The sequence below is a fragment of the Mycoplana sp. BE70 genome, from assembly GCF_031455855.1.
Taxonomy (GTDB): domain Bacteria; phylum Pseudomonadota; class Alphaproteobacteria; order Rhizobiales; family Rhizobiaceae; genus Mycoplana.
In genome coordinates this window covers 1-56,138 of sequence record NZ_JAVDTM010000001.1, presented here as the reverse complement: position 1 = coordinate 56,138, position 56,138 = coordinate 1, and the positions used below count along the sequence as shown (strand labels likewise).

At 62.6% G+C, this 56,138-nt stretch carries 54 protein-coding genes and 1 tRNA gene (1 of these 55 running past the window's edge); 38 read left to right on the top strand and 17 right to left on the bottom strand.

Annotated elements, in window-relative coordinates:
* The 3 genes from J2Y48_RS00275 to aceA form a co-directional block, all read right to left on the bottom strand.
* On the bottom strand, positions 1-716 hold the 5' portion of the coding sequence (locus J2Y48_RS00275; RefSeq protein WP_310410956.1) for a helix-turn-helix transcriptional regulator. Its footprint begins 367 nt before the window's first position; only the first 716 of its 1,083 coding nucleotides appear in the window; the start codon lies at positions 714-716; its stop codon lies beyond the left edge, outside the window.
* A gap of 160 nt (positions 717-876) precedes the next feature.
* Positions 877-1,116, bottom strand: a complete 240-nt coding sequence (locus tag J2Y48_RS00270) for a hypothetical protein (protein ID WP_310410953.1) — start codon at positions 1,114-1,116, stop codon at positions 877-879.
* Positions 1,117-1,276: 160 nt separating this feature from the next.
* On the bottom strand, positions 1,277-2,566 hold the full coding sequence (aceA, locus tag J2Y48_RS00265) for an isocitrate lyase (protein WP_310410948.1): 1,290 nt from the start codon (positions 2,564-2,566) through the stop codon (positions 1,277-1,279).
* A gap of 241 nt (positions 2,567-2,807) precedes the next feature.
* On the opposite strand from aceA, the gene J2Y48_RS00260 reads away from it, so the two are divergent.
* From J2Y48_RS00260 to J2Y48_RS00240, 5 genes are all read left to right on the top strand, one after another.
* Positions 2,808-4,223 (top strand): short-chain fatty acyl-CoA regulator family protein, encoded by a 1,416-nt coding sequence (locus J2Y48_RS00260; protein WP_310410946.1) that lies wholly within the window; start codon positions 2,808-2,810, stop codon positions 4,221-4,223.
* A gap of 177 nt (positions 4,224-4,400) precedes the next feature.
* Positions 4,401-5,507 (top strand): polyamine ABC transporter substrate-binding protein, encoded by a 1,107-nt coding sequence (locus tag J2Y48_RS00255; RefSeq protein ID WP_405030136.1) that lies wholly within the window; start codon positions 4,401-4,403, stop codon positions 5,505-5,507.
* A gap of 95 nt (positions 5,508-5,602) precedes the next feature.
* Positions 5,603-6,742, top strand: a complete 1,140-nt coding sequence (locus J2Y48_RS00250; RefSeq protein WP_310410941.1) for an ABC transporter ATP-binding protein — start codon at positions 5,603-5,605, stop codon at positions 6,740-6,742.
* Between the two features lie 2 nt (positions 6,743-6,744).
* On the top strand, positions 6,745-7,656 hold the full coding sequence (locus J2Y48_RS00245; protein ID WP_310410938.1) for an ABC transporter permease subunit: 912 nt from the start codon (positions 6,745-6,747) through the stop codon (positions 7,654-7,656).
* A gap of 2 nt (positions 7,657-7,658) precedes the next feature.
* Complete coding sequence (locus J2Y48_RS00240) at positions 7,659-8,477, top strand: ABC transporter permease subunit (RefSeq protein WP_310410935.1); 819 nt, start codon at positions 7,659-7,661, stop codon at positions 8,475-8,477.
* A gap of 139 nt (positions 8,478-8,616) precedes the next feature.
* Here J2Y48_RS00240 and J2Y48_RS00235 read toward each other — a convergent pair whose 3' ends face one another.
* Positions 8,617-10,443 (bottom strand): AsmA family protein, encoded by a 1,827-nt coding sequence (locus J2Y48_RS00235; protein ID WP_310410933.1) that lies wholly within the window; start codon positions 10,441-10,443, stop codon positions 8,617-8,619.
* 178 nt (positions 10,444-10,621) lie between these two features.
* On the opposite strand from J2Y48_RS00235, the gene J2Y48_RS00230 reads away from it, so the two are divergent.
* Complete coding sequence (locus J2Y48_RS00230; RefSeq protein WP_310410930.1) at positions 10,622-12,574, top strand: acetoacetate--CoA ligase; 1,953 nt, start codon at positions 10,622-10,624, stop codon at positions 12,572-12,574.
* Between the two features lie 276 nt (positions 12,575-12,850).
* Here J2Y48_RS00230 and J2Y48_RS00225 read toward each other — a convergent pair whose 3' ends face one another.
* Both J2Y48_RS00225 and J2Y48_RS00220 read right to left on the bottom strand, forming a co-directional pair.
* Positions 12,851-14,428, bottom strand: a complete 1,578-nt coding sequence (locus J2Y48_RS00225; protein ID WP_310412661.1) for an iron ABC transporter permease — start codon at positions 14,426-14,428, stop codon at positions 12,851-12,853.
* Positions 14,429-14,693: 265 nt separating this feature from the next.
* On the bottom strand, positions 14,694-18,281 hold the full coding sequence (locus J2Y48_RS00220) for an ATP-binding protein (RefSeq protein ID WP_310410928.1): 3,588 nt from the start codon (positions 18,279-18,281) through the stop codon (positions 14,694-14,696).
* Between the two features lie 235 nt (positions 18,282-18,516).
* On the opposite strand from J2Y48_RS00220, the gene J2Y48_RS00215 reads away from it, so the two are divergent.
* The 5 genes from J2Y48_RS00215 to J2Y48_RS00195 all read left to right on the top strand — a co-directional run bounded on the left by J2Y48_RS00215 (position 18,517) and on the right by J2Y48_RS00195 (position 22,004).
* Positions 18,517-18,966, top strand: a complete 450-nt coding sequence (locus J2Y48_RS00215; RefSeq protein WP_310410925.1) for a phasin — start codon at positions 18,517-18,519, stop codon at positions 18,964-18,966.
* 165 nt (positions 18,967-19,131) lie between these two features.
* Positions 19,132-19,208, top strand: a tRNA-His gene (locus J2Y48_RS00210).
* 241 nt (positions 19,209-19,449) lie between these two features.
* Complete coding sequence (locus tag J2Y48_RS00205) at positions 19,450-20,805, top strand: FAD-containing oxidoreductase (RefSeq protein WP_310410921.1); 1,356 nt, start codon at positions 19,450-19,452, stop codon at positions 20,803-20,805.
* Positions 20,806-20,928: 123 nt separating this feature from the next.
* Positions 20,929-21,585, top strand: a complete 657-nt coding sequence (locus J2Y48_RS00200) for a VOC family protein (RefSeq protein ID WP_310410918.1) — start codon at positions 20,929-20,931, stop codon at positions 21,583-21,585.
* Positions 21,586-21,680: 95 nt separating this feature from the next.
* Positions 21,681-22,004 carry an ATPase inhibitor subunit zeta gene (locus J2Y48_RS00195; RefSeq protein ID WP_310410916.1) on the top strand — a complete coding sequence of 108 codons (324 nt, stop codon included), beginning with the start codon at positions 21,681-21,683 and terminating at the stop codon, positions 22,002-22,004.
* A gap of 191 nt (positions 22,005-22,195) precedes the next feature.
* Here the strand turns inward: J2Y48_RS00195 and J2Y48_RS00190 are convergent, their stop codons facing one another.
* From J2Y48_RS00190 to J2Y48_RS00180, 3 genes are all read right to left on the bottom strand, one after another.
* Positions 22,196-23,839, bottom strand: a complete 1,644-nt coding sequence (locus J2Y48_RS00190; RefSeq protein WP_310410914.1) for an MFS transporter — start codon at positions 23,837-23,839, stop codon at positions 22,196-22,198.
* 70 nt (positions 23,840-23,909) lie between these two features.
* Complete coding sequence (gene glsA, locus J2Y48_RS00185) at positions 23,910-24,914, bottom strand: glutaminase A (RefSeq protein WP_310410912.1); 1,005 nt, start codon at positions 24,912-24,914, stop codon at positions 23,910-23,912.
* A gap of 290 nt (positions 24,915-25,204) precedes the next feature.
* Positions 25,205-26,086 carry a LysR family transcriptional regulator gene (locus J2Y48_RS00180; protein WP_310410910.1) on the bottom strand — a complete coding sequence of 294 codons (882 nt, stop codon included), beginning with the start codon at positions 26,084-26,086 and terminating at the stop codon, positions 25,205-25,207.
* Between the two features lie 120 nt (positions 26,087-26,206).
* Here J2Y48_RS00180 and J2Y48_RS00175 point away from each other — a divergent pair, with 120 nt between their 5' ends.
* The gene (locus J2Y48_RS00175; RefSeq protein WP_310410907.1) at positions 26,207-27,703 is read left to right on the top strand and encodes a CoA-acylating methylmalonate-semialdehyde dehydrogenase; all 1,497 of its coding nucleotides are present in this window, start codon (positions 26,207-26,209) and stop codon (positions 27,701-27,703) included.
* A 170-nt stretch (positions 27,704-27,873) separates the two neighbouring features.
* Here J2Y48_RS00175 and J2Y48_RS00170 read toward each other — a convergent pair whose 3' ends face one another.
* Together J2Y48_RS00170 and J2Y48_RS00165 are read right to left on the bottom strand one after the other, a co-directional pair.
* Positions 27,874-28,893, bottom strand: a complete 1,020-nt coding sequence (locus J2Y48_RS00170) for a DUF1254 domain-containing protein (protein ID WP_310410905.1) — start codon at positions 28,891-28,893, stop codon at positions 27,874-27,876.
* Between the two features lie 247 nt (positions 28,894-29,140).
* Complete coding sequence (locus tag J2Y48_RS00165; protein WP_310410902.1) at positions 29,141-30,211, bottom strand: Fe(3+) ABC transporter substrate-binding protein; 1,071 nt, start codon at positions 30,209-30,211, stop codon at positions 29,141-29,143.
* 134 nt (positions 30,212-30,345) lie between these two features.
* Here J2Y48_RS00165 and rirA point away from each other — a divergent pair, with 134 nt between their 5' ends.
* Entirely contained in the window at positions 30,346-30,810 is a 465-nt protein-coding gene (rirA, locus tag J2Y48_RS00160) for an iron-responsive transcriptional regulator RirA (protein WP_310410899.1), read from the top strand.
* A 121-nt stretch (positions 30,811-30,931) separates the two neighbouring features.
* Here rirA and J2Y48_RS00155 read toward each other — a convergent pair whose 3' ends face one another.
* Together J2Y48_RS00155 and J2Y48_RS00150 are read right to left on the bottom strand one after the other, a co-directional pair.
* Positions 30,932-31,339: a hypothetical protein gene (locus J2Y48_RS00155; protein WP_310410897.1), complete on the bottom strand. Its 408-nt coding sequence runs from the start codon at positions 31,337-31,339 to the stop codon at positions 30,932-30,934.
* A gap of 190 nt (positions 31,340-31,529) precedes the next feature.
* Positions 31,530-32,243 carry a helix-turn-helix transcriptional regulator gene (locus tag J2Y48_RS00150; RefSeq protein WP_310410894.1) on the bottom strand — a complete coding sequence of 238 codons (714 nt, stop codon included), beginning with the start codon at positions 32,241-32,243 and terminating at the stop codon, positions 31,530-31,532.
* Between the two features lie 512 nt (positions 32,244-32,755).
* Between J2Y48_RS00150 and J2Y48_RS00145 the strand changes: the two genes are divergently transcribed.
* The 7 genes from J2Y48_RS00145 (at position 32,756) to J2Y48_RS00115 (ending at position 39,435) form a co-directional block, all read left to right on the top strand.
* Complete coding sequence (locus tag J2Y48_RS00145) at positions 32,756-34,351, top strand: ABC transporter substrate-binding protein (RefSeq protein ID WP_310410891.1); 1,596 nt, start codon at positions 32,756-32,758, stop codon at positions 34,349-34,351.
* A gap of 94 nt (positions 34,352-34,445) precedes the next feature.
* On the top strand, positions 34,446-35,450 hold the full coding sequence (locus tag J2Y48_RS00140; RefSeq protein WP_310410889.1) for an ABC transporter permease subunit: 1,005 nt from the start codon (positions 34,446-34,448) through the stop codon (positions 35,448-35,450).
* A gap of 11 nt (positions 35,451-35,461) precedes the next feature.
* The gene (locus J2Y48_RS00135) at positions 35,462-36,382 is read left to right on the top strand and encodes an ABC transporter permease subunit (RefSeq protein WP_310410887.1); all 921 of its coding nucleotides are present in this window, start codon (positions 35,462-35,464) and stop codon (positions 36,380-36,382) included.
* Between the two features lie 5 nt (positions 36,383-36,387).
* A complete protein-coding gene (locus tag J2Y48_RS00130; RefSeq protein ID WP_310410885.1) occupies positions 36,388-37,401 on the top strand; it encodes an ABC transporter ATP-binding protein in 1,014 nt (337 codons plus the stop codon).
* Complete coding sequence (locus J2Y48_RS00125; RefSeq protein WP_310410881.1) at positions 37,401-38,351, top strand: peptide ABC transporter ATP-binding protein; 951 nt, start codon at positions 37,401-37,403, stop codon at positions 38,349-38,351. Before J2Y48_RS00130 ends, J2Y48_RS00125 begins: the two co-directional genes overlap by 1 nt.
* 3 nt (positions 38,352-38,354) lie before the next feature.
* Positions 38,355-38,912, top strand: coding sequence for a gluconokinase (locus J2Y48_RS00120; RefSeq protein ID WP_310410879.1), 558 nt, complete (start codon positions 38,355-38,357; stop codon positions 38,910-38,912).
* 175 nt (positions 38,913-39,087) lie between these two features.
* Positions 39,088-39,435 carry a RidA family protein gene (locus J2Y48_RS00115; RefSeq protein WP_310410876.1) on the top strand — a complete coding sequence of 116 codons (348 nt, stop codon included), beginning with the start codon at positions 39,088-39,090 and terminating at the stop codon, positions 39,433-39,435.
* Positions 39,436-39,495: 60 nt separating this feature from the next.
* On the opposite strand, the gene J2Y48_RS00110 is transcribed toward J2Y48_RS00115, so the two are convergent.
* The gene (locus J2Y48_RS00110; protein ID WP_310410873.1) at positions 39,496-40,299 is read right to left on the bottom strand and encodes a response regulator; all 804 of its coding nucleotides are present in this window, start codon (positions 40,297-40,299) and stop codon (positions 39,496-39,498) included.
* A 149-nt stretch (positions 40,300-40,448) separates the two neighbouring features.
* On the opposite strand from J2Y48_RS00110, the gene J2Y48_RS00105 reads away from it, so the two are divergent.
* Positions 40,449-40,637: a NepR family anti-sigma factor gene (locus J2Y48_RS00105; RefSeq protein WP_310410870.1), complete on the top strand. Its 189-nt coding sequence runs from the start codon at positions 40,449-40,451 to the stop codon at positions 40,635-40,637.
* Positions 40,638-40,722: 85 nt separating this feature from the next.
* Here J2Y48_RS00105 and J2Y48_RS00100 read toward each other — a convergent pair whose 3' ends face one another.
* Both J2Y48_RS00100 and J2Y48_RS00095 read right to left on the bottom strand, forming a co-directional pair.
* Positions 40,723-40,983: a glycine zipper domain-containing protein gene (locus J2Y48_RS00100; RefSeq protein ID WP_310410867.1), complete on the bottom strand. Its 261-nt coding sequence runs from the start codon at positions 40,981-40,983 to the stop codon at positions 40,723-40,725.
* 32 nt (positions 40,984-41,015) lie between these two features.
* A complete protein-coding gene (locus J2Y48_RS00095) occupies positions 41,016-41,171 on the bottom strand; it encodes a DUF3309 family protein (protein WP_310410864.1) in 156 nt (51 codons plus the stop codon).
* A gap of 162 nt (positions 41,172-41,333) precedes the next feature.
* Here J2Y48_RS00095 and J2Y48_RS00090 point away from each other — a divergent pair, with 162 nt between their 5' ends.
* Positions 41,334-41,531, top strand: a complete 198-nt coding sequence (locus J2Y48_RS00090; RefSeq protein WP_310410861.1) for a CsbD family protein — start codon at positions 41,334-41,336, stop codon at positions 41,529-41,531.
* Between the two features lie 140 nt (positions 41,532-41,671).
* Entirely contained in the window at positions 41,672-41,836 is a 165-nt protein-coding gene (locus J2Y48_RS00085) for a DUF1328 domain-containing protein (protein WP_310410858.1), read from the top strand.
* 39 nt (positions 41,837-41,875) lie between these two features.
* On the opposite strand, the gene phnF is transcribed toward J2Y48_RS00085, so the two are convergent.
* On the bottom strand, positions 41,876-42,607 hold the full coding sequence (gene phnF, locus J2Y48_RS00080; RefSeq protein ID WP_310410856.1) for a phosphonate metabolism transcriptional regulator PhnF: 732 nt from the start codon (positions 42,605-42,607) through the stop codon (positions 41,876-41,878).
* A 94-nt stretch (positions 42,608-42,701) separates the two neighbouring features.
* On the opposite strand from phnF, the gene phnG reads away from it, so the two are divergent.
* The 15 genes from phnG to J2Y48_RS00005 all read left to right on the top strand — a co-directional run bounded on the left by phnG (position 42,702) and on the right by J2Y48_RS00005 (position 55,660).
* A complete protein-coding gene (gene phnG, locus J2Y48_RS00075; protein WP_310410853.1) occupies positions 42,702-43,175 on the top strand; it encodes a phosphonate C-P lyase system protein PhnG in 474 nt (157 codons plus the stop codon).
* Entirely contained in the window at positions 43,172-43,780 is a 609-nt protein-coding gene (phnH, locus tag J2Y48_RS00070; RefSeq protein WP_310412657.1) for a phosphonate C-P lyase system protein PhnH, read from the top strand. Before phnG ends, phnH begins: the two co-directional genes overlap by 4 nt.
* Positions 43,781-43,783: 3 nt before the next feature.
* The gene (locus J2Y48_RS00065) at positions 43,784-44,890 is read left to right on the top strand and encodes a carbon-phosphorus lyase complex subunit PhnI (protein WP_310410850.1); all 1,107 of its coding nucleotides are present in this window, start codon (positions 43,784-43,786) and stop codon (positions 44,888-44,890) included.
* Entirely contained in the window at positions 44,887-45,774 is an 888-nt protein-coding gene (locus J2Y48_RS00060) for an alpha-D-ribose 1-methylphosphonate 5-phosphate C-P-lyase PhnJ (protein WP_310410846.1), read from the top strand. Before J2Y48_RS00065 ends, J2Y48_RS00060 begins: the two co-directional genes overlap by 4 nt.
* Positions 45,771-46,547 (top strand): phosphonate C-P lyase system protein PhnK, encoded by a 777-nt coding sequence (gene phnK / locus J2Y48_RS00055; RefSeq protein WP_310410843.1) that lies wholly within the window; start codon positions 45,771-45,773, stop codon positions 46,545-46,547. The genes J2Y48_RS00060 and phnK overlap by 4 nt, the downstream gene beginning before the upstream one ends.
* 64 nt (positions 46,548-46,611) lie before the next feature.
* Positions 46,612-47,319 carry a phosphonate C-P lyase system protein PhnL gene (gene phnL, locus J2Y48_RS00050; protein WP_310410840.1) on the top strand — a complete coding sequence of 236 codons (708 nt, stop codon included), beginning with the start codon at positions 46,612-46,614 and terminating at the stop codon, positions 47,317-47,319.
* A complete protein-coding gene (locus tag J2Y48_RS00045) occupies positions 47,316-47,930 on the top strand; it encodes a DapH/DapD/GlmU-related protein (protein WP_310410837.1) in 615 nt (204 codons plus the stop codon). Before phnL ends, J2Y48_RS00045 begins: the two co-directional genes overlap by 4 nt.
* A 132-nt stretch (positions 47,931-48,062) precedes the next feature.
* Positions 48,063-48,920 carry a phosphonate ABC transporter ATP-binding protein gene (phnC, locus tag J2Y48_RS00040; RefSeq protein WP_310410834.1) on the top strand — a complete coding sequence of 286 codons (858 nt, stop codon included), beginning with the start codon at positions 48,063-48,065 and terminating at the stop codon, positions 48,918-48,920.
* Between the two features lie 81 nt (positions 48,921-49,001).
* Positions 49,002-49,907 carry a phosphonate ABC transporter substrate-binding protein gene (gene phnD, locus J2Y48_RS00035; protein WP_310410832.1) on the top strand — a complete coding sequence of 302 codons (906 nt, stop codon included), beginning with the start codon at positions 49,002-49,004 and terminating at the stop codon, positions 49,905-49,907.
* Between the two features lie 102 nt (positions 49,908-50,009).
* Positions 50,010-50,972: a phosphonate ABC transporter, permease protein PhnE gene (gene phnE, locus J2Y48_RS00030; protein ID WP_310410829.1), complete on the top strand. Its 963-nt coding sequence runs from the start codon at positions 50,010-50,012 to the stop codon at positions 50,970-50,972.
* 10 nt (positions 50,973-50,982) lie between these two features.
* Entirely contained in the window at positions 50,983-52,497 is a 1,515-nt protein-coding gene (gene phnE, locus J2Y48_RS00025; protein ID WP_310410826.1) for a phosphonate ABC transporter, permease protein PhnE, read from the top strand.
* 119 nt (positions 52,498-52,616) lie between these two features.
* Positions 52,617-53,324 carry a DUF1045 domain-containing protein gene (locus J2Y48_RS00020; protein ID WP_310410822.1) on the top strand — a complete coding sequence of 236 codons (708 nt, stop codon included), beginning with the start codon at positions 52,617-52,619 and terminating at the stop codon, positions 53,322-53,324.
* A gap of 1 nt (position 53,325) precedes the next feature.
* Positions 53,326-54,465 carry an alpha-D-ribose 1-methylphosphonate 5-triphosphate diphosphatase gene (locus tag J2Y48_RS00015; RefSeq protein ID WP_310410820.1) on the top strand — a complete coding sequence of 380 codons (1,140 nt, stop codon included), beginning with the start codon at positions 53,326-53,328 and terminating at the stop codon, positions 54,463-54,465.
* Positions 54,462-55,067, top strand: a complete 606-nt coding sequence (gene phnN / locus J2Y48_RS00010) for a phosphonate metabolism protein/1,5-bisphosphokinase (PRPP-forming) PhnN (RefSeq protein WP_310410817.1) — start codon at positions 54,462-54,464, stop codon at positions 55,065-55,067. Before J2Y48_RS00015 ends, phnN begins: the two co-directional genes overlap by 4 nt.
* An 86-nt stretch (positions 55,068-55,153) precedes the next feature.
* On the top strand, positions 55,154-55,660 hold the full coding sequence (locus tag J2Y48_RS00005; protein WP_310410814.1) for a TIGR00645 family protein: 507 nt from the start codon (positions 55,154-55,156) through the stop codon (positions 55,658-55,660).
* The last annotated feature ends 478 nt before the right edge of the window (positions 55,661-56,138 follow it).

The following is a 56,138-nucleotide window of genomic DNA, read 5'->3' as shown; positions in this document are numbered from 1 at the left end:
TGGCGCGAAGCCAGTTGATCAAGCTTCTCCGCCGTTTGCGGCAATTGAAAGCCCAGGCGACCGTCTGCCGCCAGACGAAGTGGCGCGCCGCTCGCAAGCATCCGTTCCGCACTACCGTTCAAGGAACGGACCACTCGATTTTCCGAGACGTAGATGAGGCCGACGCCAATTGCGTCTAGTAGTGTCTGTCCAGCCTGTCCAGGTTCCAGCGTTATGTGTGCCTTACGCAATAAATCGACCATACGTTTGAGGTGCGGGGAGAGCGCCGTGTAAAGATCGGCGGCCCGCCTGTTGACTGCGACGTCGAGTGACGAGGTGCAGGTGACGAGAAACAAAGTGTGTGTTGGCTCGCGGATCATCGTGATGCCGACAGCGGTTTCGCAGCCTGCCTGGCGTTTGAGCCAGTCGTTGTAGAATTCCGTTCTGATCAGTTGATCGCGCGGCACAAGGTCCTCGCCGGTCACGCCCTGGCCCACAGGGGCCTGCATGTTCCCGGGGAGCCAGGGGTTCACCAACGCAAAATGCTTCGAGAACTGATCGATTTCTGCATCGCTGAAGCCGGACGTATAGGGCAGATGAGCAACCGGTGAGGTGACATCATGATAGTGAAGCGCCGTCTTGCCGCCGGGCAGAGTTTCTGCAAGTCGATCCAGAAATGCCTGCCAACTGCTTTTGCCGAAAAGACAGCCATACACCAGGCCTGTCAATTCGGCCAATTCCGCCGTCCCACTGTGTAGCACGATCCCACCTGCCGTTACGTGAGGCGGACTATGGCACAACCATCGCGATAAGCAAGGGGTGCCAAGGGAGCGGGCAAACAAAGAAGGCCGGTTCGAGCCGGCCTTCTGTTCCGATACAACTGAGGTGCCGCGGCTGTCAGCCTCTGCCCTGGGTGACGATGACCGGGATCAGCAGGTCGCCCCAATTGCCGCCCCCGCCGTGGTGGCGGGCGGAGCGGACGAGCTCGACCGAGACGCCGGCCTCGACCGCCTTCATCACCGCCTGGTTCAGCCTGTGAAGGTCGTTTGCCACCATGCGGATCGCCGCCTGCTGGTCGGGCGTCATTGCCGAGGATTGCTCTTCTGCGCGTTCCTTGACGCGGGTTTGGACAGTCATGGCATTTCTCCTCTTACGGGATTCTTGAACTGAGGTCTTCTCCGCCCCCATCCGTTTCGCCGACCTTCGACCCAAGGCAGGGTGGACGGCATCAGCGAGGCGTTGGGGACTGGCCTCTCCCCGCTTCCGGAGAGAGGCAACGTCTGGGACTGTTCGACGATCACTCCGCGGCCGGGCGGAACTGGTCGGTCTCGGTCGATTCCTTCATGGCTGTGGTCGTCGACTGACCGCCGGAGATGGCGACGGACACGGCGTCGAAGTAGCCGGTGCCGACCTCGCGCTGGTGCTTGGTCGCGGTGTAGCCGTTGACCTCGGCGGCAAACTCAGCCTGCTGCAGCTCGGAGTAGGCGGCCATCTGGCGATCCTTGTAGCCCCGCGCCAGTTCGAACATGCCGTAGTTCAGCTGATGGAAGCCGGCCAGCGTGATGAACTGGAACTTGTACCCCATCGCCCCCAGTTCCTTCTGGTACTTGGCGATCGTCGCGTCATCCAGGTTCTTCTTCCAGTTGAACGACGGCGAGCAGTTGTAGGCCAGCTTCTTGCCGGGGTGGGCCTTGTGCACGGCTTCTGCGAACCTGCGGGCCTGCTCAAGGTCGGGCTTGGAGGTTTCCATCCAGATCAGATCGCAATAGGGAGCGTAGGCGATCGCGCGGGCGATGCAGGGTTCGATCCCGTTGCGCACCTGGTAGAAGCCTTCGACCGTACGGCCGGCATCGTAGTCGACAAACGGCCGGTCGCGCTCATCGATGTCGGAGGTCAGCAGCTTGGCCGCTTCCGCATCGGTGCGGGCGATGATCAGCGTCGGCGTGCCCATAACGTCCGCAGCAAGGCGGGCAGCCGTCAGGTTGCGGATATGGGCCGCGGTCGGGATCAGGACCTTGCCGCCGAGATGGCCGCACTTCTTTTCCGACGCCAACTGGTCTTCGAAATGCACGCCGGCGGCGCCAGCCTCGATAAAGGCCTTCATGATCTCGAAGGCGTTGAGGGGGCCGCCGAAACCCGCTTCGGCGTCCGCGACGATCGGCGCGAACCAGGTGTCGACCGAAAGGCCCTTGCCTTCCTGGGTCTCGATCTGGTCGGCGCGCTGCAGCGTACGGTTGATGCGCTTGGCAAGCTCGGGTGCGGCATTGGCTGGGTAGAGCGACTGGTCCGGATACATGGCGGAGGCGGTGTTCGCATCAGCAGCAACCTGCCAGCCGGACAGATAGATCGCCTTCAGGCCGGCGCGAACCATCTGCATGGCCTGGTTGCCGGAAAGGGCGCCGAGCGCGTTGACGAAGTCTTCCTCGTGGATCAGCTTCCACAGGCGGTTGGCGCCCATTTCGGCCAGCGTGTACTTGATCTGGACGGAGCCGCGCAGACGCTTCACGTCGTCCGCCGTATAGGGCCGCTTGATGCCGTCGAAGCGGCCTTGCGGTGCGGTCGGAACGAAATTGTAAAAATCAGTCATTATAGTCTGCCCTCCATCGGATCTGTCATCGGGCGTCACACCGTTGTTCGGAGCATGTGCCGCGTTTCGATGTGGAATATTTACACTGCGGCGCACAAACTCGCGAGGATTATCGAGGAAATGCGCAAGGGAAACGAGTTATCATGTGTTGCTCTTCACAAGTCGCTCGTGTAAAGTTGTCACAAATGTAAAAGTCGCTTTGGCGGCGATCGAACTTGCATTCTGTCAATGGATTGACAAGATGGCCGAAAACAAGATTTTCGCGGGGCCGAAGGTCCGTCGCATACGCAACACGCTCGGCCTGACGCAGACTGCGATGGCGCAGGCCCTTTCCATCTCGCCGTCCTATCTCAATCTGATCGAGCGCAACCAGCGCCCGTTGACGGTGCAGCTGCTGTTGCGCCTCGCCTCCGTCTACAAGGTTGACCTGGAAGACCTGCAGGGCGAGGCGAGCGGCAGTGCCCGGCAACTGCGGGAAGTCTTCGCCGATCCGCTGCTTGCCGGCGAACTGCCCGGCGATCAGGAACTGGTTGAGGTCGTCGAGGCCGCGCCGAACGTCGCCGGCGGTATTCTGAAGCTCTACCGGGCCTATCGCGAGCAGGCGCTGCGGCTTTCCGATCTCGCGGAACTTCTATCCCGCGAGGGACGGGCGACTTCGCTTGCCGGCGCGCGTCTGCCCATGGACGAGGTGCGCGAGAAGCTCGAGCAGCGCCCCAATTATTTCGACGGGATCGACCTGGCGGCGGAGCTCTTCCACGAGACACTTGCCCCCGGCGACGACCTCATGGGGGCGTTGAAGGGTTGGCTGAAGCGGGAGCACGGCGTCGTCGTGCGTCTCCTGCCGATCCATGCCATGCCGACGCTGCGCCGGCGCTTCGACAGGCACTCCATGCGGCTTTTCCTCTCCGAGCGGCTGTCGATGCATGACCAACTGCGGGAGGTCGCCATGGAGGCCGTTCAGATCGTCCTGCAGGGCGAGATTGCGGCGGAACTCGATCAGCTCGGGCTGTCAGGCGGCGAGGCGCGCCGCATCGCTCGCTTCGAACTGGCGCGCTATGCGGCGCATGCGTTGATGATGCCGTATGAGAGCTTTTGTGCGACCGCGCAACGGGTGCGCTTCGACATCGATGCCCTTCGGTCGCGTTTTTCCGTTTCCTATGAGCAGGCGGCGAACAGATTGACGATGCTGCAAAGGCCCGGGCGGTCGGCACTTCCGTTGTTCTTGCTGGAGATAGATGTCGCCGGCCATCGTCTGCGTAGAGCCGGGGCGCAGGGCTTTCCGCAAGCGCGCTTCGGTGGCGGCTGCCCGAAGCTGAATATCCATGCCGCCTTTGCCCAGCCCGGGCAGATCATCGTCGATCAAGTGGAAATGCCGGACGGCGCGGCTTTCCTCCTCGTCTCCAGGACGCTCGAAGGGCCGCAGGCGACTTTCGGCGAGCGGGTTCGCCGCACGGCTCTGCTAATCGGCTGCGACGCCGCCATGGCCGCAGAGACGGTTTACGGGGAGGCGACCGGGCAACGTGCTCCGATCCAGGTCGGAACCGCATGCCGCCTGTGCGAACGGCAGGGGTGTCTGGCGCGCGCGGAGCCGCCCGTGACGCGCCCGCTCGGGCTGGACGAGATGGTGGCAGGCGTCAGCCTTTTTGACTTCCAGTAAGATTCCGCTTGCATTCCGAGGCGGAAGCGATTTCAAATATGATAGGAAAGGTCGAAATGTGATACCAATGTTGCGATGAATTCTTCACCTGAGAATGATGCTTGTCGCGCATCGGAAAAAAAACATAATTGACAATCGACCGCCCTCGGGAACCGACAACTATGAAAACTGGGAGCCATGTTTATGAAAAGACGTAACCTTTTGGCGACTGTGGCAATCGCGGCCCTGTCTGGCATTGCCGGCCTTCCGGCCACGGCGCAGGAACGGGTCGTGAATGTCTACAACTGGTCCGACTACATCGACGACTCGATCCTTTCCGATTTCACCAAGGAGACCGGAATCAAGGTCGTCTATGACGTCTTCGATGCCAACGAAACGTTGGAAGCGAAGCTGCTGACGGGCGGCACCGGTTACGATGTCGTCGTGCCGACCAACACCTTCCTGCAGCGCCAGATCGCGGCCGGCGTTTATCAGAAGCTCGACAAGTCGAAGCTGCCGAACCTGAAAAACATGTGGGACATGATCAGCGAGCGCATGGAGCCGTTCGATCCCGGCAATGAGTACTCGATCAACTACATGTGGGGCACGGTCGGCATCGGCTATAACAAGGCCAAGGTCAAGGAAGCCCTCGGCACCGACGAAATCGACAGCTGGAAGGTGATCTTCGATCCGGCGAATGCCGAAAAGCTCAAGGATTGCGGCATCAACATGCTCGATTCGCCGACCGACATCATCCCGGTCACGCTGGCCTATCTCGGCGAGAATCCCGACAGCCATGACCCGGCCGATGTCGCCAAGGCCGAGGAAGCGCTGGTGAAGGTCCGGCCGTTCGTGCGCAAATTCCATTCGTCCGAGTTCATCAACGGCCTTGCAAACGGCGACATCTGCATCGCTATCGGCTGGTCGGGAGACATCTTCCAGAGTCGCGACCGGGCTGTAGAAGCCGGCAATGGCGTCGACGTCGGTTACGTCATCCCGAAGGAAGGCACGCAGATGTGGTTTGACCAGATGGCCATTCCGGCAGACGCGCCGCATGTCGAGGAAGCGCACGAGTTCCTGAACTACATGATGCGTCCGGAAGTGATTGCCAAGGCTTCGACCTACATTCACTACGCCAATGGCAACAAGGCCTCGCAGGCCGTACTCGATCCGGAGATCGTCAGCGACCCGACGATCTATCCCGACGAGGCCACGCTGAAGAAGCTGTTCACCAACACGACGCTGGACGCCAAGACGCAGCGCCTGTTCACTCGAACCTGGACCAAGATCGTGACCGGTCAATAACCGGCACTGGCCAAATTGCCCGGAAGCATCGTCCTCCGGGCAATTTTCATTTCGACCGCCAAAAAATCTGCCAAGAAACGAGATGGGGACAGGCAATGAGGTCTCTCGGTAATATCCGTCGCGCTTTCACGCCGTGGACGGATCCGAATGAAAAGCCGTTCATAACGTTCCGCAATATCACGAAGAAGTTCGGCGATTTCGTTGCCGTCGACAATCTCACGCTGAACATCTACAACCGCGAGTTCTTTGCGCTGCTCGGAGCCTCCGGTTGTGGCAAGTCGACCCTTCTGCGCATGCTTGCGGGCTTCGAGCGGCCGACCTCGGGCGAGATCATCCTGGACGGCCAGGACATTGCGGCGATTCCGCCCTACAAGCGGCCGGTCAACATGATGTTCCAATCCTATGCGCTGTTTCCGCATATGACGGTGGAAAGCAACATTGCCTTCGGCCTCAGGCAGGACGGCATGCCCAAGCCTGAGATTGCCGCGCGCGTTGCGCAGATGCTGAAGCTGGTCAAGCTCGAGCAGTTCGCGAAACGAAAACCCCAGCAGCTGTCCGGCGGCCAGCGCCAGCGCGTCGCGCTGGCCCGGTCGCTTGCGAAGCGACCGAAGGTTCTGCTGCTCGACGAGCCGCTTGGCGCGCTCGACAAGAAGCTGCGGGAAGAAACGCAGTTCGAACTGATGGACCTGCAGCAGGAGCTTGGCCTGACCTTCGTCGTCGTCACCCACGATCAGGAAGAGGCGATGACCATGGCCGACCGGATCGCGGTGATGAGCCACGGCAAGGTCATCCAGGTGGCAACGCCCGCAGAAATCTATGAAGCGCCGAATTCGCGCTTCGTCGCGGACTTCATCGGCGACGTCAACATTCTGGAGGGCAAGGTCAAGAGCGTCGGGAATGGCAGGATCGAGATCGCCGGCGACGATTTCACCGTGTGCGCACTGAGCGATTCAGCGCCCGCACCCGGGGCCAACGCTGCTTTTGCCGTTCGCCCGGAAAAGCTCAAGATCAGCCGCTCGGCCCCCGCCGATTCGACCGTCAACACCTCCGAGGGCGAGGTCTGGGACATTGGCTACCTGGGCGACATGACCGTGCTGCGCATCAAGCTGCCGAGCGGCAAGGTGATCAAGACCTCGATGCTCAATGCCCAGCGCGAGGTGGAAAATCCGATCGGCTATGACGAGAAGGTCTGGGTCTCCTTCGCCGAGACCGCCGGCGTCATTCTGAGGGATTGAAAATGACCAAGCTCGGCTCCGCCATCTTCCGCCGCCTGGTCATCATCATTCCCTATGCCTGGCTGCTGTTCTTCTTCCTGGTCCCGTTCGCGATTGTTTTCCGGATCTCGCTGTCGACCACCGCGGTCGCCCAGCCTCCCTACGTACCGGTCTTTTCACTGTCCGATGGCCTCGCCGGAATTTGGGCGAGCCTTCAGCAACTGAGCTTCGACAACTTCATCTGGCTGACGGAAGACGCGCTCTATATGAACGCCTATCTGTCAAGCCTGAGGATCGCGATCATATCGACGTTCCTGACGCTGCTGATCGCCTACCCGATCGCCTATGGCATGGCGCAGGCGCCACGCACCTGGCGTCCGACGCTGCTGATGCTCGTCATCCTGCCGTTTTGGACCAGCTTCCTGATCCGCGTCTACGCCTGGATCGCGATCCTTAAACCCGAGGGGCTGCTCAACCAGTTCCTGCTGGCGACCGGCGTGATCAGCGAACCGCTGATCATCCTGAACACGAATACGGCAGTCTATATCGGTATCGTCTATTCGTATTTGCCCTTCATGGTTTTGCCGATCTACTCGGCCCTGGAGAAGATGGACCATTCGCTGATCGAGGCCGCGCAGGATCTCGGCTGCCCGCCCACCACCGCCTTCTGGAAGGTGACGTTCCCATTGTCGCTTGCGGGCGTCGTGGCGGGCTGCATGCTTGTCTTCATCCCGGCCGTGGGCGAGTTCGTCATCCCCGACCTGCTTGGTGGATCGCAGACGCTGATGATCGGCAAGACGCTGTGGACCGAGTTCAACGCCAACCGTGATTGGCCGGTTTCGGCGGCGGTGGCAACCGTGCTCCTGCTGATCCTCGTCGTTCCGATCGTCTTCTTCCAGAACATCCAGGCCAAGACCGAAGAGCAGGGGAGATAAGCATGACTAGGTGGTCTCGCTTCAACATTGCCTCTGTCGTCCTCGGCTTCGCCTTCCTGTATCTGCCGATCATCCTGCTGGTCGTCTATTCGTTCAACGAGTCGAAGCTCGTCACCGTCTGGGCCGGGTTTTCGACGAAGTGGTATGTGGCGCTGTTCCAAAACCAGGGCCTCCTCGATGCAGCCTGGGTGACGATTCGCGTCAGCCTCATGTCCGCGACCGTCGCGACCGTGCTCGGCACGATGGCGGCCCTCGCTCTGGTACGCTACACCCGCTTTCGCGGACGGCTTTTGTTCTCGGGTATGGTTTACGCCCCGCTGGTCATGCCGGAGGTCATCACCGGCCTGTCGTTGCTGCTGCTGTTCGTTGCGATCGGCTTCGATCGTGGTTTCTGGACGCTGACGCTCGCGCACATCACCTTCACGATGTGCTTCGTGGCCGTGGTCGTACAGTCCCGCCTGCTATCGTTCGACCGTTCGATCGAGGAGGCGGCGCTCGATCTGGGCGCGACACCGTTGCGGACCTTTTTCGAGGTGACCCTGCCGATCATCGCGCCGGCCGTGTTCTCGGGCTGGGTACTCGCTTTCACCCTGTCTCTCGACGACCTGGTGATATCGAGCTTCACGACGGGGCCGGGCGCGACGACGCTGCCGATGAAGATCTACAGCCAGGTGCGCCTGGGCGTCACGCCGGAGATCAATGCCGCCTGTACGATCCTGATCGGCTTCGTAACGGTTGGTGTGATCATCGCATCGATCACGACGAAGCGCCGTGAACTGCAGCGCCAACGCGACGAGCAGGCAGCTTTCGCCGGGCGCTGACGCATGTCTCCCGTGGTGGTTTCGGGACCAAGATAAAAACGATCTGACGAACTGTCGCCAAGCCAGCAGTCTTGGGCGACATGCTATCTGAAAGCTGCGTGGACGGGCGGCGGAGCCGTGTGGCAGCGCGCTCCTGCGCTCAGTTCGCCGGGCTTTCCAACAGCACTGCCATGGGCGAGATGACCGGCGTTGGCCACGAACCGCTGACGAGGAAGTTGATGGCGGGCTTCACGACCGCCGAGTCCGGCGAGGCGCGCTCGACAAGCGAGCCTGCAAGCGCAACGCTGCCATTGCGGTATGGAACCGATCCCGAAACCGCGAGTGTTTTTTTCGGCGCCTCGAAGGACGCCCTCGTTAATTCCAAGATGCCCCCATCCACGTGGCCCTCGATACTTGCCGTCGCGAATTCGAACGACCCGTCGGCCGCTTCCTCCATGTTGAAGAGGGTGTTGCCTTGAGCCAGCCGCTCGAAAACGGGGTGGTCGAAATTCGTGATGGCGCCCTGGTCGAAGCTGAGCTTGAAGGTGCCGGTGACGTCGACGGCCTTGTCCAGCGGCTGCAGTTGTTCGGTGAAGAGGTCGATTTCGGCGGATCCCCGCCCTGTCGGCAGTGGCCCCGAGAGACCCGACAGACCGATAATTTCACCGAGATCGACGTTTCTCAGCGACAGCCGGACCTCACCGCCTTGCATCAACTGCGGGCCGCTGACGGCGAGCCGGCCGTTGATGCTTCCGCCCAACAGGGTTCCTTCGCCGATGTCGAGCGACGCCTGGCCGTCTGCGGCGCGGATTCCGGCGGCGAGATCCGTCAGCATCAGCGGCTCGAACGCGGCCTGCCTTGAGGAAAGGCGGAAGTCCAGGTCGATCGGGTCAATCGCCGTTGCTGAAGGCGGAGATGGCGGCTTTCCATCGCCAACCGCAGATGGCGCGTAAGCGGCGATCAAGGACCGCAGGTCGATCCGGTCGAACGCCAGCGTTCCACCGATCCTCGGGGCTTCCAGCGGTGGGAGGCTGATGTCGAGAACACCGGTCGCATACGAATCCTGTATGGCCAGCAAGAGATTGTCCAGCCGAGCCGTATAGCCGCTGGTCTTCACCGTGCCCTCCAGGGAAACGTGGCCCAGTTGCCGCGCGGGCGGGAAGTTCGTCCCGCGCCAGGCAAGGAGATTTTCGACCGACGGCGCTTCAAGCTTGATCCGGCCCGTGGCGAACGCGCCTCCAGAGAGGTTCGCCGTGCCGTCGAAATCGAGCGTCAGGAAATCGGAGATGAGCGACGTTCGCACCGACGCACTCTGCCCGTCGAGCAATTTTGCGGGGTCGTCTGCATTGAGTGTCCAACTGATGATCTGGTCATTGAGGATGCCGCGCAGCCTGATATCGAGATCCGAGGTGAGGGTCGGCCACTCGATCTTCCCCTCGACGTTCGCAATGCTGTAGTGCGCGGCCCTTGTTAGGTCGTCGACGACGATCGTGGCGTCGCGGACGATTATGGTCCCGAAGTCGGGCGCACTGCCCGTGTCGGCCCCCTCCCGGCCCGTGGCGGCGATCCCGTTGCCCTGGTGCCAGTTCAGGTTGCCGCTTTCGTCCCGGTGAAAATGAAAGGTCGGTCGAACGAGTTCGATGTCGCCTAGGTCGGGTTTGCCGAACAGGGAGCCGACCAGACTGAAGTCGACGGAGATGCGCTCCGCGCTCAGCAGGTCCGACCCATTGCTGCCGTCCATGGCGGCGCTGCGCAGTCGCGCATCGCTGAAACCTACCTGGGGATGAGGCCAGAAGGTAAGGCTCGGCGTCCCGGAGAAGCTCAAGCGGGCACCTGTCCAGGCGGCAAGCTTGGCTTCGATTTCGCGCTCCACCCGATCGACCGAGACAAGGGTCGGCCCCGCCAGACGCAAGACCAGCGCAAGCGTCGCCATTGCCAGGAAGAGCCGCAGCAGGTTTTTTGGAAGGAGCGGGTTGAAGCGAGTCATCTCATCGACTGTTGATTGTCTATCGGGACGCGCCCGTCCGCTGAGGGGATAGGCCTTCGGTGGCAGGAAATCAAATGCGGATGGAGATGAAGATGCCGCTTTTCCACGCGCTCGAGGCGTTGCCGGCTTTATATTGCGGGGCAACATGCTACAGACGTCATTGGAGTGGGAGGAAGCAATGAACCAGGAAAAGCCGCTTTGGGAGCCGTCGCGCGAGGTGCTGGAGAAGAGTCCGATGGCACTCTTCATGAAGGCCTGCGCGGCGCGGGCCGGCCGCAAATTTGACGGATACGACGCATTTCATGCATGGTCGGTCGACGACCGTGCCGCGTTCTGGTCGGCCGTCTGGGACGATTGCCATGTCATTGGCGATCGCGGCGAGCGCGCGCTTGTCGGTGATGAGCGGATGCTCGATGCCCGCTTCTTCCCCGATGCCACCTTGAACTTTGCGGAAAACCTGCTTCGCAACACCGGCCACGACGACGCGCTGATTTTCCGCGGCGAGGACAAGGTCTCCTATCGCTGGAGCTGGGACGAGTTGCATGCGCAGGTCTCGCGGCTGCAGCAGGCCTTTGCAGCAATGGGAATCGTGGCGGGCGACCGTATTGCGGCGATGATGCCGAACATGCCTGAAACCATTGCCTGCATGCTGGCCGCCGCCTCGATCGGTGCCATCTGGTCCTCCTGCTCGCCCGATTTCGGCGAGCAGGGCGTTCTCGACCGCTTCGGCCAGATCGCGCCGAAGCTCTTCATCGCCTGCGACGGCTACTGGTACAATGGCAAGCTCCAGGATGTCGGCGCCAAGATCAGGGCCGTGTCCGCAAAGCTGGGCGTACCGGTTCTCGTCATCCCCTACGCAGGCGATGCCGTTGCCGCCGCGGCTTCGGTGGAGAACGGCAAGACGCTGGCCGATTTTGTCGCCCCCTATGCCGCAGCGCCGGTGACCTTCCGCCGCCTGCCGTTCGGCCACCCCCTCTACATCCTCTTTTCCTCCGGAACGACGGGCGTGCCCAAGTGCATCGTCCACTCGGCCGGCGGCACCCTGTTGCAGCACCTCAAGGAGCACCGCTACCACTGTGGCCTGACGGACGGCGAACGGCTGTTCTACTTCACCACCTGCGGCTGGATGATGTGGAACTGGCTAGTCTCTGGACTTGCGGTCGGCGCCACGCTCTGCCTCTTCGACGGTTCGCCATTCTATCCGGATGGCAACGTTCTGTTCGACTACGCCGCAGACGAGGGCTTTGCGGTGTTCGGGACGTCGGCCAAGTACATCGATGCCGTGCGGAAAGCGGGCCTGACGCCATGCACCAGCCATGACCTGTCCAGATTACGCCTGTTGACGTCGACGGGTTCCCCGCTGTCACCGGAGGGCTTCAGCTTCGTCTACGAGGGTATCAAGTCGGACGTCCAGCTCGCCTCGATATCCGGCGGAACGGACATCGTGTCCTGTTTTGTGCTCGGCGTGCCGCTGAAGCCCGTCTGGCGCGGCGAGATTCAGGGGCCGGGGCTTGGTCTTGCCATCGACGTCTGGGACGAAAGCGGGCAGCCGGTTCGCCAGGAGAAGGGTGAACTCGTCTGCACCAAAGCCTTCCCCTCCATGCCCATGATGTTCTGGAACGATCCGGATGGCGCGAAATACCGCGCGGCCTATTTCGAGCGCTTCGACAACGTCTGGTGCCACGGCGATTTCGCCGAATGGACCGCCCACGGCGGCATCATCATTCACGGTCGTTCCGATGCGACCTTGAACCCCGGCGGCGTTCGCATCGGCACGGCCGAGATCTACAACCAGGTCGAGCAGATGGAAGAGGTGCTCGAGGCCTTGTGCATCGGCCAGGACTGGGACGACGATGTGCGTGTCGTCCTGTTCGTCAGGCTGGCGCCCGGCATCGTGCTCGATGAGGCGCTGGAGAAGGCGATCAAGACCCGCATCCGCACCGGCGCCTCGCCTCGCCACGTACCGGCGAAGATCATAGCCGTGGCCGACATACCACGAACCAAATCGGGCAAGATCGTCGAACTCGCCGTGCGGGAGGTCGTTCATGGGCGTCCGGTCAAGAACAAGGAGGCGCTGGCCAATCCGGAGGCCTTGGAGCTCTTTGCCAACCTTGCCACGCTCAAGGAGTGAAGAATTTTGGGGCGCACAAGCCTCTGGCGGCGTTAACGATTTCGAGCCGGCCGGATTAACCAACTTCAACAAGATGTGAACGCGGCCGCCGGCTTGCAGGTGGGGAAGTAAGGATTTGTTAAGGCCCGGACGGCCATGGTCAACCGGACTTGAGCACGTCCAATGTGAGGACGGTTTCGGCGGCCCGGCCGCCCTCATGGCATGACGTCGTATCCTGACGCTTTAGTTGGACAGCATCAAATTGTTGCGGGCGGCCGAAAGGTCGCCCTCTTTTTGTCAGCGATTGGTGGAGTTCAACGAACGCGACACCAGGAAGACCGGCACAAGCCCCGCGGCAACGATAATGATGGCCGCAACCGACGCATCCTCCACCTTCGCCCGCGACGCATCCTCGTAGACGAGTGTCGCCAGCGTATTGAAGTTGAAGGGGCGCAGCATGATGGTCGCCGACAGTTCCTTCATTGCTTCGATGAAGACGAGCAGCGCCGCCGTCAGCGTTGCCGGCCGCATCATTGGCAGCAGAACGGTTCGCAATGTCTGGGCGCTTGTTCGTCCCAGGGTGCGCGCAGCCATATCGAGGTGCGGCGACAGCTTGTGAAAGCCCGCATCGATCGTACCCTCGGCCATGGTGAGGAAGCGAACGGTGCAGGCGTAGATGATGGCAAAGCCGCTGCCGGAAAGAAGCAGCCCCGTCGAGAAACCGTACCAGTCGCGCGTCAGTCCGGCGACACCGTTGTCAAACCGGGCAAGCGGAATGAGCACGCCCATCGCCAGCACGGTTCCGGGCACGCCGTAGCCGAAGGAGGCGAGCCGTCCGGCGACCGTGGTGAGCGGAGATCGGGCCGCGCGCGTCGCATAGGCGAGCAGGAAGGCGAGAAGGACCGCGGCGCAGGCGGTTGAAAACGAGATCAACACGCTGTGCCAGAGCGCCGACAAGAGGCGCAGCGAAAGAAACTGATCCAATCGCTTCAGCGCATAGGAGCCGAGTACGAGGACGGGGATGGCAAAGCCGAAGAGCGGTGGAAGCAGGCACGCGACCGTTGCGGCCCATCGCTTCCAACCCCTCAAGGGGAGGCGCACCTGGTCGGCGACCGCCGCCGTCGTCTTGCTGCTGGTGAAGCGTTGCCTGCGACGGGCGGCGCGCTCGACGAAGAGCAGGGCGACAACGAAGAGGAGCATGACGCAGGCAATCTGCGCCGCGCCTGCCAGGCTGCCCCGGTTCAGCCAGGTGTCGAATATCGAGAACGTCAGCGTCTGCACGCCGAGGTATTCGACGGCGCCGATGTCGTTGAGCGTTTCCATGGCGACCAGCGTCAGGCCGACCATGATCGCCGGCCGTGCCATCGGGATCTGCACCTTGGCGAAGACCGCAAGCGGACCGGCCCCCAGCGTGCGCGCAACATCGGCGGCGGCGCGCCCCTGCATCAGAAACATCGCTCGCGCGGCCAGGTAGATGTAGGGGTAGAGCACGCTTCCCAAAACCAGCACGGCGCCGCCGGTCGTGCGGATCTCCGGGAACCAGTAGTCCCGGCGGCTCGTAAAACCGAAGATGGCACGCAAAGTCGTCTGCACCGGACCGGTGTAGTCGAGGAATTCGCCGAACGCGTAGGCCGAGAGATAGGAAGGGATGGCCAGTGGCAGAACGAGCAGCACCGAGAGCAACCGGCGCAGCGGAAATTCGCAGCTCGCCGTCAGCCAGGCGGTGATCACGCCTGTGATCGCCGTCGCAGCGGCAACGCCGGCGAGGAGCAGCAGCGTGCGCAACGTCGCGCGCGGCAGGACGTTATTCACGAGATGCGGCCAGTCGCTTCCCGATCCGCTGCCCGCGATCACGACGATCGCGACGATCGGCATGAGCACGATGAGGGACGTGAAGAGGGCGGCGCCGACCAGCGTGCGATGTGCATTCGCACCTGGCCTGTTGCGATCCCTTCCCAGGGTGAGACGAGCAAATACTTGCAACGCTGATCTTCCTCGTGTGCGGCCTTCTGCGAAGGGGCAATCAAGTCACGCGGGGGCGGCTGGCCCTCGGCATCGGTTGGCCCGGAGCACTGCCTTGTTCAGCGTTTCCTATAGAGGATCGGCTTGCCCCTGCGTATGCCGAAGTAGCGCAATTGTCTCAAACTGCCAACACGCGCGGCGAGGGAAAGGTGACTTCGACCAGCGTGCCCTCGTTGGGGCTGGAACTGATGGCGAAGCTCGCACGGTTTGCGTCCACCATGGCCTTGGTCAGCGGCAGGCCAAGGCCCGTGCCGTCGCCGCGCTTGCGAGCGCCTGTCGTCACCTGCCGGAACGGCTTCATGGCTTGCTCCAGCTCGCTCCGCGTCATGCCGGCGCCGGTGTCGCGGATGCGAAGCACGACGCTGCCGTTGGCCTCGTAGGACGTCGACACGACGATCTGTCCTCCGGACGGCGTGAAGCGGATGGCGTTCGACAGGATGTTGAGAGCAATCTGCTTGATCGAGCGCAGGTCGGCCACGACTGGGGGGACGGCCGTCGACAGCGAAGTGCGAATGATGACACGCTGGCTGTTCGCCTGGGGCTGCACCAGCGATACCGCTTCCGATATGGTTTCGTTCAGGCCGACGGCGGTGAAGTCGAGCTCCATCTCGCCGGCTTCGATCTTGGAGATGTCGAGCAGATCATTGACGATGTCGAGCACATATCGACCGGACCGGCCGATATCGTTGGCGTATTCAATGTAGCGCGGGTGGCCGATCGGACCAAAGCGCTCGCTCGCCATCATGTCGGAGAAGCCGATGATCGCGTTCAGGGGCGTGCGGATTTCGTGGCTGACCCGGGCTAGAAAATCGCTCTTGTGGGCATTGGCAATTTCAGCCGCCCGCTTGGCGTTGCGCAGCTCTTCCTCGGTGCGCTTCCACTGTGTGATATCGCGAATGACGGCGCAGTAGCCGCTCTTTGAGGAAAGCCGCCCCATCGTCATGAAAAGTGGAATGAAGCCGCCGGAGGATTCGCGGCCGATAACCTCCCGCCCGTCATTCAGCACGCTCGCCACTCCGTGGCCGGAAAGGCCCGCGAGATAGTCGAGCACCGCCCGTTGACTCTCGTGCGCGAAGAGCGCGGCGAAAGGTTTTTCGCGGATTTCCTCTTCGTCGTAGTTGAAGAGCGCACTGGCCGAACGGTTGATCGAGCGGATTTCGCCCTCGTGGCCGACAATGACGACCCCATCCGTTGCGGTTTCAAGGATCGAGCGCAGCTCGGTTGCCTCGTCGCGCAGCGCCTCCAGCTCCTCTTGGTCGAGCATTTGCGCCGACAATTCCGCCGCCTCGGCTGTGACAGCGTGCCCGGTGGTTACCACAGGTGCGGTCGGCAGGATCGCCATCATCAATGCCGTGCCGCTCTCCCAGCGCACGGATTGCAGCCGGGCATTGACGGTCACGGTGCTCTCGCCGTTGGCGTGACGAAGCAGCATTGTTCCCGAGTGTTCCCGATCGTCGGCTTCCGGCTGGTCAAGCAGGATGTCCAAGCCGCCCGCCTGCTCCAACTCGGCCAACGATCCGAAGCCGGTGAGGCTCATGAACTCCGGGTTCGCATGAATTAGCCTGTCGCCGGCATGGATCAGCAGCGCGACGGGGAGCGCATCGACGATTGCAGCGGTCAGGCCATGGTCCATCGCGGTGCGCGGCGGCGCTATCGGCGCGCTTCTTGCGGGAACATCATTGGCGTGCTCGCCGACCTCAAGGCCCGGGATCTCATCCTGGTCGTCAACAGGAGCATCATCCGGGGCGAGAGATGCCGCTTCGCTGTTACGCGTGGCGCGCGTGTCCTGCGCTTCTTCGGCCCCATCCGTGGTGGGCGTAACCGGCTGCATATCGGGACGGCCTGCGACCGGCATATCCTCAGGCTTGCGCTTGCCGAAGGTTTCCCCGAGCTGCCGGGCGATCTCCCGGAAAGCAGCCTGCTCGCCACTTGAAAGCGCACCAGCGCGGCCGCGCCGGTCGTCCAACTGGACGATCTTTTCCGATTGGTGCGGCGCGGGCGCTTCTACCAGTCGCAGCGCCGGCAGTTCGCCTTGAAAATCGTCCTCCGGCGCAACCGATGCATCGCCGGCCGGCTGCCCCGTCGGTGTCTCCGGTGTCTCCGGTGTGTCGGAGGGTTCGTCTTCGAGTTCTTCTGCCAGCAACTCATCCAGCACGGACGGCGCAGGCGCAGGTGGCCGATCATAATCGTCCGGTTCTGCAGATTCCGGTAAAACTTCGCCGTCGCCTGGCGGCGTCTCCACCGGCTCGACACCTGCGAGATCGGTTTCGAGTGCCTGTTCTGTCACCTCGACGACGCCCGACAGCCCGAGGCCGTGCGAAGCCGGATCCTCGATGGCATCCGTGGTCCGTACGATGCCAAAGCCGCGGAAACCATCGAACTCACGTTCGCGCGAATAGGTCGGAAGGGCCGCGAGGTCGACCGGCACAACCAGGCTCGTGCCTTCGACCGGCCAGTGAATGGTCTTGCCCGACCACGTGTCGCGACGGCGCAGCAGTTCGGCAATGGTGCCGTCTGCGTCGAAGTCGAAGCGGCGCGCCACGTCGACAAAGGCTTGGCCGACCACATCGGCGGAACGCGGTCCGACCGCCTGGGCAAACTCGTCGGAGATTTCGCTGAACTTGCCTTCGGCATCGATCTTCCAGACGAAGCGGGCGGGGCGGGCCGCGGGATTGAAGAGGAACGTTACTTCCTCTGGCGCTGCCGGTTCAGGCAGCTGCGCCGGCGACACGTCCACCTTGTCATCCGCGGCAACGATCTCGGTCTCGTTGTCTGCTGCCGCCAGCCGGGCTTCCGCCGGCGCGCCGATTCCAGTCTCCGATTCAGCCTCGGTGCCAGCGGGCGGCGAGTCGTTTGCCGGCGACTCTGATCGTGTGGCGGTCGCGCCGGTCGTCAAGGTTTCATCGCGGCGTTCGGTGACCGTCGGCGCGTCCCCGGCCGGGGCCACCGCCGCCGCTTGAGCCTGTGTCCCGTCGCTTGCGTCGTTGTCCTTTGAACTCACCGGGGCTGCGGGAACTGCATCATGCTCGGCATCGAGGTGCCCAAGGATTGTCTCAACCGCAAACAGCAGGTTGAGGGTGGGGTCGAGCGAGACACGGCCGAGCGCTGCCGGCAGCAGTCCCTTGCCGGTGGGGATTGGCCGCTTCACCAACCCGTCGCCCTCGCGGCGCGCGGCCTCGATCATCCGGCGACGCGCGTCCTCGCTGATGCCGAGCGCTTCAAAACCGGGGGAGGCGGCGACAATGGCGCCATCGCCGTCGAGCACCGCCATATGGGTGTCGGGATCATCGAAGCCCGCAAGCATGGATGCCGCGCGAGCGGCCGCTGGCTCGTCCTTCGACGCGACCGGCGTGCTGAACAGGATCGCGTCTTGCCATGGAGTGAGAGCAATCCGTTCGACATGGGCATTGACAGGCAGGCCGCGAAAGCCGGAGCCGATGCGAAGCAGCAGGTTTCGACCGAGTCCCCTATGGGAAAGCTGTCGCGCGGCTGCGGCAAGCTGCCGGAAGACAACATCGGTGGGGGAGGGGGCATCGAGGAAATCATAGATTGACGCATAGCCAAACAGGGCAGCTCCACGTCCGTTCGCCCACAGCACGGTCTTCATGTCGATCGAAAACAGCACCACCGCTTCGCCGCGGGCAAACGGCGGGCGCACCCGCTCGTGCACGGCGACATCGATAAAGGGGTACTGATGAGCGGACATCGGCAGCCTGTCATGGGTTCGCGGCGGCAGCTACCGCCGCACGCTTAACGCTTTATTAATAGCGACCCGGTTTCGGCCGGTCCAGCGTCGCCCCCTGTGCCCCCTGCTGTTTTGGCAGGCAGGGTTAACATTGTGCGTCGCACAAATATGTTGCAATGCACAATAGGATCCGCTATAACGCTGCCATCACGCAATTCGGTACCTCGTGACGAGGGCCACATCAAGGATGATTGAAATGGCTGCCAAGAAGACCGATGACGTATTTTCCATTGCCGCTTTCGACCCGGCAAAAGTATCCGAGAGCTTCCGCGAGTTTGCTGAAAAGGGCGCTTCGCAATCGAAGGACGCCTATGCCAAGCTGAAGACCGCCGCAGAAGACGCGACGAAGGTCGTCGAGGCGACGTTCGAGAATGCCCAGGCCGGCACCGTCGAACTCGGCCTTACCGCCATCGAGGCGCTGCGCACCAATGCCGAAAGCTCGCTTTCGCACATGGAAGCGCTGCTCGGCGTGAAGTCCGTCTCCGAACTGTTCGAGCTCCAGACGGCCTTCCTGCGCAAGCAGGCCGAGGTGGTCGTCGAGCAGGCCAAGAGCATGCAGGAAGCCACCAGGAAGGTTGCCGAAAAGGTCGTCGAGCCGGGCAAGTCGGCCGCTGAAAAGGCGCTGAAGACCTTCAAGGCCGCCTGACCGCCGTCGTTCACATACCTGCGCCCGTTCGATCCGAGCGGGCCGCTGGACCAAAAAGGGCTGGACGCATCGTCCGGCCCTTTTTAGTATGGAACGACCAATAAGGGGCTTGCAATCCGGGCGGCGTGCCCGTATGTGAGCCACCAAGCGCGAAGCGCTTCCAGTGCGGTTGTAGCTCAGTTGGTTAGAGCGCAGGTTTGTGGCACCTGAGGTCGTAGGTTCGATTCCCACCAACCGTACCATTTTTCCCCGTTTGATAATCTAGGCGCGAGGGTTGGTGCGTGGCCACAGGTCAATGCGCTACGCTACTGCGCGCGCCACCAATCGAAGTGATGAGGCGCGGTTCTGGCGGGAAAAACGCCGCCCGGTGCATCGGCGGTGCGCTCGGTCCCTCCAATATGCTATGTTGACCGGTGCGAATGCGGGGATGGTGCGGGACGCCCCATCGTGACCATCGCCCGGAGGTCGTTTCGGAGCGGTCTGATGCGACAGTTCGATGCGATTTTTGTCGGCGCCGGCCAGGCGGCCCCCTTCCTTGCTGCGCGGATGGCCGAGCGCGGCATGAAGGTTGCGCTGATCGAACGAAAGTTCCTCGGCGGAACCTGCGTGAACGCCGGTTGCATGCCAACCAAGACGCTGGTGGCCAGTGCCCGAGCGGCGCATGTCAGCCGCCGCGCAGCCGACTGGGGCGTGAGGATCGCGAGTGAAGTCGCGGTCGACATGCAAGCCGTACGTCGCCGCGCACACCAGGTGACCATGGACGCCCGCAATGGGCTGGCGGACTGGCTCGGCGGCATGGATGGAGTGTCCATCATTTTTGGCCACGCGCGTTTCGTTGCGGCCCACCGGGTCACGGTCAACGGCGACACCCTCACTGCCCCGCGGATATTCCTCAATGTCGGCGCCCGTCCGGTGATCCCCGATTTCCCCGGCATCGAAGACATCGACTACCTGACCAGCACCTCGATCCTCGAACTCGACACGCTGCCCCGCCACCTCGTGATCATCGGCGGCAGTTATATCGCCTTGGAGTTCGCCCAGATGTATCGGCGCTTCGGAGCAAACGTCACCGTGATCGAGCGTGGCGCGCGGATCGCCTCGCGCGAGGACGATGATATTTCCAGTGCGATCCGCGACATCCTCGAGGCGGAAGGTGTCGACGTCCGCACGGAGGCTGAGCACGTTGGGTTTTCCCGGGCCGGTAACGGGATCCATGTGTCCCTGAACGGAGGCGGCATCGATGCCAGCCACGTACTCGTTGCGACCGGCCGCAAGCCGAACACGGATGATCTGGATCTCGACGCCGCCGGCGTTGCCGTCGATCCCCGCGGCTACATTGCCGTCGATGACGGGCTCGAAACCAACGTATCAGGTATCTGGGCGCTCGGCGACTGCAATGGGCGCGGAGCCTTCACCCACACGTCCTATAACGATTTCGAGATCGTTGCTGTAAATCTTCTCGACGGTGAGGACCGCAAGGTGTCGAGCCGGATCCCGGCCTACGCCCTCTATATCGATCCGCCGCTCGGCCGGGTCGGAATGACCGAGAGGGAGGCCGCCTCATCGGGCCGCAAGGTTCTTGTTTCCCGGCGGCCGATGGAACTGGTCGGGCGAGCAAAGGAGCGCGCCGAGACAAGAGGTTTCATGAAGGTAATCGCCGATGCCGACACCGGGGAAATACTTGGTGCCGCGATCTTGGGCATTGAGGGTGACGAAGCCATTCACGGCATCATCGATGCCATGAATGCCGGAACGCGCTACACCGAGTTGCAATGGGCGGTGCCGATCCATCCGACGGTCTCGGAGGTAATCCCGACGCTCCTGCGGGGGCTTGGCTGAAGCGACGACGCCAGGGAGCGATCCGCCCCCGGGCCGATGCATCGGTTGCGCAGCGCGCGATGGCGATTGCGATCGACGACGGACCCACGATACCCGCCAGCCAACTGACAGGAAGGAACGACGATGTCTCAATCGGCAAAAACCAGTGACGCAGCAGCCGCGCGCCCCAAGGCTGTCAACGGCGAGCTGAAGCTCGAGGTGGTCGTCATTCCTGTTTCGGATGTCGATCGCGCCAAGGATTTTTACGGCGGTCTGGGCTGGCGGCTCGACGCGGATTTCCCTGTCGGTGACGCCTTTCGGGTCATACAGTTCACGCCGCCGGGCTCCCAGTGCTCGATCCATTTCGGCAAGGGGATCACGGCGGCTGCCCCGGGCTCTGCAAACGGAACCTATCTCGTTGTATCGGACATCGAGGCCGCACGCGCCGACCTTGTTGCTCGCGGCGTCGATGTGGGCGACGTGTTTCACCGTGCCGGTCCGGGAAAGCCGCAGGTCAAGGGCCGGGATCCGGAGCGCAGCAGTTACTTCTCCTACGCCACCTTCAGCGATCCGGACGGCAACAGTTGGCTGCTGCAGGAAATCACAGCGCGTCTGCCCGGGCGTGTTGAGGCGACAAGCACGGCTTTCACGTCGCCGAGCGAACTTGCGGCAGCGCTTCTCCGGGCGGAAGCCGCGCATGGCGAGCATGAGAAGCGGACAGGTCAGCGTGATGCAGACTGGCCGGCCTGGTACGCCGAGTACATCGTGCAGGAACAGGCAGGGGGGCCGCTGCCGCAATGAGTGAAGCAGCGACGGGCAGGTGGCCGGCTATTAAACTATACTGCTCACAGCGCGTTGCCAGGACTGTCCCGGACTAGCGGCATTGGAGATTGTCAATGAATAGCCTTCACGCGGACATCCTGAGAATGGCACGGCGCAACAGGCTGGTTGGCATGTGGGCAGCGGAAAAATTGGGTCTCGTCGGTGAAAGCGCCAAGGCCTATGCGAATGACCTCGCCAGGGGCGCGCTCGATATCGAACGCAATGACGTGCTTGCCATCCTTCGCAAGGACTTCGATCGTGCCGGCGTGGTTCAATCCGATGAGCAGATTCTGAACATAATGAGCCAGTCCTGGCTGGAGGCCGGAAGAGGGGCGAAGGGCACCGATTCCAGCGACGCCGCGCTCGTGCAGATTGTGCGCAATCTGCAGTCGAGGTGATGGATTTTGCGCACAAAGAACGCTGGCGCGGGCCTCACGCGTGCGGTCTGAAGGCCGATCTATGGCTGCCATCAGCCGCCGAACCGCTCTGCTCGGAGCCGAAGCGGTCACAGACAATGTCCGAGCATTGCCCCATCCTGCGCCGGGCTTAGTGCAGCCCCCGCTCCCCACCGACAACGCGTCTCTACTGTTCATGTCCTTCGCTGCGGGAGCGAGTCGTCCGGCAATTCTCCCGGGCGATAGCCGGGCAGCCGGCCCGCCGGAAGGATCGTCAGAAGAGCCAGTCCAGCCATAAGGAGCAGGCCGATCTTCAGCGCGCGCAGCCGCGCCTCGGTATTGACGCGCACTGCCTCCGCCACTTGCTCCGGCGTTGCATCGGTGCCGGCAAGGACGGTCTCCAGCCGGTCGTTGCTGACGAAGTTGATGTTGTCGAGGTCCACCTGCGCCTGCAGTTCGGGCGTGAGTTCCGGGCTCGCGGCGATCCTGGCTATGGCGACGGTGCTCAACAGACCGACGAGGAGCGCTCCGGCAACGGCCGTCCCGACCGCCGATGCGAGGTTCTGTGTGGTGCCGCGCAGCGCCCCGACGTCGCCCGCAAGTTCCTTCGGCGAGGCCGTGACCAGCACGTTGAACACCAAGGTGACAAGCGAACCCTGGCCGATGCCGAACACGATGAGGCCGAGGAGCACCGGCCACTCGCTCCAATCGTTGCGGACGACGAAGGCGAGCCACACCAGGCCGATGGCGCAGAGTATGAAGCCATAGCGGCCGATTTGCCGGGGGGTCAGGCGGTCGTAAAGCCGCACGATCAGCATCGCCGCGAAGAAGACCGTGAGATTGAACGGCATCATCGCGATCGCGGTCGCGATCGGCGTCCGGCCCTGCACGATCTGGATATACAGCGGCACCGTGAAGTTGAGCGCGGCTTCGAGTGCGACGACCGAAAACATGGCATAGACCGCGGCTCTCTCCTGGAGCGAATCGATCACCTCCAGCGCTAGCAGCGGTGTCCGCCCTGTTTCCTGGCGCCGCCGCGTCCACATCAAGAACGCCTGACCAAGCACGACGCCCACAACGATGAAGATCGGAGCAGGCGACAGGCCGAGAAGGCTGAAAGGTGCGTTTGCCGTCGCAAACCCGAGACCCCATCGATTGAGATTGTTGAAGCCGAAGCTGATAAGCACGATGGCCGCCGCGGCCAGGACGACGCCGACGGCATCGATCCTGACGTCGGGGCGGCCCTCGTCCACCTTGAGCCGGAAGCTCAAGAGAAAGACGAGCGCCGAAGCGGCGATCAGGATCCCGAAAACCGGGCGCCAACCGATATAGGTGCCGAGAATGCCGCCGATGATAAACGCCAGCACGCCGGCCGCGGCGCGTGCGGAGCCGAGCGCTCCGACCGCCGTGGCCTGCTGGCGGCCCTTATAGTTTTCCGCAATCAAGGCAACCAGGGATGGCACGATCACCGAGGCCGACGCACCGCACAGCGCTTGGGCGGCAATCATCAGCGCGGCCGTCGGACTGAACGTCATCAATATTTGTGAAGCGCAGAAAAGCACGACAGCGGCGCGAAAAACGCGCGCCGCGCCATAGCGTTGATTGAGCTTCGCACCCAGCATCACGAACCCGGCGACCAGCATCCCGTAGGCCACGATGCCGGTAGCAATGGTCGTGGGCGGAACATTGAAGCTTTTCACCATCCCACCGAGCGCCACCGGCAGCGATGCAACGTTGAAGGACATGATCATCTGCCCGAGCGCGATCGCAATCATCGGCACCCACGATGCCTTCAGCTCCGCTTGTTCGGCCGGGACATAGTTGGCTTCTGCGGACATGACTTCCTCCAGATCCAGTGGCGGTCGGAATCGAACGGCGATCGGAGAGACGCTGAGCCTTAGCGTCCACTTACACTTCAGGATTCGAGACGAAGAGATCCATCCCCAGGCGCTGGGACAGGAATTTTGCGGCCAGCTGTCCCTTTACGCTGTTGCCGGCGGCGTCGAGCCGGGGCGCGAACGTGCCGAAACCGCCCTTACCCGGCGAGACGGCAACAATGCCGCCGCCGATCCCGCTCTTTCCCGGCAACCCGATGTCGTAGAGCCAGTCGCCGGAGGTCTCGTACAAGCCGGCAGTGACCATCACGGCGAGCGTGTAGTGACACACGCCGGCATCGACCACCCGTTGCTTCGTGACCGGATTCACGCCGCCATCGGCAAGCGTCGCGCCCATCACCGCAAGGTCCCTCGCGCTGACGTTCAGCGAGCACTGCCTGGTGTAGAGGTCGGTCGCCTCCTTCGCGTCGGAGTAAATTCTGTCATAGCTCTGCAGCAGACGGGCGATGCTGCGATTGCGGAAGTTTGTTTGCGATGCCGACGCATAAACCTCCTCGTTGAGCGGCAATGCCCGCCCGGCGAAACGCGACAGTCCGTCATGGATGAACGTCCACTTCTCGTCGGCGGTCGCACCCGGCACGAGGCTCGTCGTTGCGATGGCACCGGCATTCACCATCGGATTGGTTCGCCCGTCGGGCGCCCGCTCGATGGCGCCCAACGAATTGAACGCCAACCCCGTGGCGTTCGCCCCGAGCTTGTCGCGCGCTTGTTCCGGACCGATCGCCTCGCACACTAGCGCGAACAGGAACGGCTTCGACACGCTCATGATCGTGAAATCGTAGTCGATGTCTCCGGCAGACCAGACATCGCCGCTCGTCCCGGCGATGCACACCCCGAAGAAGTCGCCCGGCACCCTGGCAAGCGCCGGATAGACCTGCGAAATCTCACCGTCGGTGTTCGACTTGAAGCGCGCGTGGGCGTCAGAGACCAGATTCTGCACGATCCCGGGATCGGGTAGATGACCCGTCGAGATATACGGCCAGTGGGCTTGCTCCGTGATCGACTGCGGCGAGTGCATGTACACTCCTCCCAATCCTCTTTCAGGAAACTGTCTGGCTTGCCGCTTTCAACAATGCGCTTTTGCTGCGGAAGCTACAACCGTGAAACCTCACGGCGCGCGATATACGCGCAATTATATCCCCCATCGAGCGCTTGTCCACGTCCCGCGCAGCATCAATTCGCATGCTCGACCTGAAGCTGAATTCCAGCCGGCGGCGCCCAATCTTCCGGCGGCGACCATCCACCGGTACCGATAACCAGTCTGGCGGCCTGCGGGAACGTCGGCGCGGCGTGGTTGTCGCACTCGTCTCAAAGAAATATCCGCTGCTCCTGCTCCACCAACTCCTGCACGTACGCCGTAACGGTGCGAACGCGGGCGAGGTCGCGGGCGCTTTCGTGATAGGTGGTCCAGTAGGCGCGGCGGATCGTCGTTTCGGGCAGGATGCGCACGAGGTCCGGGTCCTGGCGGGCGATATAATTGTGCAGGATGCCGATGCCGGCGCCAGAACGCACCGCCTCGGTCTGTCCCGTCGCGCTGGAGATCTCGAAGGCGGCGTTCCAACTGCGCATGATCTCGCCGGTGAAGTCGAGCGAGGCAGTGAAGATCAGGTCCTCGACGTAGCCGATGCGGCGGTGCGCCTTCAAGGCCTCCACGTCAATCGGCTCGCCGTGCGCGGCAATGTAGCTGCGGCTCGCATAGAGGCCGAGCGTGTAGTCGGTCAGCTTGGAGGACACCAGCCGACCCTGTTCGGGGCGTTCCAGCGTGATGGCGATATCGGCCTCGCGCTGGGAGAGCGAGAAGGAGCGCGGCACCGGCACGAGCTGGATCTTCAGCTCGGGATGGCGCGCCGTGAGCCGGCCGAGGCGCGGGGCGAGGAAGGAGACGCCGAAGCCGTCCGGCGCGCCGATGCGCACCGTGCCCGCCACCGCCGCATCGATGCGGCCGATCTTCGCCTGGGCGGATAACATCTCCGTTTCCATTCGCTCGGCGGCATGAAAAAAGACTTCGCCCTCGGCCGTCAGGTCGCAGCCGTTGGTTCGCCGCACCAGGAGACGCGTCTTCATCTCCTGTTCCAGCGCGCTGATGCGACGACTGAGCGTCGCGTGGTTGACGCCGAGCCGGCGCGAGGCCGCGAGCAACTGACCGGTGCGCGCCACTGCGAGAAACATGCGAACGTCGTCCCAGTTCATTTCTTGGCCTTCGCTACGGTCGTGGACTATAATTTCTGCACAACGGTTGCTTATCGGAAGCGATTGAGTTGAGCAAATTGTAGTGCGATCATGCGCCCCATAACATCTGGAGGATATCCCATGCGTGAGATCGGACATTTCATCGGCGGCAAGCACGTGGCCGGCAAGAGCGGCCGCACGGCCGACGTCTACAATCCTGCGACCGGCGAGGTCCAGGCCAAGGTAGCGCTCGCAAGCGAAGCCGAAATGGCCGCCGCCGTCGAGGTCGCCAAGGCCGCTCAGCCCGCCTGGGCCGCGACCAACCCGCAGCGCCGCGCCCGCGTCTTCATGAAGTTCGTCCAGCTCTTGAACGACAACATGAACGAACTCGCCGAGATGCTCTCCAGGGAGCACGGCAAGACGATCGAGGATTCCAAGGGCGACATCATCCGCGGCCTCGAGGTCTGCGAGTTCGTCATCGGCATTCCGCACCTCTCCAAGAGCGAGTTCACGGAAGGCGCCGGCCCGAACATCGACATGTATTCGATCCGCCAGCCGGTCGGCATCGGCGCGGGCATCACGCCCTTCAACTTCCCGGGCATGATCCCGATGTGGATGTTTGCGCCGGCGATCGCCTGCGGCAACGCCTTCATCCTGAAGCCGTCCGAGCGCGATCCGTCCGTGCCGATGCGCCTGGCCGAATTGATGATCGAGGCCGGCCTGCCGGCGGGCATCCTCAACGTCGTCAACGGCGACAAGGGCGCGGTTGACGCGATCCTGACGCACCCGGACATTGGCGCCGTTTCCTTCGTTGGCTCCACGCCGATCGCCCGCTACGTCTACGGAACGGCGGCGATGAACGGCAAGCGCGCCCAGTGCTTCGGCGGTGCCAAGAACCACATGATCATCATGCCCGATGCCGACCTAGACCAGGCCGCCAACGCCCTGATCGGCGCCGGCTATGGCTCCGCCGGCGAGCGCTGCATGGCGATCTCGGTCGCCGTCCCGGTCGGTGAGGACACCGCCAACCGCCTGATCGACAAGCTGGTGCCGATGGTCGAAAGCCTGCGCATCGGTCCCTATTCCGACGAAAAGGCCGATCTCGGCCCGGTCGTCACCAAGGAAGCCCAGGCCCGCATCAAGGGGCTGATCGACAGCGGCATCGAGCAGGGCGCCAAGCTGCTCGTCGACGGCCGCGACTTCAAGCTGCAGGGTTATGAGGACGGCTATTTCGTCGGCGGCTGCCTGTTCGACCACGTCACGCCGGACATGGACATCTACAAGACCGAGATCTTCGGGCCGGTCCTGTCGGTCGTCCGTGCGAAGAACTACGAGGAAGCGCTTTCCCTGCCGATGAAGCACGAATACGGCAACGGCGTCGCGATCTACACCCGCGACGGCGACGCCGCCCGCGACTTCACCTCGCGCATCAACATCGGCATGGTCGGCGTCAACGTTCCGATCCCGGTTCCGCTCGCCTACCACTCCTTCGGCGGCTGGAAGGCCTCGTCCTTCGGCGACCTGAACCAGCACGGCACGGACTCGATCAAGTTCTGGACCCGCACCAAGACGGTGACGAGCCGCTGGCCGTCGGGCATCAAGGACGGCGCCGAGTTCGTCATCCCGACGATGAAGTGATCAGCTCAGAAGTAAAGAAACAGGCCCCCGCGAGGGGCCTGTTTTTTCATGCGCGCCGAAAGCGTGTATCGCGAGCATTGACAGGACAATCTGCAGGCGGCCGCCAGGCTCCAACCGCGACCGACTTGTCGTGGCGCCGTGAATTCGACGCGATGGGCCCAGATCCAGCTTCAGCCTGCCGGCTCGGGATTGGGAAATTTCCACTCGCCATTCAGGATTTCTGCACGTGGCCGATAGAGCCGCACCGTATAGTTCCAGCCGGGCATGATTGGCAGGCAGTTTGAAATTTTTCCGTCGCAGCCTCCGAATTGTACGGTGACAGCGCCGTCCGGGTCTTTCTTCGCGGTAAGATCGTTAAGTGAATAGGCGTTGTAGGGATTCTTCTCGAAATAGCCGGCGGCATTGTAGACGCTGATTGACCAGAAGGCGTCCACCGGGACGTCTGCCACACGGAGCTTGTAGACGGTCTTTCCGTCATTCTTCGGCACCTGCGTTCCGATATAGGTCGCGTCCTTGTCCGGATTGCCGCCCCATCCTGCCGCGGTGCCGATCAGGTGCTTGATCGGGTCGACTTGCTCCTTGGTGCCGAAAGCGTGCTTGAAGCCGTCGGTGTGCTCGGCAAGCATCAGCAGAGCATTGCGGATCTCCGTCAGGCTTTTCTGGTCCCAGTTCGGCAATTCGAGCTTCCCGGGGCTTTCCTGGCTGACCTTGATCGCGTCCTGAAGCTTGTGAACCTCGTCGAGGTCGCCTGGCTGATTGGGATCGACCAAGGTGCGGATTGCGACCGTTACGTAACGGGTCCCGACGTCCTTCTCGGTGAGCGTGTGCGGCTTCTGGTCGTAGGCAACGAAAGGGACGTAATGGTCTTCGTTGACGATTTGCATCGACATGAAACGCTTGCCGGCGTCGGGGAGCGTAATCGTCACCGGCGCGGCTGCGAGATCGAAAACGCCGAAGGAATAGAGCGTGTCGCGGTTCAAGCGGATGACGGTCTGGTCGTCGATCGAAGCGGGCTCACGATTGTGGTGCAGCTTGCCAAGGCCTGCCTTTGCATTGGCGGCCATGTAATTGTCGGACTCGGCACGTGCAAAGGTTTCGACTGTGACCGGCGTTGTGATGTCGGTCGAAGATTGCGCGAAAGCCAGTGGAGCTAAAACGAGGAATGGGAATGCACTGATCACTCTCTTCATGGGTATCTCCTCGGGTGCATGCGCAAACAATCTATGCGAGCAATGTGACATGTCAATTTCGAGGTCATGCGCGAGCGCATCGAGCCGGGCGGGGGGGGCCAGATAACGTCCGCCGTGTTGCTGCCGGCGTGTCGCGCCCTGATACACCAATGGGGGCACGGGCCGTCAGGGAGAAACAAAAAACCCCGCCGTTGGCGGGGTTTGCAGAGAGGCAAACAGCGACTGCCGTAGCCGCAGCGGGAGCCAGTTAGTTCGTCGGTCCGTCGTTGAAGCCGACCTTGTCGACCAGTTCGGAGGCCTTCTTGCGGTTGGCGGCGATGTCGGCGAGCGGCAGCGTGTCCGGCTTGATCGTGCCGAAGGACTTCACGACGTCGGAGGGCTCCTTGCCCGGCATCACCGGATATTCGTACACCTGCTCGGCATAGATTTCCTGGGCTTCGCCGGAGGCCAGGAAGTCGATCAGCTTCTGGGCGTTTTCCTTGTTCGGGGCATACTTGGCCATTGCCACGCCGGAAACGTTGACGTGGGTGCCGCGGTCATTGGCGTTCGGGAACAGCACCTTGATCGAGTTGGCCCATTCCTTCTGCTCCGGCTCCTTCTCGTTCGTCAGCATCAGGCCGACATAGTAGGAGTTGCCGAGCGCCAGGTCGCATTCGCCGGCGAAGATCGCCTTGGCCTGGTCGCGGTCGCCGCCATCGGGCTTGCGCGCGAGGTTGTTCTTCAGTCCGGTGAGCCACTTCTCGGTCTCGGCTTCGCCATGGTGGGCGATCATCGAGGCGAAGAGGCCGATGTTGTAGGAGTGCTGACCGTCGCGGGTGCAGATCTTGCCCTTCCACTTCGGGTCGGCCAGTTCCTCGTAGGTGATGTCGTTCTGGGCGACGCGATCCTTCGATGCGTAGACGACCCGTCCGCGGGTGGTGAGGCCAACCCATGCGCCGTCCGGATCGCGATACTGGGCGGGAATGTCAGTGTCGATGATCGCGCTCTTGATCGGCTGCGTGATGCCGGCATCCTTGGCCTCAGTGAGGCGGCTGATGTCGACGGTGAGGATGACGTCGGCGGGGGAGTTCTCGCCTTCGGCCTGAATGCGCTCGACGAGGCCCTTGTCGAGGAACAGGACATTGGTCGCGATCCCGGTCTCGGCCTTGAAGCGGTCGAGCAGCGGCTGGATCAGGTCGGGCTGGCGATAGGAATAGATGTTGACCTCGCCATCCGCCAGCGCGGGAATGGCGGTGCTGGCGGTGAGCGACAATGCGATCGCGAGCTTCTTGAGATTGGCCAAGGGTCTGTTCTCCGTATACTTAACTCTGCGGCTCATCTTTTAGAACCTGTTCTCGAACAGTCAACTGGGGTATTCAAAATAACATGAAAGTGATTATCCGGTTTTTTGGAATTGTTCCAAAGTTTGATACAGCCTATATGTAGGACCACAGATCGAATTCGGAGCTTGAGATGCGCCTGACGAAACAGACGAACTATGCCGTGCGGCTGTTGATGTATTGCGCGGCAAACGGAGAGAAGCTGAGCCGCATCCCGGAAATTGCCAAGGCGTACGGGGTGTCCGAGCTCTTTCTCTTCAAGATTCTGCAGCCGCTGACGCGCGCGGGTCTGGTCGAGACCGTGCGGGGCCGCAACGGCGGCGTGCGGTTGCCAAGGGCCGCTTCCGAAATCACTCTTTTCGACGTCGTGCGGGTGACCGAGGATTCCTTCGCAATGGCGGAGTGTTTCGAGGCGGGCGAAATCGAGTGTCCGCTCGTCGACAGCTGCGGGCTGAATGCGGCGCTGCGCAAGGCGCTCAATGCCTTCTTCGAGGTCCTTCAGCAGTACACGATCGATGATCTCGTCAAGGCCCGTCCGCAGATCAGCTTCCTGCTTGGCATCGAAAACGCGCGCGTCGAGCGCCAACCGGCGGCCTAAGACAAACACCCATCACAATTTTCGGCGACCTGGCTGTGCCTAGCGGGTCGCCGGGTCAGGAATCGCGCCTGCTGGCTGGTCGTCGCACATTGCAGCCGTCGCTCGCGGCTCGGCGGATGAGCTATCCGTCCGATCGGTTTTCCCGTTCGATATACTCCTGGATGATGAAGCCGATGGCGGTCGAATCGAGTTCGGTCTTGTCGATCCGGAAGTCGACCCCGTAATCCTCGATCGTCTGAAAATAGGGGTCGGTGATCGAGGACGAGATCACGCCGACCGGGCCGATATAGCCGTTCTGGCGCAATTCCGGCACCGTCTCACGGAAATCGACTTGCGGCTGAAGTCGGTTGTCGATCAGGATCATGTCGAGAGCCGGTTCGCCGCTGCGGATGAACGCCAGGGCGGCTTCTATTGTCTCGACGTAGTGTAGCTTGATCTCTACGTTCGCCACCTTGCGCATCAACGCCCGCATGATGACGTTCTCCGCGGGATCGTCATCGACGAGCAGGATGTTCACTGTGACGGTCATGGCTATCTCGGGCTGATCGAATTCAGGGATGCATCGGCCGGATGGCGGTCGGGCCACTTGACGTCCGCCTGCTGGCAAAACCTGCCGTTCCCATCCGAGCATCACTCTGGTTCAGGCGGTGACGTTTCACAATCCCTCCGGGTGCGGATATGGCCGTTGACGCGACGTTGGCCAGCGAAACGGCCGCCTTCTACAGGATGATCTGTTCGCGAATTGCCTTCGCCACCATCTGCGTACGATTGACCACGTCCAGCTTCTTCAGGATTGTCGCCGTGTGCGAGTTCACGGTGTGCTCCGAGACCGATACGATAAGGGCGATTTCGCTCGCCGTCTTGCCATAGGAAATCCACCGCAGGATCTCGGTTTCGCGCGGGGTCAAGCCCATCCCGGTCTTGGCCGAAAGGACAATCCGATAGAAATAGTCGAAGACGCAGCCGCTCTCGTAGCAGAGTTGCATGTGCTGTTGCCGGCCGATGTCCTCGATGTCGCCCAGATAGAGGACGGCGTAGCGCGCGCCCGTGGGCGCATGAACGGGCACGCACACCGCCAAGTCAAACCCGAGCTGGCCGAGCAGTTCGTTGTCCCCTCCCTCGGGACTCGGAGTTTGGGCATGCCACACCGTCGAGATTGTGGAACTGTGCAGGCTCTGGAAGACGTCGGATTCGCTGAAGCGGTGGCGCTGGTCATAGGTTTCGGCAAGCCCGGCCGGCAGATCGTGCAGTGCCAGCTTGCCGGAGAGATTGCTGCCCTCCTGTTCGGCGGCAAGCTGCAGCACGCCGAAGTGCTCGAAACCGTAGCGCAGGGCGATGCCGTGAAACAATCGAAAGAAATCGACGCGATTGAGAGCCTTCTCCAAATCGCTTTCCAGGTCGTACCTGCGATGATGCTGCGAAAGTGCGGCCACCGGGTCTCCCAACCATCGAGCGATGAAATGAGTCTAGCGCCCCGAACGCCGGGAGCAAGGGGCAATCCGCAATCGCGTCAGCGTTTCGCGTATGCGAGCGTTTTGCGGATGTGACATTGTTCTGGATCGGAGTCTAGGTTTGAAGCTGGAAGAGCTGCATCCTTGTTGCGGTACGCCTTGCCGCCAGCACGGCGTGCCAGAATGCAGCTCTCCTGCCTCACGCCATGCGTTTGCCACGGGGCTTACCGGGGAGGCTATCGTTCAACGTCAGGATTGACAGCCGATTTGCAGTGGTTTTGCGATTCTCCACGCGGCCTGCCGAGACACGTGAGAAAGTCCCAAAAATGCCTCCTGAGGGTGATTATTCCCTAGTGTTCTCCATTTGGATAAATTTATTCGCGGACTTATTGCATTCCCGCGGCAAATATCGTTCCATCCGCGCAAGGCCGGGGCCCCTAATAGCGCCCGCGTCCGGACACGAGAGAACAAAAAGCAAACCTGGGAAGCTCGCTATGAAAAAGCTGACTACTCTCCTCGCGGCGACCGCACTCGCCTCCATGATGGGCTCGGCCGCCTGGTCGAAGACGCTGGTATACTGCTCGGAAGGATCGCCGGAAGGCTTCGATCCCGGCATGTACACCGCTGGAACCACCTTCGACGCGTCCTCGCGCACCGTCTACAGCCGTCTCGTCGAATTCAAGCACGGCGGCACCGAGATCGAACCGGGTCTCGCCGAGAGCTGGGAAGTTTCCGACGACGGCACGGTCTACACCTTCAAGCTCCGCCCGGGCGTGAAGTTCCAGACCACCGAATACTTCACCCCGACCCGCGAACTGACTGCCGACGATGTGATCTTCTCGTTCGAGCGTCAGTACAAGGAAGACAACAAGTGGAACAAGTATGTCGCGGGCGCGTCCTGGGAATACTTCGCCGGCATGGGCTTCCCGGAACTGATCAAGTCGATCGAGAAGGTTGACGACCTGACCGTGAAGTTCACGCTCAACCGTCCGGAAGCACCGTTCCTGGCCAACCTCGGCATGGACTTCGCGTCGATCATGTCGAAGGAATATGCCGACAAGCTCGAAGCCGACGGCAAGATGGAACTGATGAACCAGCAGCCGCTGGGCACCGGCCCCTACACCTTCGTCGCCTACCAGCCCGATGCTGCGATCCGCTACAAGGCAAACCCGGACTACTACGCCGGCCAGCAGAAGATCGACGACCTCGTGTTCGCGATCACGACCGATGCGGCTGTTCGCGCGCAGAAGCTGAAGGCCGGCGAATGCCACATCATGCCTTACCCGAATGCCGCGGACGTTGAAGGCCTCAAGGCCGATCCGAACCTGACGGTGATGGACCAGGCCGGCCTGAACGTCGCCTACCTGGCCTACAACACGCTGGTCGCTCCGTTCGACAAGCCGGAAGTGCGCAAGGCGCTCAACATGGCCGTCAACAAGCAGGCCATCGTCGATGCGGTCTTCCAGGGCGCAGCCACGGTTGCCAAGAACCCGATCCCGCCGACCATGTGGTCGTACAATGACGCCGTCGAGGACGACAAATACGATCCGGAAGCCTCCAAGAAGATGCTGGCCGACGCCGGCGTCTCCGGCCTGAAGATGAAGATCTGGGCCATGCCGGTCTCGCGTCCCTACATGCTCAACGCGCGCCGCGCCGCCGAGCTGATGCAGGCGGACCTGGCAAAGGTCGGCGTCGAGGTCGAGATCGTTTCGTACGAGTGGGCCGAATACCTGAAGCTCTCCTCCGACAAGGCCCGCGACGGCGCGGTCATCCTCGGCTGGACGGGTGACAACGGCGATCCGGACAACTTCATGCATACGCTGCTCGGCTGCGATGCTGTCGGCGGCAACAACCGCGCACAGTGGTGCAACCAGGAATTCGACGACCTGATGACGAAGGCGAAGGTCACCGCTGACGTCGCAGAGCGCACGAAGTACTACGAGGAAGCCCAGGTCATCTTCAAGAAGGAAGCCCCCTGGAACACGCTCGACCACTCGCTCGTCGTCGTCCCGATGAGCAAGAAGGTCTCGGGCTTCATGATGGACCCGCTCGGCATTCACCGTTTTGACGGTGTCGACATCGCCGAGTAAAATGACAAACAGAACAGCACGCCCTTAAGAGCGTGTATGGCCGGCGGTCCGAAGATATTCGGGCCGCCGGTTTTCCAATAAGGGATTGGCTCCCATGCTACGTTTCATCTTCGGCCGCCTGGCCGTTCTGATACCCACCTTCATCGGGGTATCGATCATCGCTTTCTCCTTCATCCGGCTTCTTCCCGGCGACCCGGTCATGCTGATGTCCGGCGAGCGCGTGATGTCGCCCGCGCGCCACGCCGAGCTGATGAACCAGCTCGGGCTCGATCGGCCACTCTACATCCAGTATTTCGACTATCTGGGTGGCCTGCTGACGGGCGATTTCGGCAGCTCGATCGTCACCAAGCGTCCGGTTCTGGAAGACTTCCTGCAGCTGTTCCCGGCAACGCTCGAATTGTCGCTCTGCGCCATCATCGTCGCGGTCTGTCTCGGCATTCCGGCCGGCGTGCTGGCGGCGGTGAAGCGCGGTTCGTGGCTCGATCAGACCATCATGGGCGCCGCCCTCGTCGGCTATTCCATGCCGATCTTCTGGTGGGGCCTGCTGCTCATCATCTTCTTCTCCGGGTATCTCGGCTGGACGCCGGTGTCGGGCCGCATCTCGCTGATGTATTTCTTCCCGCCGGTGACCGGCTTCATGCTGATCGACAGCCTGCTGTCGGGACAGTCCGGTGCCTTCAAATCGGCTGTCACCTACCTGATCCTGCCGACCGTCGTGCTCGCGACGATCCCGCTTGCGGTGATTGCGCGCCAGACGCGCTCGGCGATGCTCGAGGTGCTGGGCGAGGACTACGTCCGTACGGCCCGGTCCAAGGGCCTGTCTCCGTTCCGGATCGTCGGCGTGCACGCGCTGCGCAACGCGATGATCCCCGTCATTACCACGATCGGCCTGCAGGTCGGCGTGCTGCTGGCGGGCGCCATTCTCACCGAGACGATCTTCTCTTGGCCGGGCATCGGCAAGTGGATGGTCGATTCGGTCTTCAAGCGTGACTATGCCGTAGTCCAGGGTGGGTTGATGCTGATCGCCGGCGTGATCATGCTGGTCAACCTGCTCGTCGACCTGACATACGGGTTGGTCAACCCGCGGATCCGGCACTAGGAGGTGGCGCAATGACTGCAATCGAAAGCAAAGCCACCGAAGCCGCAGTGGAAAAAAAGACGGCCACCCACCCTTCCGCCTTGTCGGAGTTCTGGTTCTACTTTTCCCGCAACAAGGGCGCCGTGATCGGCCTCGTCATCTTCCTGGCGATCCTTTTTGTGGCGATCTTCGCGCCGTTCGTGGCACCGCATAGCCCGAGCATCCAGAACCGCGAAATGCTCCTCCTGCCGCCGGTGTGGCATGCGGGCGGAAGTTGGGGACATATCCTGGGCACCGATGCCGTCGGTCGCGATATTCTCTCGCGCCTGATCTACGGCGCGCGCTTTTCGCTCTTCATCGGTCTCGTCGTCGTGACCCTGTCGGTGATTTCGGGCGTTCTGATCGGTCTCGTCGCCGGCTATTTCCGCGGAACGGTCGACACCTTCATCATGCGCATCATGGACATCATCCTGGCGTTCCCGTCGCTGCTTCTGGCGCTCGTGCTGGTGGCTGTCCTGGGGCCGGGCCTGCTGAACGCCATGATCGCGATTTCGCTCGTCAATCAGCCGCATTTCGTCCGTCTGACGCGTGCCTCTGTCATGACCGAGCGCACAAAGGATTATGTGATCGGCTCGCAGGTGGCGGGAGCCGGCACGCTGCGGTTGATGTTCAAGACGATCCTGCCGAACTGTCTGGCGCCGTTGATCGTTCAGGCGACGCTGGCCTTCTCGGCGGCGATCCTGGACGCTGCGGCACTGGGCTTCCTCGGCATGGGCGCCCAGCCGCCGACGCCGGAATGGGGCACGATGCTGGCCGAAGCGCGTGAGTTCATCCAGCGCGCCTGGTGGGTCGTGACCTTCCCGGGCCTTGCCATCCTCATCACCGTGCTCGCCATCAATCTGATGGGCGACGGCCTGCGCGATGCCCTCGACCCCAAGCTGAAGAGGTCGTGAGCGCCATGTCCCTTCTTGAAATCAAAAACCTCACCGTCGAGTTCGAGACGTCCACCGGCCTGTTCCGGGCCGTAGACGGCGTCTCGCTCTCCTGCGACAAGGGTGAAATCCTCTCGATCGTCGGCGAGTCCGGCTCGGGCAAGTCCGTTTCCATGCTGGCCGTAATGGGGCTGTTGCCGTGGACGGCGAAGATCACCGCGGACCGCATGACCTTCGATGGCAAGGACCTGCTGAAGATGTCCGCCCGCGAGCGGCGCAAGATCATCGGCAAGGATATCGCAATGATCTTCCAGGAGCCGATGTCGAGCCTGAACCCGTGCTTCACGGTCGGCTACCAGCTCGGCGAGACGCTGCGTTTTCACATGGGGCTCGGCCGCGCCGCGCGCCGGCAGCGCTCGATCGAGCTTCTGCGCCTCGTCGGCATTCCAGCACCGGAGGACCGGCTGTCGAACTACCCGCACCAGATGTCGGGCGGCATGAGCCAGCGCGTGATGATCGCCATGGCGCTGGCCTGCAACCCGAAGCTGCTCATCGCCGACGAGCCGACCACGGCGCTCGACGTGACGATCCAGGCGCAGATCCTCGATCTGCTGGTGCGCCTGCAGAAGGAGCACGGCATGGCGCTGGTGCTGATCACGCACGACATGGGCGTGGTCGCTGAAACTGCGGAGCGCGTGCAGGTGCAGTATGCCGGCCAGAAGGTGGAAGAGCAGCCGGTCAAGGAACTGTTCCGGGATCCGCATCATCCCTATACGGCCGCACTTCTGTCGTCGCTGCCGGAGCGCGCCACCGTCGGCGGCCGCCTGCCGTCGATCCGGGGCGTGGTCCCTGGCCAGCACGACCGGCCGACGGGCTGTCTGTTCTCGCCGCGCTGTTCGTTTGTAACGGACCAGTGCCGCAAGTCGGTGACGCTGCAGCCGCCGTCGTTTGGCAATGCACTGTGCAACTATCCGCTCGTAAGCGGCGTCCCGCAAAACCATCCCGGCAAGACTGCCGAACTGGCCGAGGAGCGTGCCTGATGAGCCAGCCTGTTCTTCAGGGGAAGGACCTTTCCCGTTTCTATGCCGTCAAGCGCGGCATGTTCAAACCGGAGGCGACCGTCAAGGCGCTGAACGGCGTCACCTTTGAACTGCACTCCGGCAAGACACTCGCCGTCGTCGGCGAGTCGGGCTGTGGCAAGTCCACGCTCGCCCGCCTCGTCACCATGATCGAGGATCCGACCGAGGGCACGCTGCTGATCGACGGCAAGCCGGCCCATGTCGGCGACATGTCGCTGCGCAGCCTCGTGCAGATCGTGTTCCAGAACCCTTATGGCTCGCTCAATCCGCGCCAGAAGGTCGGAACGATTCTCGAGGAGCCGCTCGTCATCAACACCAAGGACGATGCGGCCACCCGGCGCGGCAAGGTCGAGGAGATGATGACCAAGGTGGGCCTGCGGCCGGAACACTATGACCGCTATCCGCATATGTTTTCCGGTGGCCAGCGCCAGCGCATCGCCATTGCCCGCGCGCTGATGCTGCGGCCGAAGGTGCTGGTGCTCGACGAGCCCGTTTCGGCCCTTGATCTGTCGATCCAGGCGCAGGTGCTGAACCTGCTGATGGATCTGCAGAAGGAGATGGGGCTCGCCTATCTCTTCATCTCGCACGGCCTGTCCGTCGTTCGCCATATCGCCGACGAGGTGATGGTGATGTACCTGGGACGGCCGGTGGAGACCGGAACGGCGGAGAGCGTCTTCGCTCATCCGACACATCCCTACACGGCCGCTCTTCTCTCCGCGACCCCGGTCGCCAATCCGGAAGGCAAGCGCGAACGGATCCAGCTTCAAGGCGAGTTGCCCTCTCCGCTGAAGCCGCCGACCGGCTGCCCGTTCAACCCGCGCTGCTGGCGGGCGACCGACGAGTGCCGACAGGCAATGCCGCCGGTCGAAGGAGACGCGCACCACAGCTACGCCTGCTACCATCCGCTCTGAGCGATGACCGCGGCGACCCGGCATCAAGGCGACGCGGCGGCAAAGCCGCGTTGCTTGATCGTTGTCATGGGCGTCAGCGGTTCCGGGAAGACATCCGTCGCCAAGGCGCTTGCGGAGCGGCTGTCGCTGCCCTTCCTGGAAGGCGACCAACTGCACCCGCCTGCCAATGTCGAGAAAATGTCGAGGGGGATACCCCTGACCGACGCCGACCGCTGGCCTTGGCTCGATCGGATCGGTGACGGCCTCCATGCGGCAGCTGCAGCCGGGGAGGGGATCGTCGTGTCCTGCTCGGCGCTCAAACGTACCTATCGTGACCGGCTGCGGGCGGCCGCCGGCGGCGATCTCAATTTTGTCTTTCTCGACGGCAGCCGCGATGTGCTGCTTGCCCGTTTGCAGGCACGGCGAAACCATTTCATGCCGGCAAACCTGCTCGACAGCCAGTTGTCGACGCTGGAGGACCCGACCGGCGAGCGCGGTGTGGTCACGGTCGGCGTCGACGCGCCCCTCGAAGCCATTGTCGAGGACGGTCTCCAGAAACTATCGGTAAACTGGCGTGCTTGAGAGCATTCCGTGGGATGGCCATCGCACCGAGCGGCAGCCTCCACAATCCGGACTGGCAAAGCGCTTTGCGCAATCGTATAGACGTACGCCGCACCAGATGCCCGCTGGCGGGTGGTTGCTGTGTCTGACGGACGCCGGCCACGGGGCTTGACCAGATAACGACAGGAACGAACCCATGACCATTACTCGTATTGAAACCGGCGCGCGCATGAGCCAGGCCGTCATCCACAACGGCACCGTCTACCTCGCGGGCCAGGTTGGCGAAGCCGGCGCGGACGTCGCCACCCAGACGAAGCAGGTACTGGAGCAGATCGACCGCCTCCTGGCGCTCGCCGGCACCGACAAGACGAAGGTCCTCTCTGCCCAGGTCTGGATGGCAGACATGGCCGACTTCCAGAAGATGAATGCCGTTTGGGACGCCTGGGTTGCCCCGGGCCATGCTCCGGCGCGTGCAACGGGCGAGTCGAAGCTGGCGACCTCGGAATACCTCGTCGAGATCATCGTCACGGCCGCCCTGGCCTGAAGCTGATCGCAGCAAAAGCGGGCGGGCCTCCATAGTAGGCCCGCCTTTAGTGTGCGGCGCTCAGGCGCTTTTCGCCAGCCGCGCCTGCTCGCCGAAGAAGAGCGCCTGGCTGATCAGTGCCTTGACCATGTCCGGATTGAACGGCTTGGTCACCAGGAAGGCCGGCTCCGGGCGTTCCCCGGTCAACAGCCTTTCCGGAAACGCGGTGATGAAGATCACCGGAACGCTGCTGCTTTCGAGCATGTCGTTGACGGCGTCGATGCCCGAACTGCCATCGGCAAGCTGGATGTCCGCCAGCACCATCCCCGGAGGCGAGCGCCGGAAGAGCTCGTTCGCCTCGCTGCGGGTTCGGGCGATACCGGTGATCCGGTGGCCAAGGCCAGCGACCATGTCCTCGATGTCCATGGCGATGAGTGGCTCGTCCTCGATGATCAGGATGTCCGTCGTGACTTGTTGGGAGATCTCCGTCGCGGCCTGATCCAGGAACTCGCCGACCTGCGCCTCGCTCACGTCGAGAATGTCGGCACACTCGGCAATGTCGAAGCCCTCCACGGCCACAAGCAGGAAGGCTTTGCGGGCGAGGGGCGCGACATGGTCGAGATTGGCCGCCGCCCGCCGTTCCCAACCGAAAGGTGATTGGGAGGCCTCAGAGATCGTTACCTGCATCGAGTCGAACAGCGAGCAGTAGAGCCTGAACACGCTGATGCGGTCGTCCTTCCTTGCCGGAAAAAGGGAAATATCGTCGATCAATGCTTCAAGCATCGCGGCCACATATGCGTCACCGGAGGTTTGGGAACCCGTCACCGCGCGGGAAAAACGCCGCAACAACGGCAGGTGGGGGGCGATTCGGGTGGATAGCGACATTAACTTCTCCCTCGACACGTTTCGAACTCAGCTCGTTTCCTGTAGATTCAGGCGACGAAAACGACGGTGGCGCGAACTCGAACTCCATTGGATAGGCGGGATCTGCGGCGAAATGAGGATCGTTCACCGGCGGCAAGGAGCACATGGCTATGAACAAGCCGGCTGTCAGCCATAGCAAGCGCGGGCGGACCCGGAACACGCTGAATCCCAACAGCGTGGTGGGCCGAAGGCTGCGATCCTTCTACGACACGATCGAAGCGGAGCCGCTTCCGCAAGAGTTGCTCGATCTTCTCGAAAAGCTCGACGAGGCGGAGCGGAAAGCGAAGACGCCGCGGTAAACCGTGTCCTGCACGCAAGCACGAGACGAAACCGCACGAGAAGAGACGCGCTGTCGGCGCGCCTCTTCTCTCGCGTGTGCCATGCTTAGCGGCAGGGGGCTTCATAGCGACGCCCGTAGCGGTCGCGATAAATGCATCGGCCAGGCTCGCTAGCATTGCCGATGAGAGCTCCGATCGCGCCGCCGGCCACGGCTCCGACCGCGGCACCGCCGACCTTGTTCGTCACGGCGCCGCCGATGATGGCGCCCGATGCCGCGCCGATCGTCGCACCCTTTTCCGTTTGGGTGCAGGATGTGGCCGCGAGTGCCGACAGGGCGATTGTCACTGCAACGATGAGCTGTTTCATTCCGTCTCCTTTTCAAATGAAATATGCGAAGGTCAGATGCGTCCCATCAGGACCAGAATAAGCAGAATGACGATGAGAAGTCCAAGGCCGCCCGACGGCCCATATCCCCAATTACCGCTGTAGCCCCAACGCGGCAGAGCGCCGATCAACAGCAGGATCAAAACGATAAGCAGAATTGTGCCTAACATCGTGCACTCCCGAAAAGGTTGCGACCGAAGTGCTAACGCGCTCGCTACGCTTTTGTTCCTGTTGGGTACTCCTCTGCCCGGAGGGATCGGAGGCGGAACGATCTGGCGCCGCACACGTTCCACCGTCGCAATGCACGTTGCAAAGCAAAGGAAGGATTCGCCATGAATTGGGATATCATCGAGGGCAAGTGGACAGAGTACAAGGGTAAGGCCAAGGCGCAATGGGGCAAGCTGACGGACGATGACCTCGACGTGATCGACGGTCGCCGCATCGAACTGGCCGGCAAGATCCAGCAGCGCTATGGAGTTGCCAAGGAGGAAGCCGAACGTCAGATCGACGAATGGCAAGGCCGTCACTGAGGTTCATTGATAGTTCTAGCGCCGCCACGACATTGCTTGCGGCGGCGCTTATCTTTATCCAGCGTTACCCGCGTTTTCGAACGGGAACTTTCTACGCAACTCCTCGTTTTTCCTCTCGATGACAAAAGAGGAGTTCCACAATGCTCTATTACGCGCTTGTATTTCTCGTCATTGCGCTGATCGCCGGCGTTCTTGGTTTCGGCGGCATCGCAGGCGCATCGGCGGGCATCGCCCAGATCCTGTTCTTCGTGTTCCTGGCGCTGCTCGTCATTTCGCTGCTCTTTGGATGGTCAAGACGGGTTTGAGTGCGGCGGACGATAGGGGCGGCCAGAGTGCCGCTCCTTTCACGTTTCGACGAAGAACTTCACCCGGTCCGCCGCGAAGCGCGACCGGGAATACTGGATTGGCCGGCCATCGGTGTCGGCATTGATCGCCGTCGTTACCAGCAGGATGGCTCCTGGGGACAGTTTCAGCAGCCGCAGGTCGACGCCTTCAGCATGGAACGCGGAAATTTCTGTCGAGCACCTGACATAGTCGTCAATCCCCAGTTCGGCGAGCGCCTTGGTTATTGAACCTGTGCGCTCGTACACGTCGCCGATCGTCGCAAACCGATCGGCGGGGAAGTAACTGGTCGCAGCGGAGATCGGCTTTCCGTCGGCAATTCCCACCGTTTCGAGGCGGATGCAGCTGGCTCCAGCCGCCAGGTTCAACGCCTTGGCGACGATCGGCGAGGCCGGTTCGGTCGTTTGCTGCACCAGCCGCCCCTCCAACTCTTTCGCCTGGCCGCCGAGACCCTGTGAGAAACGCGTCCGGCGCGAGATCGGGAACGTCAGGCGGTCACGCCGCTCGATCAGCGTTCCGATCCCTTGCACGGCACGCACCATGCCCTCATCGGCAAGCGAAGCCAGCGCGCTGCGCACCGTGTGGCGATTAACGCCGAACGTCTCCGCCAGCGTCGCTTCCGACGGCATCATGCTGGTGTCGTCATAGTCCCCATTGTTGATCGCAAGCCGCATCCGGTCGGCAATCTGCCGCCAGAGAGCCACGCCGGATCTGCGCTCGATCGTTTTTCTCATCCCGTCACAAGCCTGTCACCTTGCTTGATTATGACCAGAGCATAAGATGTCTAGTTGTCTAGATCAATAGATGACTGAGCGAGTGGAGATGAAAATGGCAGCACTGCGAAACCAGCCGTCGCCCGGCCCGGAGCCGGATGCGCGCAAGCGGGCGATGGGCCTCCTCGCCAAGGCGACGCGCGCCGAACTCGAGAAGGCCTGGGGGGCGCTGGAAGCCAAGCCCGCGGTTGCTCCGGTCCGCGGCCCCGAGACCGGGCTCGTCATGGTGCGCGGCCGGATCGGCGGTGGCGGCGCGCCGTTCAATCTCGGCGAGGTGACGGCGACACGCGCCAGCGTGCGTCTCGAGAGCGGCGTGGTCGGGCACGGCCAGACCCTTGGAGCCGATGGAGAAAAGGCGCAATTGGCCGCCGTGTTCGATGCCCTTCTCCAGGGCTCCGAGCACGATGCGGCTGTCCGGCGTCTGCTCGACGAGGTTTCCGCCCGCATCGAGGCCGACGACGCGAAGAAGGCTCGCCAGACCGCCGCCACCCGCGTCGACTTCTTCACCATGGTTCGCGGAGACGACTGATGACCGACACCCAGATCTTTTCAGGTGGGTTCCCCGACCCGGTGTTTGCTGCGCAGGCAGTCTTTCGGGTCGTCATGGACTGCATGGCCCGCCCAGGCACGATCGGCAGGATTCCGGCAGGCGCGAGGCCGCTCCAGCCGCTTGAAGCAGCCGCCGGCGCGGTGGCGCTGACGCTCTGCGATCACGACACGTCCGTCTGGCTGACGCCGCAACTCGCCAAGTCGAAGCTGCCCGGTTGGTTGTCGTTCCATACCGGCGCGACGGTGACGGGCGAGAAGCAGGATGCCAGCTTCGCCTTTATCGAGAAGGGGGCCGTGATGCCGGGCTTCGGCGTGTTCTCGCAAGGGACGCAGGAATATCCGGACCGCTCGACGACGATCGTGATCGAGATCGACAGCTTCGAGGGCGGCAGGCCGCTGGTCCTGACCGGGCCAGGGATCCGCGACGAGGTGCGGATTGCGCCGAAGGGGCTGCCGGAAACCTTCCTGTCACTGGCGCAAGCCAATCGCGCCCTCTTCCCCCGCGGCGTGGACCTGATCCTCGTGGCCGGCGACGATGTCGCCTGCCTGCCGCGCACCACAATCATTCGAAACGGAGAGGCCTGAGCCATGTATGTTGCTGTCAAGGGCGGCGAGGCCGCCATTGCCAACGCCCATCGCCTTCTTGCCGATCGCCGTCGCGGCGACCGCAACCTGCCGTCCATCACCATCGAGCAGATCGTCGCGCAACTCGGCCTCGGCGTCGACCGCGTGATGGCGGAGGCTTCGCTTTACGACCGCACCCTTGCGGCACTCGCCATCCGGCAAGCCCGCGGCGACATGATCGAGGCGATCTTCATCCTGCGCGCCTATCGCACCACGTTGCCGCGGTTCGGCTACTCGTTGCCGGTCGAGACTGCAGAGATGGTCGTCGAGCGCCGCGTATCTGCAACCTACAAGGACCTGCCGGGCGGCCAGTTGCTCGGGCCGACCTTCGACTATACGCACCGCCTGCTCGACCCGTCACTTCTGAACGATGAAGCGGTCGAGGCGCCACTGGAGCGCGACGAGGCCGGCGAGCCGATCATGCGCGTCTCCGACATTCTTGCCGGTGAAGGTCTCGTCGAGGATGACGGCAGCCTGCCGGACGGCCATGTTGCAGGTGACCTGACGCGCGAGCCGCTGGAGTTTCCGATGGCGCGGGACCTGCGCCTGCAGGCGCTCGCCCGCGGCGACGAGGGCTTTTTGCTGGCGCTCGGTTACTCCACCCAGCGTGGCTATGCCCGCACCCACCCCTTCGTAGGCGAAGTGCGCATCGGCGAGGTCGAGGTGGAACTGGACATGCCGGAGCTCGGCTTCTCCGTCTCGCTCGGCCGTATCCAGATCACCGAATGCCAGATGATCGCCCAGTTCAAGGGCTCTGCGAAAAACCCGCCGCAGTTCACCCGCGGCTACGGTCTCGTCTTCGGCCAGAGCGAGCGCAAGGCCATGGCCATGTCGCTCGTCGACCGGGCGTTGCGTGCGGAGGAGTTCGGTGAGGACATCGTCGCGCCTGCGCAGGACGAGGAATTCGTCATTTCCCATTCGGACAATGTGCAGGCGACCGGCTTCGTCGAGCACCTGAAACTCCCCCATTACGTGGATTTCCAGGCCGAGCTCGACCTCGTGCGCCGCATGCGGCGCGAATACGAAGCCGCGCAAAACTTGAGCAATGATCTCGCGGAGGCCGCAGAATGACGACGGCAGAACTGGCGACCTACAATTTCGCCTATCTTGACGAACAGACGAAGCGCATGATCCGCCGCGCCATCCTGAAGGCGATCGCCATTCCCGGCTACCAGGTGCCCTTCGCCTCCCGCGAAATGCCGATGCCCTATGGCTGGGGCACCGGCGGCGTGCAGGTGACGGCGGCGATCCTCGGGCCCGATGATGTGCTGAAGGTCATCGACCAGGGCGCCGACGACACGACGAACGCCGTCTCCATCCGCGCCTTTTTCCAGAAGGTCGCCAACGTGGCGGTCACGACCAAAACGCGCGACGCGACGATCATCCAGACGCGCCATCGCATTCCCGAGGAGAAGCTGACGGCCGGCCAGACGCTGGTCTACCAGGTGCCGATCCCCGAACCCTTACGCTTCCTCGAGCCGCGCGAGACCGAGACGCGCAAGATGCATGCGCTCGAAGAATACGGCCTGATGCACGTCAAGCTTTACGAAGACATCGCCAAGAACGGCCATATCGCCACGACCTACGCCTATCCGGTGAAGGTGGAGGGGCGCTACGTCATGGACCCGTCGCCGACGCCGAAATTCGACAATCCGAAGATGCACATGTCGGAAGCGCTCCAGCTCTTCGGTGCGGGGCGCGAGAAGCGGATCTATGCCGTGCCGCCGTTCACCGACGTCGTCAGCCTCGATTTCGAGGACCATCCGTTCGAAATCCAGAAGTTCGATCGTCCCTGCGCGCTCTGCGGCGCGGAGAATGTCTACCTCGACGAAGTCGTGCTCGATGACAAGGGCGGGCGGATGTTCGTCTGCTCGGACACCGATCACTGCGAAGACCGCCGCGACCACGGCCATTGCGGCACCATGCTCGCCTACGACAAGGAAGCTGCACGATGAGCGATGAACCCCTTCTCAAAGTCCGCGACATCTCGAAATTCTATGGCGCGCGCATCGGCTGCCGCAACGTCTCCTTCGAGCTTTGGCCGGGCGAGGTCCTGGCGATTGTCGGCGAATCCGGTTCGGGCAAGACGACGCTGCTCAATTGCCTCGCCACCCGCCTGACGGCGACCTCCGGCACGATCGAATATCGCATGCGCGATGGACAGATGCGCGACCTCGCCCATATGGGCGAAGCCGAACGGCGCTTCCTGATGCGTACCGACTGGGGCTTCGTCCACCAGAACCCGGCCGACGGCCTGCGCATGACGGTCTCCGCCGGCGCCAATGTCGGCGAGCGGTTGATGGCGGTCGGGGAACGCCACTATGGCAACATTCGCGACACCGCCGGCGACTGGCTGCGGCGCGTCGAAATCGGTATCGACCGCATCGACGACCAGCCGCGCGCCTTTTCCGGCGGCATGCGCCAGCGCCTGCAGATCGCCCGCAACCTCGTCACGTCCCCCCGCCTCGTTTTCATGGACGAGCCGACCGGCGGTCTCGACGTTTCGGTGCAGGCGCGTCTGCTCGACCTGGTCCGCGGTCTCGTGCACGACCTCGGGCTTTCGGCGATCATCGTCACCCATGACCTCGCCGTCGCACGCCTCCTGTCGCACCGGATGATGGTGATGAAGGACGGTCTCGTAATCGAACAGGGCCTGACCGACCGCGTTCTCGACGACCCGCGCGAGGCTTACACCCAGCTTCTCGTCTCCTCCATCCTGCAGGTTTGATCTGACCGCCGCGCGCCGGCTCCAGGCTCGGTTGCGCCCGGTCCCAGCAAAGGGACATTCACCCATGGCGACCCCACTCGTCGTATCTGAAGTCACAAAGAGCTTCACCATGCACCTTCGAGACGGCATCCGACTGCCGGTCGTCTCGGATGTCAATTTTTCCGTCAAGGCTGGCGAGTGCGTCGTCCTTGGCGGCCCGTCCGGCATCGGCAAGAGTTCGCTGCTGAAGATGGTCTACGGCAACTACGGCGTCGACGGCGGACAGATCCTCATCGAACACGCCGGCAAGGTGATCGATCTTGCCGGCGCCGATCCGCGCACCGTGCTTGCCGTTCGCCGCGTCACGCTCGGCTATGTCAGCCAGTTCCTGCGCGTCGTGCCGCGGGTTCCCGCCGTCGACGTGGTCGCCGAGCCGCTGCTGGCGGGAGGCGAGATCGCGGCGGTCGCGCGCGAAAGGGCGGAGGAAATGCTGTCCCGGCTGAACCTGCCGCGCGAACTCTGGCAACTGCCGCCCGCCACCTTCTCCGGCGGCGAGCAGCAGCGCGTCAATATCGCCCGCGGCTTCATTACCGACCACCGTATCCTGCTGCTGGACGAGCCGACCGCCTCACTCGATGCGAAGAACCGCGAGATCGTCGTCGGGATGATCGAGGAGAAGAAGCGCGCGGGGGTGGCACTTCTCGGCATCTTCCACGATGACGACGTGCGCACGGAGGTGGCCGACCGGATCATAGACGTTTCCGCTTTCTCGCCCAGAAAGGCCGCCGCGTGACAAAGCTTTCCGAAACGCCGCTGATCGACCCGACCGCGAAAGTGACCGACTGCACGCTCGGCCGCTACACCGAAATCGCCGAGCGGTCCCGCATCAGCGAGACCGAACTCGGCGACTATTCCTACATCATGGAGGACTGCTCGGTCTGGTGCGCCACGATCGGCAAGTTCGCCAACATCGCCTCGTCGGTGCGGATCAACGCCACGAACCACCCGACCTGGCGGGCGACGCTGCACCATTTCACCTATCGCGCTGCCGACTACTGGCCGGATGCCGACAAGGAGGCGGATTTCTTCGCCTGGCGGCGGGCGCATCGCGTGACGATCGGACATGACGTCTGGATTGGTCACGGCGCGACGATCCTGCCCGGGGTCACCGTCGGCAACGGCGCCGTCATCGGCTCCGGGGCCGTCGTCACCAAGGACGTAGCACCCTACACGATCGTCGGCGGGGTGCCGGCGAAACTGATCCGCGAGCGTTTTCCAAGGCAACTTGTCGAACGCTTCGAACGACTTGCCTGGTGGGACTGGGATCATGCCCGGTTGCGTTCCGCACTTGATGACTTCCGCGCGCTCGACGCGGAGAGTTTCCTCGACCGCTACGAGGCCTGAACAAGCGCGAAGCCCGGGAAAACCGGGCTTTGTGGATTGTTACCGAACAGACATGAAACTGACATCCGGCCTTCATTGAGCACCTTTAAAGCCCCCTACAACGTCAATGAATGAACCCTCGAAAGGGATGCCATGTTTCGCCTGATGAACGTCACGCGCCGGTTTGGCGGGAACGCTGCGGTCAACGCGGTCAACATCGACATCCCGCAGGGCCAGATGGTGGGTGTCATCGGTCGCTCCGGTGCGGGCAAGTCCACCTTGCTTCGCATGATTAACCGGCTTGTCGAGCCGACCGAAGGGGCAATCCGCTTTGGCGATGTCGAGGTTTCCGCGTTGCGAGGCGCTGCCCTGCGCAACTGGCAGCGCGACTGCGCGATGATCTTCCAGCAGTTCAACCTGGTGCCCCGCCTCGATGTGCTGACCAACGTGCTGCTCGGCCGTCTCAACCATCGCTCGACGGCGCTCAGCATCCTCAACATGTTCACCCGCGAGGAGCGCATCATGGCGATCGCGGCCCTCGAGCGCCTCGGCATCGAGCAGACGGCACTGCAGATGGCGGGTACGCTGTCTGGCGGCCAGCAGCAACGCGTGGCGATCGCGCGTGCGCTGATGCAGCAGCCGAAGATGATCCTTGCCGACGAGCCGATCGCCTCGCTCGATCCGCTCAACGCCAAGGTCGTGATGGATGCGCTGCGCGACATCAACGAGCGCGAGGGCATCACCGTCATCACCAATCTCCACACGCTCGACACCGCCCGAAACTACTGCGAGCGCATTATCGGCATGTCCGCCGGCAAAGTCGTCTTCGATGGTGCGCCGCGGGATCTCGACGCCGAAGCGGTGCGGTCGATCTATGGCGCGGGTGCCGATGGTGCGGAGATCGATGAGACCATGACATCGACGAGCATTCGTCGCCAGCCTGCCCCGCTCGTGCAGGACAACATCAAGGAATCCGCCAGCGTGAAACCGCTGGCACTGGCCGGCATCTGACGCGGCCAGGATCGAGTGGCCCACGTCAAGGGTCAAAGCCATTCTCAAAGCCGGCGTGGCCGGTCAAACAGGAGAGAAATCATGCTGAAGAAAGCTCTTTTCGGCGCCGTCGCCCTTTTGGCGCTGGTCGGCCACGCCCAGGCTGAAGACCTGAAGGAATTCCGCGTTGGCATCATCGGCGGCGAAAACGAAGCCGATCGCCTGCGCAATTACCAGTGCCTCGGCGACAAGCTGAAGGCCGAGTTCGGTTTCGAGAAGGTCTCCTTCTTCCCGGCTGCCGACTATGACGGTGTGATCCAGGGCCTGCTCGGCGGTACGCTCGACTACGCCGAACTCGGCGCCTCCGGCTTCGCCAAGATCTATCTCGCCGACCCCAAGGCCGTCGAGCCAATCCTGACGACGGTCCAGACCGACGGCTCCACCGGCTACTATTCGATCATGGTCGCCCGCAAGGACAGCGGTATCACCAAGGTCGAAGACCTGAAGGGCAAGAAGCTCGGCTTTGCCGATCCGGATTCCACCTCCGGCTACCTCGTCCCGCTCGTTACGCTTCCGGAATCGATCGGCGCGCCCGTCAAGGAATTCTTCGGCGAGACCGGCTTCGGCGGCGGCCATGAAAACCTCGTCCTCGAAGTGCTGAAGGGCAACTTCGATGCCGGCACGACCTTCGGCTCGGGCGTTGGCGAATTCAAGGACGGCTACACCTCCGGCAACCTGCACAAGATGGTCGAGAAGGGCGTTCTCGACATGAACGACCTGGTCGAGCTGTGGCGCTCGCCGCTGATCCCGAACGGCCCGATCGTCGTGCGCTCCTCGATGGCTGACGACATGAAGGCGAAGTTCAAGCAGTTCATGCTCGACCTGCCGAAGACCGACGCGGCCTGCTTCTCGGCCATCATGGGCGGTGATTTCACCAACTTCACCGAAGTCAACACCGACTTCTACAAGCCGATCATCGACGCCCGCAAGGCAACGATCGGCGGCTGAACCGACTGGGAAATCTGACGGCGTCGGCCGGTTTTGCTGGCTGACGCCATTTTTGAAGGAAGCCTCTTCCATCAGCGTAGAGGCGCAGACGCGGAAAGCGCCATGGCCCTCAACACCCTTCCGAAAGAGTTCAGCGAAAGCGGCGCGCTGATCGAGCGTCACTGGCAGGAGCTCGCCGCCAAGCGCCGGCTTTACTCCTGGGTCGGCTTTGGAATTCTCCTGTTCGCGCTGGGTGGTTCGATGTGGTTTGCCAACGCAACCAATGCCGGCAAGTTCTTCGACCGTCTCCCGCATCTCTTCGACTTCGTCGGCGGCATGATCCCGCGCGACGGCTTCGAGGTGTTCCGCGCTCTATTCGATCTGCCGTCTCCGTATGACGACGGCAGCTTCAAGTACAACTATCCGGAAGGCCGGCTCTACCTGACGGAGAGCTTCTATGTCCCGGAGTATTTCTACAAGATGCTGGAGACGCTCAACATCGCGATCTTCTCCACCATCCTCGGCGCGTTCTTCGGCTTTATCCTCTGCTTTCTGGCGGCGCGAACGCTGATGCCGAACCCCTTCGTTCGCGGCATCGTTCGCCGTCTGATGGAGATCCTGCGCGCCTTTCCGGAGGTGGTGCTGGCGGGCTTCTTCCTTGCGATCTTCTCGCTCGGTCCGCTGCCGGCAGTGATCGCGGTATCGATCCACACGGTCGGCGCATTGGGCAAACTCTTCTTCGAAGTGGTCGAAAACGCCGACATGAAGGCGGAGGAGGGGCTTCGCGCGGCCGGGGGCAACTGGATCGAGCGGGTCTGGTTCGGCATCGTCCCGCAGGTCATGCCGAATTTCATCAGCTACTTCCTGCTGCGCCTCGAGATCAACGTGCGCGCCTCCACCATCATCGGCGCCGTCGGCGGCGGCGGCATCGGCGAATTGCTGCGCCTCTCGATCGGCCAGAACCACCAGGCCAAGACGCTGGCGATCATCCTTCTGCTCTTCCTAACGATCGTCGCCGTCGATCAATTATCTGCCTGGGCAAGACGCCGTTTCGTCGGCGACCAGGCCTTCCAACTTGCACAGTAAGGACCGAACGATGGCCAAGCTTCACATGTCCGAGATGGAACAGGTCGCCGCCCGGCATCCGGAGATTTTCGCGCGTTCCTTCTGGTCTCGCTTACGCACGCCATTGGTTGTGCTGGCCGCGGTGCTCTATGGCCTCTACTGTTGGTGGTTTTTCGCCGTCGGCACGGTGCTCCACAATGCGAATTGGTCTCTCGCCGGCACCTATCTCGCCGACTGGGTGTCCTATGAAGTACGCCCGGAGTTCCGCATGGCGTCCGACGGAACCATGCAAATCCGATACCCGCGCTATTCACCGCTCGGCGACAATCCCAATCCCGACTGGCTGATCGCAACGCGTGAAACGGTGACGCGCACCGTCGAACTGCCGGCGGCCGCAGTGTCGGCGCAGCCCACCGTGAAGAAATCCGCGACAAGCTTCATGGCGCCGGGGGCGGCACTCGGCGGCTCTGCCACGGAGGCAGCGCCGTCAGCCGAAGCAAAGACCGTAACCCGCACCGAGGAGGTCGTGACTCGCGCTGAGGTACTTATGGGACGTTCGACCCGTATCGAAGTCCTTCCCGGCAACGTGGTCGTACAGCACGGTGATGAAACGCTGCACGTAGCCATGGACGGCAAGACCGTCTCGGCTGACAGCGATCCGCTGCCGCAGTGGGCCACCCAGAAGCGCCCCGGCGAGAAGATCGTCATCTCCTTCGGCCTTGCGGGCTGGGCCGAGATCGAGGCGGACGAGGTCAGCATCCGCAAGCGTTTCCTGGGCTGGGCCAATTTCATCTTCGATACCCAGTCGCCCTTCTTCGGCAAACCGGCGGCCGACGTGTTCTCCCTGATCGCCTGGGGCGAGCGCATCGATCCGTCGCGCTCGAACCTGTCGCTCGCCTGGAACAACATCCTCTATAATCACGAATGGCAGCACCTCGACGTCTGGACCAAGCTGTTGCAGACGATCGTGATGGCATTCGTTGGCACGGTGCTGGCGACGCTCGTTGCCTTCCCGCTCGCCTTCGTCGCGGCCCGCAACATCACCCGCAACTGGATCTCGAACCAGTTGACTAAGCGCCTGTTCGATTTCCTCCGCTCGGTCGACATGCTGATCTGGGCACTGTTCTTCACCCGCGCTTTCGGCCCCGGGCCACTGGCCGGCATGTCGGCGATCTTCTTCACCGACACCGGCACGCTCGGAAAGCTCTACTCCGAGGCACTGGAAAACATCGACGACAAGCAGCGCGAGGGGGTCAAATCCGTCGGTGCACCCAACGTCGCCGTTCAGCGCTTTGGCGTCGTGCCGCAGGTACTCCCGGTCTTCGCTTCCCAGGCGCTCTACTTCTGGGAATCCAATACGCGATCGGCGACCATCATCGGTGCCGTGGGCGCCGGCGGCATCGGGCTGAAGCTGTGGGAAGCGATGGCCACCAATTCGGACTGGGAGAACGTCGCCTCCATGGTGGTTCTCATCCTGATCGTGGTCTTCGTATTCGACGGCATTTCAAATGCACTGCGCTCCCGGCTGATGGGACGCAGCCGTTGAGAGGAATGGAAATCGCCGGAGGTCATGGCATGATGCCGCCGCACGAATCCCCGTTGCGCCCGCACCGCGCGCATCCATCTCCGCGAACCGCGACCCCGAATTGAACAGGAAGATCGAATTTGCGTTACGCCCTCTATTTCACGCCTGCAGCCAGCGATGAACTTGCGCTTGCCGCAGCCCGCTGGCTCGGCCGCGACGCATTCAGCGGCGCCACCGTCGGACAACCGACGGTTCCCGAATTTTCATCGGCGGCGCTGGCGGCCCTGACGGCCGATCCGCGGCGCTACGGTTTCCACGCAACCTTGAAGGCGCCGTTTGCATTGGCGGAGGGCTGCACCGAGGCCGAATTTGTCGCCGAGGTCGCCGAATTCGCCGCTGAGATGGAGGCGTTCGACATTCCGGAGGTCGTGATCGGACGGCTGGGGTCCTTCTTCGCCCTTGTCCCTGCGGACGAACACGAACCGCTGCAATCCTTTGCCGGTGAGGTGGTACGCCGCTTTGATCGCTTCCGCGCTCCGCTCTCTTCTGCCGATATCGCAAGGCGCAAGCCGGAGGAACTGGCGAGCGAGGAACGGCAGAACCTTGTCCAGTGGGGCTACCCATACGCATTCGATACTTTCCGTTTCCACATGACTCTGACGGGGAAAGTGCCGGCAGAGGACGCACCTGCGATGGAGCAGGCCCTTGCTCGCCATTTCGCCGCTTTCCACGGCCAGCCGCTTTCCATCACGGGCCTGGCCGTTTTTCGCGAACCTTCCCGCGGCGCCGACTTCACCGTACACTCGCTGTTCCCGCTTGTCGGAACGGCCAACAGAAAGATTGCCTGACATGTCGACCGAACTGACGCTAACCAATGCCCGCATCGTGCTCGAGGACGATGTCATCCACGGTGCGGTGCTGATCCGCGACGGCCTCATTGCCGACATTTCCGACCGGTCGACCGCAACGGGAGAGGACATGGACGGGGACTATCTGCTTCCCGGCCTTGTCGAATTGCATACCGACCATCTGGAGGCCCACTATTCGCCGCGGCCGGGCGTGCGCTGGGACAAGACGGCGGCGATCCAGGCCCACGATGCCCAGGTCGTCACCTCCGGCATCACGACGGTGTTCGACTGCCTGCGCATGGGAGCCGACGAGGATGGCGGCTTCGAGAAGGGCGAGATGCGGGCGATGGCTGACGCGCTCGCCCAGGCAGAACGCGACGATCGCCTGCGCGCCGAGCACCTGATCCACCTGCGCTGCGAGGTCTCGACCGATAACGTGCTCGACCATTTCGAGGAGTTCGAGGATGATCCGAAGGTGCGGCTTGTTTCGCTGATGGATCATGCGCCGGGGCAACGGCAGTTCCAGAGCATGGATCAGTATACGCTCTACTACAAGACCAAGCGCGGTTTGACGGACGAGGCCTTCGCCGAGTTCTGCGAGCGACAGCAGGCGCTGTCGGCGCGCTACGCCAAGCCGCATCGGGATGCGATCGCCGCTCGCTGCGCCGCGCGCGCCATCACCATCGCAAGTCACGACGATGCGACGCTCGAGCACGTCGAGGAGTCGATCGGCTACGGCACCCGGCTCGCCGAATTCCCGACCAGCCTGAACGCGGCCAAGGCCTCCCACGGCGCCGGCATGAGCGTACTGATGGGCGCCCCCAACATTGTCCGCGGAAAGTCGCACTCCGGCAACATCGCCGCGCGCGATCTCGCCGACATCGGCGTGCTCGACGTGCTTTCTTCCGATTACGTCCCCTTCAGCCTCATGCACGCGCCTTTCATCCTCGCCGACGAGATCGCGGCGATCAGTCTGCCACAGGCGGTCGCAATGGTCTCTGCGACACCGGCCAGAACGGTCGGCCTCGACGATCGCGGCCGGATCGCGACCGGCCTTCGCGCCGACCTTGTGCGTGTGCGTCGTCCGAACGGCGTTCCGGTGGTCCGCTCCGTCTGGCGCGAGGGTCGGCGGGTGGCATGACTGGTTCTGCGACGATGTTCACACTCGATACCGAACCAGCCGGTTTTGCTGACCACGGCATGGCGATCGTCGTTGTCGGTCCCAGTGGGGCCGGCAAGGACAGCGTGATGGATTTTGCCGCCCGGCACTTCGCCGGAAACGACCGGGTCGTCTTCGCGCGGCGCGTCATCACGCGGCCGGCGGATGCCGGCAGCGAGGCGCACATCGGCGTCGATGTGGCCACGTTTTCGCGCTTGAAGCAGGAGGGTGCCTTTTGCGTCTCTTGGGACGCGCACGGGCTCTCCTACGGGATCAAGACGGAAATGCTGGACGCGGTGGGGCAGGGGGCCGTCGTGATCGTCAACGGTAGCCGTCAGGCCTTGCCCGATTTCGTCGCGGCCTTTCCGCGACTGAAGATCGTCACGATCACCGCCCACGCCGAAGTGCGGGCCGAGCGACTGGCAAAGCGCGGCCGTGAAGGTGCCGGCGCAATTGCCGCCCGCCTCGACCGCCAACCGCGCGTTGCGGCTGCCGGTCTCGACACCGTCACCATCGACAACAGCGGTCTCCTCAATGTTGCCGGCGACGCTTTCGTTTATCTGTTGCAGTCAACCCTGGATTGATTTCAGCAATCGGCGCTTGCCGGACAAAGGGCCCTTGGTTAATCAAGGCGCGATAAACAGTAGATTCTGATGGAGCGCCATCCCCCATGAAATCCCTCGAAATCCTGGTCGAACGGATCATTCTTTCCAGCCGCTGGATCCTTGTCGCCTTCTATCTCGGGCTGGTCGCGGCACTTGCCGTCTACGCCGTCTCGTTCGCCTACAAATTCCTCAAGGTGGCAAAGAACGTCTTCGCGCTGGACGATGCCGAGATGATCCTCGCCATGCTGGGGCTGATCGATGCGGCGCTGGTGGCGAGCCTGATCCTGATGGTCATGATCTCCGGCTACGAAAACTTCGTCAGCCGCTTCGACCAGGCCGAGAGCGATGTCTCCTTCCTCGGCAAGCTCGATTCCGGCAGCCTGAAGATCAAGGTCGCCTCCTCGATCGTGGCGATCTCGTCGATCCACCTGCTGCAGGTGTTCCTGAACGCCCAGCAGTACACCACCACGCAGCTGATGTGGCTGACCTTCATGCATCTCGCCTTCGTGATCTCGGCCGTGCTGCTCGGCTATCTTGAGAAGATCATGGCGCAGTTGAAGATCAAGGCCTGAGAAGGGCCGATCCAGACCATCGTTGCGAGCGAAGTGGCGCCGCGGAGTTTCCGCCGGCGCCTTTTTCATGCTCCGGGCAGGGCGCTCGCGACCCAGGCCAGGTCCCGTCAGAGCGCCAATGGGCCGCCACGCGACGGCGCGAAGGCCCGTGAAGATTTTTTCCAGCCCGTAAGCGCTGGGAACTCGGGGTTTCCGCTTGGGGCGGCCGACAATTTTCGCAAAACCGTCATTTTTGCTGTTGACTTGGTTTGGGGTTGGGCCTAGAAACCGCCTCACCAACGAGGGCGGCGGCGCTGCTAGCGACTGACGAACTCGCTCTGAAGTTTCCGAATGGATGCGGATTGAGTTGAGGCTGGTTCCGACCGGCGGATGCGATTGCGCCCTTCGGCTTTGGTTGAGACGACTTAGGTTTCGTCTGTTCTTTGACAACTGAATATTGAGAAGAAAGAGAAACGTGGGCGGCGGAGTGTCGCGGACG

Bases quoted from the DNA above. Each gene is read 5' to 3' on its own strand.
- J2Y48_RS00110 (WP_310410873.1), bottom strand. From the start codon at position 40,299: ATGTCGCTATCCACCCGAATCGCCCCCCACCTGCCGTTGTTGCGGCGT.
- J2Y48_RS00155 (WP_310410897.1), bottom strand. From the start codon at position 31,339: ATGACCGTCACAGTGAACATCCTGCTCGTCGATGACGATCCCGCGGAG.
- J2Y48_RS00190 (WP_310410914.1), bottom strand. From the start codon at position 23,839: ATGTCCGCAGAAGCCAACTATGTCCCGGCCGAACAAGCGGAGCTGAAG.
- J2Y48_RS00260 (WP_310410946.1), top strand. From the start codon at position 2,808: ATGGCCGAAAACAAGATTTTCGCGGGGCCGAAGGTCCGTCGCATACGC.
- glsA (WP_310410912.1), bottom strand. From the start codon at position 24,914: ATGCACTCGCCGCAGTCGATCACGGAGCAAGCCCACTGGCCGTATATC.
- J2Y48_RS00220 (WP_310410928.1), bottom strand. From the start codon at position 18,281: ATGTCCGCTCATCAGTACCCCTTTATCGATGTCGCCGTGCACGAGCGG.
- phnD (WP_310410832.1), top strand. From the start codon at position 49,002: ATGCTGAAGAAAGCTCTTTTCGGCGCCGTCGCCCTTTTGGCGCTGGTC.
- phnG (WP_310410853.1), top strand. From the start codon at position 42,702: ATGGCAGCACTGCGAAACCAGCCGTCGCCCGGCCCGGAGCCGGATGCG.
- J2Y48_RS00105 (WP_310410870.1), top strand. From the start codon at position 40,449: ATGAACAAGCCGGCTGTCAGCCATAGCAAGCGCGGGCGGACCCGGAAC.
- J2Y48_RS00145 (WP_310410891.1), top strand. From the start codon at position 32,756: ATGAAAAAGCTGACTACTCTCCTCGCGGCGACCGCACTCGCCTCCATG.
- J2Y48_RS00140 (WP_310410889.1), top strand. From the start codon at position 34,446: ATGCTACGTTTCATCTTCGGCCGCCTGGCCGTTCTGATACCCACCTTC.
- J2Y48_RS00135 (WP_310410887.1), top strand. From the start codon at position 35,462: ATGACTGCAATCGAAAGCAAAGCCACCGAAGCCGCAGTGGAAAAAAAG.
- phnK (WP_310410843.1), top strand. From the start codon at position 45,771: ATGAGCGATGAACCCCTTCTCAAAGTCCGCGACATCTCGAAATTCTAT.
- J2Y48_RS00240 (WP_310410935.1), top strand. From the start codon at position 7,659: ATGACTAGGTGGTCTCGCTTCAACATTGCCTCTGTCGTCCTCGGCTTC.
- J2Y48_RS00065 (WP_310410850.1), top strand. From the start codon at position 43,784: ATGTATGTTGCTGTCAAGGGCGGCGAGGCCGCCATTGCCAACGCCCAT.
- J2Y48_RS00085 (WP_310410858.1), top strand. From the start codon at position 41,672: ATGCTCTATTACGCGCTTGTATTTCTCGTCATTGCGCTGATCGCCGGC.
- J2Y48_RS00115 (WP_310410876.1), top strand. From the start codon at position 39,088: ATGACCATTACTCGTATTGAAACCGGCGCGCGCATGAGCCAGGCCGTC.
- J2Y48_RS00255 (WP_405030136.1), top strand. From the start codon at position 4,401: ATGTTTATGAAAAGACGTAACCTTTTGGCGACTGTGGCAATCGCGGCC.
- J2Y48_RS00060 (WP_310410846.1), top strand. From the start codon at position 44,887: ATGACGACGGCAGAACTGGCGACCTACAATTTCGCCTATCTTGACGAA.
- J2Y48_RS00205 (WP_310410921.1), top strand. From the start codon at position 19,450: ATGCGACAGTTCGATGCGATTTTTGTCGGCGCCGGCCAGGCGGCCCCC.
- J2Y48_RS00170 (WP_310410905.1), bottom strand. From the start codon at position 28,893: ATGAAGAGAGTGATCAGTGCATTCCCATTCCTCGTTTTAGCTCCACTG.
- J2Y48_RS00090 (WP_310410861.1), top strand. From the start codon at position 41,334: ATGAATTGGGATATCATCGAGGGCAAGTGGACAGAGTACAAGGGTAAG.
- J2Y48_RS00005 (WP_310410814.1), top strand. From the start codon at position 55,154: ATGAAATCCCTCGAAATCCTGGTCGAACGGATCATTCTTTCCAGCCGC.
- J2Y48_RS00225 (WP_310412661.1), bottom strand. From the start codon at position 14,428: ATGCCGATCGTCGCGATCGTCGTGATCGCGGGCAGCGGATCGGGAAGC.
- J2Y48_RS00100 (WP_310410867.1), bottom strand. From the start codon at position 40,983: ATGAAACAGCTCATCGTTGCAGTGACAATCGCCCTGTCGGCACTCGCG.
- J2Y48_RS00245 (WP_310410938.1), top strand. From the start codon at position 6,745: ATGACCAAGCTCGGCTCCGCCATCTTCCGCCGCCTGGTCATCATCATT.
- J2Y48_RS00215 (WP_310410925.1), top strand. From the start codon at position 18,517: ATGGCTGCCAAGAAGACCGATGACGTATTTTCCATTGCCGCTTTCGAC.
- J2Y48_RS00130 (WP_310410885.1), top strand. From the start codon at position 36,388: ATGTCCCTTCTTGAAATCAAAAACCTCACCGTCGAGTTCGAGACGTCC.
- J2Y48_RS00165 (WP_310410902.1), bottom strand. From the start codon at position 30,211: ATGAGCCGCAGAGTTAAGTATACGGAGAACAGACCCTTGGCCAATCTC.
- J2Y48_RS00195 (WP_310410916.1), top strand. From the start codon at position 21,681: ATGAATAGCCTTCACGCGGACATCCTGAGAATGGCACGGCGCAACAGG.
- J2Y48_RS00015 (WP_310410820.1), top strand. From the start codon at position 53,326: ATGTCGACCGAACTGACGCTAACCAATGCCCGCATCGTGCTCGAGGAC.
- J2Y48_RS00175 (WP_310410907.1), top strand. From the start codon at position 26,207: ATGCGTGAGATCGGACATTTCATCGGCGGCAAGCACGTGGCCGGCAAG.
- aceA (WP_310410948.1), bottom strand. From the start codon at position 2,566: ATGACTGATTTTTACAATTTCGTTCCGACCGCACCGCAAGGCCGCTTC.
- J2Y48_RS00235 (WP_310410933.1), bottom strand. From the start codon at position 10,443: ATGACTCGCTTCAACCCGCTCCTTCCAAAAAACCTGCTGCGGCTCTTC.
- J2Y48_RS00230 (WP_310410930.1), top strand. From the start codon at position 10,622: ATGAACCAGGAAAAGCCGCTTTGGGAGCCGTCGCGCGAGGTGCTGGAG.
- J2Y48_RS00120 (WP_310410879.1), top strand. From the start codon at position 38,355: ATGACCGCGGCGACCCGGCATCAAGGCGACGCGGCGGCAAAGCCGCGT.
- rirA (WP_310410899.1), top strand. From the start codon at position 30,346: ATGCGCCTGACGAAACAGACGAACTATGCCGTGCGGCTGTTGATGTAT.
- J2Y48_RS00270 (WP_310410953.1), bottom strand. From the start codon at position 1,116: ATGACTGTCCAAACCCGCGTCAAGGAACGCGCAGAAGAGCAATCCTCG.
- J2Y48_RS00180 (WP_310410910.1), bottom strand. From the start codon at position 26,086: ATGAACTGGGACGACGTTCGCATGTTTCTCGCAGTGGCGCGCACCGGT.
- phnN (WP_310410817.1), top strand. From the start codon at position 54,462: ATGACTGGTTCTGCGACGATGTTCACACTCGATACCGAACCAGCCGGT.
- phnL (WP_310410840.1), top strand. From the start codon at position 46,612: ATGGCGACCCCACTCGTCGTATCTGAAGTCACAAAGAGCTTCACCATG.
- J2Y48_RS00250 (WP_310410941.1), top strand. From the start codon at position 5,603: ATGAGGTCTCTCGGTAATATCCGTCGCGCTTTCACGCCGTGGACGGAT.
- phnC (WP_310410834.1), top strand. From the start codon at position 48,063: ATGTTTCGCCTGATGAACGTCACGCGCCGGTTTGGCGGGAACGCTGCG.
- J2Y48_RS00095 (WP_310410864.1), bottom strand. From the start codon at position 41,171: ATGTTAGGCACAATTCTGCTTATCGTTTTGATCCTGCTGTTGATCGGC.
- J2Y48_RS00200 (WP_310410918.1), top strand. From the start codon at position 20,929: ATGTCTCAATCGGCAAAAACCAGTGACGCAGCAGCCGCGCGCCCCAAG.
- phnE (WP_310410826.1), top strand. From the start codon at position 50,983: ATGGCCAAGCTTCACATGTCCGAGATGGAACAGGTCGCCGCCCGGCAT.
- phnF (WP_310410856.1), bottom strand. From the start codon at position 42,607: ATGAGAAAAACGATCGAGCGCAGATCCGGCGTGGCTCTCTGGCGGCAG.
- phnE (WP_310410829.1), top strand. From the start codon at position 50,010: ATGGCCCTCAACACCCTTCCGAAAGAGTTCAGCGAAAGCGGCGCGCTG.
- J2Y48_RS00125 (WP_310410881.1), top strand. From the start codon at position 37,401: ATGAGCCAGCCTGTTCTTCAGGGGAAGGACCTTTCCCGTTTCTATGCC.